The sequence below is a fragment of the Agathobaculum faecis genome, assembly GCF_014287995.1.
Lineage (GTDB): Bacteria > Bacillota > Clostridia > Oscillospirales > Butyricicoccaceae > Agathobaculum > Agathobaculum ammoniilyticum.
This window is the reverse complement of sequence record NZ_JACOPL010000004.1, coordinates 1-54648: the sequence shown is the minus strand read 5'-3', so window position 1 is coordinate 54648 and position 54648 is coordinate 1. Positions and strand designations below refer to the sequence as shown.

The following is a 54648-nucleotide window of genomic DNA, read 5'->3' as shown; positions in this document are numbered from 1 at the left end:
TTTACTCCGTGCCGGACAAGGAACTGATGAAAGACTATGTTTCGGCGCTGCTGACCCATATCCGCTCCTACGGCGCGCTGTGCAGCGGCTACACGGTGGATACGGTCTATATTGGCGGCGGCACGCCGACATGCCTGGGGCCGAAATACCTCGGCCGCATCCTGCAGGAGGTGCGGAACAAGTTTCCCCTTGCGGATGACGCGGAGATCACGGTCGAGTGCAATCCGGAAAGCACGGATAAAAAAATGCTGGAAATGATGAAAAAGCAGGGCGTGAACCGGCTGTCGTTCGGTGTGCAGTCCGCACATGACGACGAACTGAAGGCCATCGGCCGCCTCCATACGTTCCAGCAGGCGAAGGATGCGGTTGACCTGGCGCGGGAGAAAGGTTTTTCCAATATCAGTCTGGACCTGATGTACGGCCTGCCCGGGCAGACGCAGGAGCGGTTTCTCGACTCGGTGGAGCAGTGCCTTGCGCTCGGTCCGAAGCATCTGTCCTGCTACGGGCTGAAGCTCGAACCGGCCACGCCGATGGGGCGCGAAAACCCGACTCTGCCCGATGACGACGCGCAGGCGGACACCTATCTCGCCATGTGCGAGCTGCTCCGCAAGGACGGCTTTGAGCATTATGAAATATCCAACTTCGCCCGTCCGGGCTTTCGGTCGCGCCACAATCAGAAATACTGGGACCTGTCCGAGTATCTGGGGCTGGGGCCGGGCGCGCATTCGTTTATGAACGGGCGCCGGTTCGAGTTCGCGCGCGACATCAAGGCCTACATAAGCGGCGAGGATATCCTGCGGGACGAGGACGAGGTGCCGACGTTCCAGCGGCAGGGCGAATACCTGATGGTACGCCTGCGTACCTCGGACGGGGTGGACTTCCTCGATTTGGAGAAACGGTATAACATCGACTCCACACCCTATGAGGAAGCGTTCCGCGGCCTGATGGGAAACGAGCTGGTCGCCCATCAGGGTACGCGCTGGTACCTGACCGAAAAGGGGTTCCTGGTATCCAACAGTATTATCAACACCATTGTCGCGGCTGGCCAGCCGGACATGGGGGAACAATAATCAATTAATTTTTTGGAGGAATAAAACATGCGCGCAGTTATCACGGTGGTCGGTAAGGACCGCACGGGCATTATCGCTAAGATATCCGACACGCTGTACAGGCATCGGGTGAATATTGTCGATATTTCGCAGAATGTTATGGAGGATATGTTCGCCATGGTCATGCTGGTGAATATCGATCAGTGTACGGTGGATTTCACCGCGCTGGCCGACCTGCTCGATCAGGACGGAGAAACGCTTGGCATGAAGATCCATACCATGCATGAGGATATCTTCGACGCGATGCACAAAATATAAAAAACGACATTTTCCGCCAAACGGCGCTGCGCGCGGGAAGAGTGCGTGCGGAAGAAAAAATATCCTGTTATGGGTAAATACGGGGACTATTATTATGTCAATGATCAACACAAAAGATATACTGGAAACCATCAAGATGATAGAGGAGGAGCACCTCGACATCCGCACGATCACGATGGGCATTTCGCTGCGCGACCTGGCCAGCAGCGACATCCATGTGCTGGCGGACAAGGTGTATGACAAAATCACCCGCCGCGCGGAAAAGCTGGTCGCGACCGGCGAGCAGATCGAGCGCGAGCTGGGTATCCCGATCATCAACAAGCGTATTTCGGTCACCCCGATCGCGATGATCGGCGCAGTGACGGATGCGGACAGCTATGTGCCGCTGGCCAGGGCGCTCGACCGCGCTGCGTCGGCTACCGGCGTCAACTTTGTCGGCGGTTTTTCCGCGCTGGTGCAGAAAGGTTTTGCCAAGGGCGACGAGATCCTCATCAATTCCATACCCGAGGCGCTGGCTGAGACCAGTCTGGTCTGCTCGTCGGTCAACGTGGCCTCGACCAAGGCGGGCGTCAATCTGGACGCCATTGCGCTGATGGGGCGTATCATCAAGCAGACCGCCGAGCTGACAAAGGACAACGAATCCATGGGTTGCTCTAAGCTGGTCGTATTCGCCAACGCGGTGGACGACAACCCGTTCATGGCGGGTGCGTTCCATGGCATCGGCGAGCCGGAAACCGTTATCAATGTCGGCGTATCCGGCCCGGGCGTGGTGCAGTCGGCTATCCGACGCGCGGGCGACTGCCCGATTAACGAGGTGGCTGAAGTCATTAAAAAGACCGCGTTCAAGATTACCCGCATGGGCCAGCTTGTCGGCGCGCTGGCGAGCCAGCGTTTAGGCGTGCCGTTCGGCATTGTAGACCTGTCGCTCGCGCCGACGCCGGCAATCGGTGACTCGGTCGCGCGCATCCTCGAAGAGGTCGGCCTGGAGGTCTGCGGCTGCTGCGGTACGACTGCTATCCTGGCGATGCTCAACGACGCGGTCAAAAAGGGCGGCGTGATGGCGTCGTCCAGCGTCGGCGGGCTGTCGGGCGCGTTTATTCCGGTGTCCGAGGACGAGGGCATGATCGCCGCCGCGCAGGCGGGCGCACTCACGCTTGAGAAGCTCGAAGCCATGACTGCGGTCTGCTCGGTCGGCATCGACATGGTCGCCGTACCCGGCGACACGACCGCCGAGGTCATTTCCGGCCTGATCGCGGATGAAATTGCCATCGGCGTTGTCAACTCCAAGACGACCGCCGTGCGCGTCATTCCGGCCATTGGCAAAAAGGTGGGGGATATGGTGGAGTTCGGCGGCCTGCTGGGCAGCGCGCCCATCATGCCGATCGCCACCGGCTCGCCCGCGAGGTTCATCCACCGCGGCGGCCGCATTCCGGCGCCCATCCAGAGCTTGAAAAACTAAAACGAAACGCCGCATCAGGCCGATGCGGCGTTTTCCTTTGCGCGTTCGAGCAGAAAACGGCCCGCGGCGCTTAGATCCGTGCTGTGCTGCTTTAAGAAGCAGCCGGTGCGGGATACCGCCGCGAGAAACGTGTGGTTGTCCGCCGCGGGATCGGCCGGATAATGCACAAGCAGGTCGCAGAGGAATAAATCGATTAGTAGATCATCGGTCAACTGGTGCAGTTCTTCTTCCAGCTCTGCGATAGTCGGTTTGTGGAACATAGGAATACCGCCTTTCTTATATGTGTGTAAACACATGAATTATAGCATATAAAATGCGCTTTTTATAAAAATGACGCATAGGTGACGCAGTTTTTTTATAAAAAGACAACTAGAATTCCTTGCAGTTGTAAATCTTGTATCGTTAATAAGTATCGGGGATAGAGGACAGAAGGCTTACTCCCACGATGCCCAGACCTCGGGCTGGTATCCCACCGTCGCCTGCCGACCATTGCGCACGACCGGCGTTTTCATCAGCGTCCCGTCCTCGAGCAGCTTTTCTTTTTTGTCCTCGTCATACGCGAGATAGGCGAGGGCGGCATAGCCCCTGCTTTTTTCGTCGAGCAGCGTATCCAGCCCGCCGACCGCCTTCAAAACGCTGTCCAGCTCGCCGCGGGACATGCCTTTCTGCGCCAGATCGATCATTTGGAATTTAATGCCGCGCTCCTTGAACCACCGCTGGGCTTTTTTGGTGTCAAAGCATTTGTTCTTGCCGAAAATCTGAATATTCATTTCGCCGCTCTCCTTTTTGTCTGCTATTATAACAAAAGCAGCCGGATAAAACAAGGGTTGACAAAACAATTGCATTATTGTATTATTTATACAGAACAATAACACGATAGAAAGGGAATCAACATGGAACAATCCGTATCACTGGAGCGGCGGCGGGGGCTGGACGGCTTCCAGCTCAAGCTCATGGCGCTTGTCATTATGACGATCGACCATATCCACTATTTCGGCTCGGCCTTAACCGATATGCCGCTGATTTTGACGCTAATCGGCCGTATTGCCGCGCCGGTTTTTGTGTTTTTCGTGGCCGAGGGCTTTGCCCATACGCACAGCCGATGGAAGTATCTGCTGCGTTTGTACATAGGCGGCGTGCTGATGTATATTATAAATACCATAGTGAATATCTATTTCCCGCTGCCGGGCGGGATGATTGTGATGAACGGCATTTTTACGACTATGGCGGTTATCGTCATTTACCTTTGGTGGATCGAGAACACGCGCAAGGCCCTGCGCGGACGCAGGTACGGCCTCGCGGCGCTGTACATACTGGCGATGGCAGCGCTTCTGCTTTCTATTGTGCCGGTGCAGATGCTTTTGCCGGTGTCGCCGCTGGCAGTGCAACTGGCAACCATTTTCGTACCCAGTCCGATCTGGTGCGAGGGCAGCATACTGATTGTGATGATCGGCATAGGCTTTTATTATTGCCGGAATAACAAACGGGCGCTTGCGATTTTCTATACGGTGTTCCTGGGGATCGTACTCGCCCTGCAATGCCTGGCTGCTTTTGACTGGGAGGTCGTTGCTTCGGTTTTCTTCATGTGGCTGGCGCTGCCGTTCCTCCTGCAGTATAACGGAAAGCGGGGGCGGGGCATGAAGTACCTTTTCTACCTCTATTATCCGGCGCATGTATATATTTTTGCAATAGCGGCCTCGCTGCTGGGGCGGCTGTAGCAAGGGGAGCGGGATGCGGAAGCATCCTGCTTTTTTGTGGGGCGGAGGCTTGAAAAAAGGAAGAAATATACTATAATAGATTCAGCCGAAACGATAAGGAGGGGCGGCAATGCGTATTTTAGTTGCGGAGGACGAGCGCGACCTGAACCGGCTGATCTGTCAAACGCTGGAGCGCGCCGGCTACAGCGTGGATACCTGCTATGACGGCGAGGCCGCGCTGGACAACCTGCTGGGTGCGGAATATGACTGCCTGCTGCTGGATATCATGATGCCGAAAAAGGACGGGCATGCCGTGCTGCGTGCGGTGCGTGCGCAGGGGAGTACGGTGCCGGTCATTTTCCTGACCGCGCGGGACAGTGTGCAGGACCGGATCGAGGGGCTGGACCTTGGCGCGGACGACTATCTGGTCAAGCCGTTTGATTTTGACGAGCTGCTCGCCCGAATCCGCGCGGCAACGCGGAAATACAGCGTGCAGAAAACCAGCGTGCTGACGCTGGCCGACCTGACGGTGGATACCAGCAGCCGCACGGTCACGCGCGGCGGGAAGGAGATCCGGCTGTCTGCCAAGGAATATGCAATCCTGCAATACCTGATGCAGCATAAGGGGACGGTCATTTCGCGCGCCCGCCTGGAGGACCATATATGGAATTATGACTATGCGGGCGGCTCGAACGTGGTGGACGTCTATATCACCTATCTGCGCAAGAAGATCGACGGAGGGTTTGATAAAAAGCTCCTCCATACGGTCCGCGGCGCGGGCTGGATATTAAAGGAGGAGCCGTGAAGCATCTTTCCGTCAAGCAGAAGCTCACGCTGTGGATCACGCTGCTCATGCTGCTGCTCAGCACGCTGGTACTGGGGTTCATGGTGGCGGTCAGCAGCTCGGTGGTGACAGAGAACGCTTACGACCAACTGACAAGCGCGGTGCAGAACAACCTGTCCGGCATTTCGCGGGAGAACGGTAGCCTAAAATTCAGCGAAGGGTTTTCCTTTACCAACAACGGCGTTTATACCGTCATATACAGTGACAGCGGCGCGCTGCTCGCGGGGCAGCTCCCGTTGGCTTTTCCAGAGGGGACGGCGTTGGAAAACGGTGCCATCCGACCGGTGCAGGGGGTGGACGACAGCTATTATGCGCTTGACCTGTGGCTTCCGTTCGGATGGCAGGATGGCGTCTGGGTGCGCGGTATCTTGCCCGCGCCCGATATTGCTGATGTACTGGACGACCTGGTCGGCATCGCGCTGCTGCTCCTGCCGCTGATGGTCGTGGTGAGCGGGCTGGGGGCGTATCTGCTCGCGCGCTCGACCTTCCGGCCAATCGGGCGCATCATCCAAGCGGCGGAGGCGATCGGCGAGGGGCGCGACTTGTCGCGCCGCATTGGGCTGCCGCCCGGGCGAGATGAGATCAGCCGTCTGGGACAGGCGTTCGACAATATGTTCGCCCGCTTGGAGGCTTCCTTTGAATCCGAGAAGCAGTTTACCTCGGATGCCTCGCATGAACTGCGCACGCCGACTGCGGTCATCCTCGCTCAGTGCGACTATGCCCGCAAGCACGCGGAGGACCCCGCGCAGTACGCGCAGGCGATCGAGGTGATCGAACGGCAGGCCGGCAAAATGTCCGTGCTGATCAGCCAGCTTCTGCAGATGACCCGCCTGGAGCAGGGGACGCAGCGCGCCTGCTTTGAGCAGGCGGATCTGAGCAGCCTGGTGGAAGTCGTTTGCACGGAGCAGCCCGAGTTTCCCAAGGATATTACCCTGCAGGCTGATATCCAGCCGGAGGTCGAAGCCTGCTTCGATGTCACGCTGATCAGCCGTCTGCTGCAAAACCTGATCGATAATGCCGCGCGGTACGGTAAGCAGGGCGGCCATATCTGGGTCACGCTGCGCAGGGAAAGGAAGGATATTCTGCTCGCTGTGCGGGACGATGGCATCGGTATCGCTCAGGAACAGCAGGAGAAGATATGGCAGCGGTTTTACCAGGTGGACGCTTCGCGCGGTAGCGAAGGGGGAACCGGACTGGGGTTGACCATGGTGCGCCAGATCGCCGCCCTGCACAGCGGAACGGTCACGGTGGAAAGCGCATCCGGACAGGGGAGCTGCTTTACTCTCCGATTTCCTGCGGAGAGCCGTCCGGAAGCGGACGGAACGTCCAGCTGAAAAATTTTCAGAAAAATTCACTTTTTTAATGTTCTTTTAATGTTGGGCTGGTATGCTGTATATGAACTTAAACGAAAGGTGTGAGCAGGATGAAAAAACAGCTTGCCATTATGACTGCCTCGCTGGTGCTGGCCGCAACTTTGGCCGGCTGTGCGCAGCCCGCGCAAAGAAGCGCCGCTCATATGAACTATATCGGCGCGGACGCGGCGAAAAACATGGCGGCAGCGGACGCGCAGGTCGATACCGCGAACGCGAGCTTTTCCGGCGCCAACCTGGGCGAAAAGAACGGGCTTTCCTATTATCAGGTTGACTTTACCGCAAATGGCAGGGAGTACCACTATGCGATTGACGCGATGACGGGTACGGTCATTGAATCGAGCAGCGCGGCTTCGGCGCAGCAGACCACGGGTACGGGCCAGCAGGCCGCAACGGCAGGTCAGCAGGCCGCTGCCGCGGGGCAGGTGGATGAAAACCAAGCCAAGCAGATTGCGCTCGACCACGCCGGCGTCGCGGAAAGCGATACGTCGTTTTTGTGGGTAAAGCCGGATTATGAGGATGGCGTCGCGGTCTATGAGGTGGAATTCTACGTTGCGTCAACCAATACCGAGTATGACTATGAGATCGAAGCCGCAACCGGAAGCATCCGCAGCTACGATTACGACGCGGAAAACTACCGGCCGGGGCAGCAGGGCGTGACCGGAGAGACGAAAAGCGAGCAAGAGATTCGCGACATCGCGCTGGCCAAGGTGCCGGGGGCGACGGAAAAGGATATCCGCCTGAAGCTGGACCATGATGACGGCCGCCTGCTTTATGAAGGCAAGATCGTGTACCAGGGGATGGAATATGAATTTGAAATCGACGCTTACAGCGGCGCTATCCAGGAATGGGATGCGGAGTCGATTTTTGATTAAACCAACAAAAATAAAAGGAGGACAATACAATGAAAAAACTGATCTGCACGATGACGCTTGCCGCGCTGCTCTGCGGTGCTGCCAGCGCAGCAAACGGCTCTTACACAGTGTCTGCGGAGCTGAGTCCGGATATCACGGTCAAAATCGACGGTGTGGAGCGCATATTCTATAACGCGCAGGGCAAAGAGATCCACCCGATCAGCTATGCAGGCACCACCTATGTGCCGATCCGTTCGATCGGCGAACTGATGGACAAAAATGTAAACTGGGATGAAGCGACCAGCACGGCGACGATCGGCGGCACGCGCGTCACACCGGATGCCACCGGCACGCCGGATCGGAATGCGAGGGAGCAGGAGATATCTCTGCGCATGGAGCCGGGCTATACCATTGTGATCGATGGGGTTAAGCGCACATTCTATGATGTGAATGGCAAACAGGTCGATCCCGCGCTGTATAATGGTTCTATCTATCTGCCCATCCGCGCGATTGGCGAGATCATGGGGAAAACGGTTTCCTGGAATGAAGCAACGGAAACGGTATTCCTTTCCGGCGGTTCGGCGGATGGCAGCGTGACGGATTTTGATACCTCTAACCCCACAAAGCCGACCAACCCCGTAAATCCCACGCAGCCTACCGGCTCGGTAACGCTGGAGCAGGCCAAACAGACCGCGCTTGACCATGCGGGCAAAACGGCATCGCAGGTCACCTTTGTCAAGGCCTATCAGGATTTTGACGATGGCCGCTGGGTTTACGATGTCGAATTCATCGTCCGGTCCGGCAGCGGTTATCTGGAATACGATTATGAGATCGATGCCTCGACCGGCAAGATTATCAGCTATGACTATGATGCGGAGGGCTATCAGCCTTCCGGCAGCGGGAATTCCAGCGCAGGCGTATCAATCAGCGAGTCCACCGCCAAGCAGACCGCGCTGAACCGTGTACCCGGCGCGAGCGCATCCAATATCTACAAGTTCAAGCTGGATTTTGACGATGGCCGCTGGGAGTACGAGGGAACGATCATTTACAACCAGATGGAGTACGAGTTTACGATCGATGCGAACACCGGCTCGATTGTCGAATGGGATGTGGAATCCATCTACGATTAAGGAGCGGTAAAAGGCAGGGAGACGTATCAGTCTCCCTGCCTTTTTATCTATTGCTGCCGGTGCGCCGGGCGGTCGGCCTCTTGGCCGAGCCGGAGGACGCCGTAAGAGTGCGTGACCGGCAGAAGTAGCACACAGGCCAGAGCCGCGCAGCGTCCCAGCTCGCATAGCAGCAGGGGAACGGCGAAAAACACCTCGCCATGCCGTGCAAAATCGCCGATCGCGGCCAAGCCGGCCGCGGAAAAATTGGGGTAGGGCAGCAGCGCGGCGGTATGCGGGCCGAGCAGCAGGAGGGCGCGCAGGGAAAGCAGCGCGAGCAGCGTGCCGCCTGCGCTCAGTCCGCGGGAGGCAGCACCGGCCAGCCCGTCCGGAAGCGCAAGAGAAAGCGCTAGCGCTGCAGGCAGCAGGGCACGGAGGATTGCGCCGGCCTGCCCGAGCAGCGGGGCGGCGGGCGCCTCCCAATAGCTGATACGAAGCTCGCCGAGCGTGAGGATGCCAGACAGCGCCAGCACCGCGCCCGCAGCCCACGCCACCGGCAGCGCCCACATGGCGCACCGGTTCAAACCGGTCGTGGCGGTCAGGAGCGTACACACGGTCAGAAGCAGAATAAGGCTCCAAAGCGGGCGGGCCGGAAACACGGTGTTCCGCAGGAAAAGCCCCATGCGCGCGAGGGACTGGGTCAGCGGCCAGAGCGCGAACAGCGCGAGCGCCCACTGCAATATACGATACCGGCGCCAAAATGGCGCGATGCGCGCCCCGCCGGCACAGAGCAGTGCGCAGACCAGGCTGGCTAACGCGGCGGCATACATGGTCTGGCCATCGACCGGCAGATAAAGAAGTTCGCTGAGCGGCAGCAGCGCGAACAGCGCCGCGCCCCAGCGGGGAAACAGCCGCTCACGCATCTGCGCCGCCTCCGATCTCGCCGCCATCCAGGAAGCAGGAAAGGCGCTCCTCAGAAAAAACCGCCGTGCCTGCGGGGGCGGTCTGGCCGAATTCATCCAGATACAGCGCGGGTAGGATCGCGGTGCCGTTGGCGTGCAGCACCTCGGTGGCGCGGTAAAGCGGCATGTCGGGTAGTGTGCCGGAGCGCGCGGCCTGGTCCAGCATTTCGCTGAGAGCGTAGACCTCGTCGTCGTTTTCCAGCAGCACATCCGCCGCGCCGCCGCGAACGACTGCAACGCGCAGGGAAAGGCGGACGTTGTTGTCCTCGCAAAGATAGTCCGCCAAAGGCAGGATGCTTTCCGAGGCCACGTCTTCTGAAATCAGAAGCACCTGCGCATGGCTGAGATACAGCTCGCCCGGCAGAATGTTGCGGAGATTGCGCACCAGTTCAGGCAGGTCGTGGCCGGTAACGGAAAGATAGGCGGGCGCCGCGGTGTCGTCCAGGCTGTCCTGCCGGACGACCTCGGCGGTGAGGCGGTAGCCCGCGTCGATCCGGTCGAGCGCCAGAGCCGATACGGGCGATACCTCGCGCGAACAGCCGCACAGCAGCAGCAAAAGCAAGGGAAAAAGCAAGTTTCGAACGGTTTTCAAGGATTGTCCCCCTTTGCAGATTTTCGGCTTCGTTTGACCGGAAAACGATCATACCGCATAAAGAACCAGGGGGAGCGGAGCCAGGCGTCCTCCTGTTCGGAACGGATACGTGGGACCAGATTGAGCAGATACGGGATGGAGCAGGAGTGCATGCGGCAGAGCCAGGCAAGAATGAGCGCAAGCGCAAGCCCCACGCCGTACAGGCCGTAGGCGGCCGCCGCGGCCAACAGGGCAAAGCGTAGCCAGAGCGCAGCGGCCTGCAGCTTGGGGACCATCAATCCGGTCACGCCCGCGATAGCGACGACAATGACGGTGGGGGCGGCGGCGAAACGGGCGGATACGGCGGCTTGTCCGAGTACGAGACCGCCGACGATGCTCATGGTCTGCCCCATGGCGCCGGGGGTGCGCGCGCCGGCCTCCTTGAGCGCTTCCAGCACCAGCAACAGCAGCAGGGTCTCCCAGCCGATCGGCAACGGCACGCCGCGCTGCGCGGCCGAAACCGCGAACAGCAGGCGGGCGGGTACCAGCTCCCGATGGTACAGCATCAGCGCGACATAGACCGCGGGAAAGGCGATCGTAAAGAAAAAACCCAGGACGCGCAGTACCCGTGAGAGGTTGGCCTGTAGAAAGCTGATATAGTAGTCGTCATTGGACTGAAAGCATTCCTGAAACAGGAACGGTGCGGTCAGTACCACAGGGCTGCCATCCACCACGAGCGCGCAGCGCCCTTCCAGCAGGCGGGCGGCCACGACATCCGGCCGCTCGGTCGTACCCAGCGTCGGGAAAGGAGACCAGCGGTGGTCCCGAATGCGCTCGGCCAGGTAGTTGGCATCCAGCACGCTGTCGATATCAAGCTCTTCCAGCTTGCGGCGCAGGTGCGCGACCAGCTTTTGCTCGCACACGCCGGACAGATAGCAGAGACAGACGACCGTATTGGTGCGCCTGCCCGCGCGCAGGAAGGTGAATTTCAGGCGCTTATCGTTCAGCCGGCGGCGGATCAGCGCAAGGTTGGGCATGAAGCACTCGGTAAAGCCCTCGCGCGGGCCGGAAAGCACCCGCTCGTTTTCCGGCTCGGAGGCGGACCGGACGGAAAAACCCTTGGTATTGACCACGACTGGCCGCGCGTCCCCCTCGGTGAACACGACCGAGTCGCCATAGAGGAAGGAGGCGAACAGTTTGCTGGCGTCGGTCTCCACGCGGCTGTCGTTTATTTGGAGGATGGTTTGGGAAAGCTCGTCGGCGGAGACGCGCTTGCAGTCCGAGCAAACGATCGGACGGATCACGCTCTGGTTGATGGCGATGGAGTTGACCATGCCGTCGAAGAAGAACACAGCGCAGGAAAGCCCCTTGTGACCTACGGCACGCCGGACCACAAAGGTATTATCTCCCTGGAAAATCGCCTGCATCAGGCGGATGTTGGTTTCAAGATCGGTGGAAAACGTTATTTTATCCATAGCTTCACCCCTTTGCCAGGGGTATTTTGCACCAAACCGCGAAAGCTTATGCACCGGTGAGGTCCTCGGCCAGCGTTTTGCCAAACAGGCGGATCGCCGCAAGCGCTTCGGGCATCGTATTGCCGGAGGAGCCGACCTCGACCAGCATCGAGCCCGGCCGCGCATGCTGGTTAAAGCGCTGGGTGCGCAGGTTGACCGGCCGCATCAGGCCGGGATAGGTGCGGTTGAGCTTATATTGTAAGCTGGCGACGTAATTGAGATTGTCGCGCCAGTCCGGATGGTTCAGGCCGCCGTCGTCCGTGCCGACAACGAACATCAACTGCGCCATTTCCTCTCCGTCGATCGTACAGGAGGTCTTATAGGCGCGTCCATCGTCTGTCAGAATGGAATCGCGGTGTACGTCGATCACGATCTGGATAGAAGGGTATTCGGTCAGCGCCTCCTCTATCGCGGCGAGGGAGCGGTCATAAGAGCCGGAATAGGCGGGGGAATCAAAAATATCGCGGATATGCACCGCCTGTACGCCGTTGGCCTCCAGAACCTTTTGCAGCTCGTCGCCGACGCGTACAACGTTGTATTTGGTATCGGTTGTGCGCTCGGTTTCGGTTGGCGTGTAGGGGAAAGCTGCGTCGGGCGTGTAGCTTTCGCTGCCATGGGTATGTACGATCAACACCTGCGGGCCTTCCCCATTGTCACGGATCGAGGTGTTGGCCGCGAGACAGGAGGAGACATCCACCTCATAAGAGGTTTCGTTGTTGATCGTTACGGTGGCCGCTTTATCGGCCGCGTGAAGGACGGGCGCGTCGTTTTCCTCCTCCAGCGGGATGTAGGCGCTTTCCGCAATCGGGTCCGATGCCTGTTCGTCGCGTGCCGCAGCCGCGGTGCGCGGGGCGAATACCTCGGTGGTTTCCGGAAAAAAGCCAAGCTCGAGGGAAACGGCGCGGGCGATGAAGCCTGTGTTGCCGGCCAAGCGGTCGAGTGCCTGCTGCGCCAACTCCTCGCCGCCCGCGCGGGCGAACATCAGGAGCGATACGGCCAGACACAGGGCGACAGCGGCGGAAAGCTGTATGCCGCCCCGCCGCTGGTGTTTGTGTCTGCGTCTTCTCATATTCGCCACCTCCCTAAGTCTTGTCTCTATCATACGCGCGGCAACGTGCGAGTATGACCGAATCGTGACGATTGTTTCAGGACAGATACAGGTCGATATCCGAAACGGTGAGATGCGGGTGCAGAGCCATGTTGACCGCGTAGCCGATCATACGGGAGATATCCGCGACCTCGCGGTCGATATCGCGCGTGGTAATCATCACGGGACGGGAAAGGTCTTCCAGCGCTTCGCAGGTCGGCCCGCCGAGCTGCCCCGCGATCTCGTGCGCGAGCGTCGCGCCATCTACGACGGTTGGCACACCGATGGCGATGACTGGCACGCCGAGCGTCTGTTCGTTCAGCGCGGCGCGCGCGTTGCCCACGCCCGCTCCCGGCGTGATGCCGGTGTCCGCAAGCTGAACCGTGCGCAGCAGGCGTGAGAGGCGTCCGGCCGCTAGCGCGTCGATAGCGAGCACGGCCGAGGGGCGGATACGGTCGAGTACGCCGCAAACCACCTCGCCCGTCTCAACGCCGGTTTGTCCCAGGACACCGGGCGCCAGCGCGGAAACCGGACGCCAGGAAGAAAACACATCGGGTACCTGTTCGACCAGATGTCGTGTGGCGATCACATGGTCGGCCGCCTGCGGGCCGATCGCGTCCGGCGTGATCATGCGGTTGCCGAGTCCGGCGACCAGAACGGGGCCGTCCGGAGCTTGGGAGGGAAGCAGCTCGCGCAGCAGCGTACTCAGTGCGCGGCAGGCGCGGGGGAATGCGTCCTCCTCACGGCGGATCAGCGCGTCTAACTCCAGCGTCAGGTACCGGCCGCGCGGCTTGCCGATCTCCCGTGCCGCATGATCGGTGCGGATCTCTACCTCATTGACGGAAAAGCCCTCCAGCGTACGTTCGGTTTGCCTGACCTGCTGGTGATCAGCGGCCTGATCCATGTTTTCGATCGCCTCGACCGCAAGGTCTGTGCGAAAAGACATGTCGCTCCCTCCTTTTTTTGTAGTTTGCGAGAGGCGGCCGGTTTTATACAGGGCGCGCGGGAAGAAAGGGCGGCGTCGGGGCGCCGCTGTCAGTGAGGGAAAGCGGGTGGGAGAATTAAAATTCGAAAAAGAGGAAAAAATGCTTGCAATTTGAAAAAACTGATGGTAGAATAGAACTACTGACGAATAGAGAAAAAAGGAGGTGTTTTCGGAATGCCCAACATCAAGTCTGCAAAGAAGCGCGTCAAGGTGAACGCTGTCAAGGCGATGAACAACCAGATGGCGAAGAGCGCGCTCAAGACCACGCTGAAGAAGTTCGATACGGCCGTTGCTGCTGGCGATAAGGCGGAAGCGACTGTTGCTTATACGACTGCTGTCAAGGCGGTTGATCAGGCGGCTGCCAAGCACCTCCTGCATAAGAACAACGCGGCCAACAAAAAGAGCAAGATGACCGTTAAGCTCAACGGCATGGCGTAACCTGCCTTCCAAAATCCCAAGGCTTTTGCCTTGGGATTTTTTATTGTAAGCGAGAACCACCTGCTAAGCCGGTGGTTATGATTGCCGGGAAATAGCCTTGCGGACAATCATTTAGAAAAATATCAAAATAATGCTTGACATCTTGAAGAAGGGATAGTATCTTTTATTTAGATAATTATCTAAATAAAATGCAGGCGCGGCTATGCGCCGGAAAGAGGTGTGCGGGAATGGGGTTCCAAAAAAGTTTTAAGGCGCTCAGCGACCCGATCCGGCGGGATATCCTCGCGCTGCTGCGCGCGGGTCCGATGGCGGCGGGTGATATCGCGGCCCATTTTCAGGTTTCCGGAGCGACGGTTTCGCACCATTTGTCGATTCTGCGTGACGCGGGGCTGGTGCTGGACGATAAGCAGGGAAAGTACATCTACTATGAACTCAACATGTCTGTGGTCGACGAGATCCTGGAATGGGTCACGGCATTGAAAGGTGGAGATAAGCATGAAAAAAATCGGTAAAGCCCAAATTTTTGTCTGGATATTGGCGCTGGTGCCGCTGGTACTGGCCGCGGCGGTATACAGCAGGCTACCGGCGCGGATCCCAATGAGCTGGGATTTCGGCGGCGAGGTGGGCTATGAGCCGAAGTGGCACCTGTGGCTGGTTGCGGGCCTGTCGCCGCTGCTAGCGGCGCTGTTCTATGGTATGCCGGCGCTCGACCCGAAGAGACGCAATTATAATAAGTTTTTCGGGTCCTATATCGGCTTCCAGCTCATGATGATGCTGTTCCTGATTATTATGAACGGCATCTGTGTGGTTGAGGGACTGCGCCCGGGTACGGTCAATGTGGCGATGGCGGTATGTTTGGTGGTCAGCTTGGTCATGGTGTATGTGGGGAATATGATGCCCAAAATCCGCATGAATTGGTACTGCGGCATCAAAAATCCGTGGACATTGTCCAGTGAAGCGGTATGGACACGCACACACCGCATTGGCGGCCGCATGTTTTTCGCGGCAGGCGTGGTCGGTCTGCTGGGCGCGTTTATACCCAATAATACGGCGCGGATCGCGCTGCTGTTCGGGCCGCTGCTGCTGGCGGCGTTGGTGCCGACCGTGCTGAGCTACCTGTGGTTCCGCGCGGAGCAAAGGGGGCGGGCATGAAACGCATCCTGATTTACTTGGTCACGACCTTCGGGCTGACATGGACGTTTTGGAGCATTGGCATCAGCGGACCGGTTGTGATGGGGATGCCTGTTGCGGAGCTGGCTGCGGCAGGGCTGGGAATGTTCGGCCCATCCGCAGGCGTGCTGGCGGTATGGATAGTAACCCGAAGCGAGGGAGGACTGGACCTGCCGCTGCACCCGCGCTTTCAAGGGAACGGGCGCTGGTATCTGACGGCCTGGTTCGCGCCCGCGCTGGCGGTGCTGCTGGGAGGCATTTTGTATTTTGGCTTGTTCCGCAGCCAGTTTGATCCCTCAATGGGATATATGCGCGCGTTTAGCGGTGCGGCGGCGCAGGCTTATTCGAATGGCCAGATTCGCGGCATGGCAGCATTGCAGATCGTGGTGGCGGTTTTTATGGGGCCGTTTCTCAACGTGGCCGCCGGCGCGGGAGAAGAGCTTGGCTGGCGCGGGCTGCTCTATCCAGCGCTGCGGCGCCGCCTGACTCCAGTGCCGGCCTGCCTGCTCGGCGGTGTTATCTGGGGCGTGTGGCATGCGCCGATGACGGTGCGCGGCCACAATTATGGCCTGGGTTATGCGGGATTTCCGTGGATGGGGGTCGTCATGATGTGTGTGTTCTGTACGGCCGTCGGCACGCTGCTGCATGCGCTGACAGAACGCTGTGGCAGCATTTGGCCCGCCGCACTGGCGCATGGCGGATTGAATGCAGTGATTTCGGCGCCGATGATGTTCCTGCCCTCGGCCGAGGCTGGAAGTCGCCTGCTGGGCCCCACGGTGGCTGGACTGGTGGGCGGAGTGCCGCTGCTCCTTGCCGCGGCGGCCTGGCTGACTGTAAAATGTCGTCCATCTGGGGAAAATACAGGGAAAATAGCGGGAAATGGTGCGTGAAAAGTTGGTAGCAAAGGCAGATGTGACATTTTTAGTCAAGTTATAACTTGTCAAGTGGGGAGCAATGTGTTATAATCTTGCAGTAAGTTTGCATGGGTGGTGAATACAACCCATGTTTTCAACCTTACAGCAAGGAGAAGATTATGACAAGAACGCGTAAGCTGGCAGCGTTGCTGCTGCTTGTTGCCGTCGTTGCGGTGAGCGTGCTGACTGCGGCGTTCGCGACGGACAACACAAAGACCTATGCGTATTTGCCCGATCACTCGGTTTATTTTTATGATGTTGCAGAGGGCTACGCATGGGCTCACCGCGAAATCGATACGCTGGCAATGAACGGCGTTGTCAAGGGCGGCGGGAACCATCTGTTCTATCCGGGCAACTCTATCACACGCGCGGATTTCATCGTTATGCTGGATCGGGCGTACGGCATGAGCGAGGCGTTGGACAGCGGTGCGATCGCGCCTCAGGGAAGCTTTGCCGATGTGCCGCAGGATGCCTATTACAGCAAGGCGGTGACAGCGGCCAAGGCCTTTGGCGTGGCGAACGGGACAGCGGATAACCGCTTCCTGCCCAGCCGGCCCATGACGCGCGAGGACGCGATGGTATTTCTCAAGCGCACGATCGACCGCACCCAGCTCGACCTGAGTGCTGGAACGCTCTCGGGCTTTTCGGATGCCGGCCAGGTTGCCGTGTATGCAGCGGATTCCGTCAGTGCGCTGGTGGCTGCAAAGGTGATCGGCGGCTCGGATGGCAGGCTGAACCCCAAGATGAACGTCACGCGCGCGGAGATGGCGGTCATGCTGTATCGCGCCACCCATTTGCGCGAGCAGGGCGGCGGCGCAGCCTATCAAGCCCGCGGCGATATTGTCAACGTCTGCATCGGCGCGCAGAGCTACTGCGACGTGGTGATTGAGAATTATGACCCGACCGTCCATTATGGCGAGCTGATGCGCTATTCCAAGCTGCGGCAGGAAAATGGCGTGATGTATATTACGCTGGAGGAGAACCAGCCGATCGATCGAACGGGTGTTTATACTGCCGGCCAGCTTGTACTGAATCATCAGGCCGGAGAGGCAGCGGGGACTACCGCTTATCCGGTCGCTGCGAGCTGCGTGGCAATTGATGTGTCGCAGCCCTATCATCAGATAAAATCGCCGGTCAGTACGGGCAGCATTTATAACTACTGCTATCCTTCGATCGTAAACGGAGAAGTGACCGTCATTTATTATACCCGCCCGTAAACAACAGATCCATCGGAAAAATCCGGTGGATCTTTTTTTGTTCAAGGGCTTGACTCTGACACGGTGTAAGGGGCTATACTGGCCGTGAGCTCAAGAAAAGACACGGATATCTGTGAAAGGAGAATAACCATGCTAAAGATCGGCGAGTTTTCCGGCCTTTCCCGCATCAGTATTCGCATGCTGCGGTATTATGATGAGAACGGCCTGCTCTGTCCCGCGTATATCGATGAAACATCCGGATACCGCTACTATGAGGAGTGCCAGCTTGTGGAAGCGGCGCGAATCGCGGCGCTGCGCGATATAGGGTTTGGTGTGGCTCTGATCGGAGAAATCATACGGGGTGGGGAGCGGACGCTGGAGCGCGCGCTCCGCCAGCGGAGAAAAGAGCTGCTTGAGGAACGGGAGCGGGCAAACAGCCAGCTTCTACGGCTGGAAAGCGCGCTGCATCGATTGGGAAAGGATGAATGCAATATGAAATACGAAGTGACGTGTAAAACCTTGCCCGCAAGATATGTCGCGAGCGTGCGGGATATCCTGCCGGCGTACAGCTATGAGGGACGGCTGTGGCATACGCTGATGAAAGAAACCGCCGCGCTGGGGCTGCAGCCGGACGGCCCGTGCTGCGCGGTGGGCATATACCATGATACGGAATATCGGGACCGCGATGTGGACGTGGAGATACAGTATTCGGTCAAGGGCAGGTATCAGGATACGGAGCATGTCAAATTCAAGACAGTGCCGCCGGTTTTCATGGCTTCCGCCGTTTACACGGGAAGCTACGAAAAGATCAGCGAGGTGAACGCCGCGGTTGCGGCATGGGTACGGGACAATGGATATGTGTTTGATGGGCTGTCGTTCTCGATCTATCATGTCGGCCCGAACGAAACGCAAAATCCGGATGAACTGGTGACCGAGGTGTGCTATCCGGTCCGCAAAAAGGGGGCATAAAAGAAAAGCAGCCGTACCGGTAGGTGCGGCTGCTTGCTTCTTATAACTGTGCGGCAAATACCCGGTCGAGCGCGGGCCAGCTTCGCTTCAGCGAGACGGGACGCCCCTCGCGCCCCATAAAGCAGTGCCGGCTTTCTCCCTCGCAGCGCAACTCGCCGGTCTGCGCGTCGCGCACCTCATACCGCAGCGCCATACGGACGCCGTTGTATTCGATGATATGCGCGGAGATTGACACCATATCTCCGAAATGCGCCATGGTTTTGTATTTGCAGCAGACCTCGAGCACCGGACTGCCGAAGCCCTCGGCCTCGATGCGGTCGTATCCGTAACCGAGCTGTTCGAGCAGGTCGACGCGGGCTTCCTCGAACCAGCGGATATAGTTGGAGTGATGGACGATACCCATACCGTCCGTCTCGTAATATTGGACCTTGTGTTCATAGGGGGTCATGGAAAACGCTCCTTTTGGGAATAAAGCGCCCCTTGCGGGGCGCTTTTCCGGTTGCTATCACTTGAAGTATTGCACGCCGCCCGCAAAGATCGGCTGGTACTTTTCGCCGTAGATATTTCTGCCGACGAACGGGCTGTAACGCTCGGTGTGGCCCATCTTGCCGAGCACGCGGCCGTCCGGACTGGTGATGCCCTCGATCGCGCATAGCGAGCCGTTCGGGTTCCAAGCGATGTCCATGGAAGGCTCGCCCGTCAGGTCGGTGTACTGGAACGCGATCTGCCCGTTCTGCGCAAGGCTGTCAATCACATGCTGCGGGGCAACAAAGCGGCCCTCACCGTGCGACACCGCGATCGAATGCAGGTCGCCCACCGCGCAGGCAGACAGCCACGGGCTCTTGACCGAGGCCACGCGCGTGGTGACATAGCAGCTTTGGTGGCGGCCGATCAGGTTGAAGGTCAGCGTCGGGTCGTCGCCGGTCATTTCGTCGCGGATCTCGCCGTAGGGGACAAGGCCGAGCTTAATGAGCGCTTGGAAGCCGTTGCAGATGCCGAGCATCAGGCCGTCGCGCTTTTGCAACAGCTCGTGGATGCTATCCTTGATAGCGGGGTTGCGCAGGAACGAGGCGATAAACTTACCCGAGCCGTCCGGCTCGTCGCCGCCGGAGAAGCCGCCCGGAAGAATGACCATCTGCGCGCGGCGGACAGCCTGCTCAAGCTGCTCGGCGGACTGGTGCAACGCATCCGCAGAGAAGTTGCGCACCACAACGATCTCGGCCGCGCCGCCCGCGTTTTCAACCGCGCGCGCGGTGTCATATTCGCAGTTCGTGCCGGGGAACACCGGAATAACGGCAAGGGGCTTGGCGGTTTTGACTGTCGGGGCCTTGCAGCTGCGCTCGGTCCAGGATACCTTGGCCAGATGCTCGTCCGCCGCGTCCGCGCGGGTCGGGAACACGCTCTCCAGGCGGCTCTCGAACGCCGCGGTCAACTCGTCCAGCGGCACGCGTTCGCCCGCGACTGTGACCGCGCCGTCGTCCGTCGTGCGGCCGACCAGCCAGTAAGCGGGTAGATCCTCCGCCGCTTCGATCAGGATGCCGCCGAAGTTCTTGAGATACAGCGCTTCGGTGGGGAATGACTCATCAAACGCAAAGCCGATCTGGTTGCCGAGCGCCATCTTGCCCACGCCCTCGGCGATGCCGCCCACGGACAGAGCCCATGCGGATACCGCCTTGCCGGCGGCGATAAGGTTCGCGACCTCGTTCCAGACGTGCTTCATGGTCTGGTAATCGGGCGAGCCGTCCTGGAAATACGGCGCGTCAAAGAAGTAGACGGGGTGGCCCGCAGCCTTGAATTCGGGCGAGATCAGGCGGGACGCGTCCTGCGGGGCGATCGCAAAGGAAACCAGCGTCGGCGGCACGTCCATATCGTCGAACGAACCGCTCATGGAGTCCTTGCCACCGATTGCACCGAGGCACAGCTCCTCCTGCGCGTTGTATGCGCCGAGCAGCGCGGAAAGCGGCTTGCCGAAGCGCTTGGGATCCTTGCCCAGCCGCTCAAAATATTCTTGGAAAGTGAGGTAGGCGGTCTCAAAGTCACAGCCCGCCGCCACCAGCTTGGCGACCGACTCGATCACCGCCGCCGACGCGCCGAGGAAAGGGTTGCGCTCGGTGTAGTAGGGGTCGAAGCCGAACGCCATCACGGAGGCAGTTTCGCACTGGCCGGAGAGCGCGGGCATGGTCGCGGCCATGACCTGCGCCGGGGTGAGCTGGTACTTGCCGCCAAACGGCATGAACACCGAGTTTGCGCCGATCGAACCGTCAAACCGCTCGACAAGGCCGCGTTCCAGGCAGATACCGAGGGTGGAAGCGTGGTTTAACAGCTTTTCCTTTTCGGTCTGGCCCTCCGGTGCACACGCGATGGACGGCACAGGCAGGGCGGCGACCTCGGCGGTCACATGCTTGGCGCAGCCGTTGGTGTTTAGGAAGCCGCGGGAAATATCGACAATGGTGTTTCCGTTCCAAGTCATGCACAGGCGGTTTTTGTCTGTGACCGTCGCCACGGCGACCGCTTCGATGTTTTCCCTTGCGGCGGCGGCGATGAACGCATCCGCGTCTTTCGCACGCACGACGACCGCCATACGCTCCTGCGATTCGGAAATCGCCAGCTCGGTACCGTCCAGCCCGTCATATTTCTTGGGTACAGCATCCAGATTGATGTCCAGACCGTCCGCCAGTTCGCCGATCGCGACAGACACGCCGCCCGCGCCGAAGTCGTTGCAGCGGCGGATCATGCGGGTGACCTCGCCGTTTCGGAACAGGCGCTGGATCTTGCGCTCTTCCGGCGGGTTGCCTTTCTGCACCTCCGCGCCGCAGGTTTCAAGCGATTCCTCGGTGTGCTTTTTGGAGGAGCCGGTGGCGCCACCGCAGCCGTCTCGGCCGGTCTTGCCGCCGAGCAGGATGACGATATCGCCGGCCTCGGGTACCTCGCGGATGACGTTTTCCAGCGGGGCCGCGCCGACAACCGCACCGATCTCCATACGCTTGGCTACATAACCCGGGTGATAGATCTCATGCACCAGGCCGGTAGCCAGGCCGATCTGGTTGCCGTAGGACGAATAGCCCGCCGCCGCGGTTTGGCACAGTTTGCGCTGCGGCAGCTTGTGCTCGAGTGTTTCGGAGAGCGGCACCGTCGGGTCGCCCGCGCCGGTCACGCGCATGGCCTGATAAACATAGGAACGGCCGGAGAGCGGGTCGCGGATCGCGCCGCCGAGGCAGGTCGCCGCGCCGCCGAACGGCTCGATCTCGGTCGGGTGGTTGTGGGTCTCGTTTTTGAACATCAGCAGCCAGTCCTCATAGCGGCCGTCCACCAGCGCCTTGACCTTGATCGAGCAGGCGTTGATCTCCTCTGACTCATCGAGATTCTTGAGGTAGCCGCGCTTTTTGAGTACCTTTGCGCCTGCGGTGGCAATGTCCATCAGGGTGACCGGACGCTTTGCTGCCTTCTCCTCGCCGTAGACCTCGACGCGCGCCCTGAGATACCGGTCGAATGCGTCCTGCACCATCGGGTCGTCAATCTTCACGCCGTCAATCTCGGTCAGGAACGTGGTGTGACGGCAGTGGTCGGACCAGTAGGTGTCCACCATGCGCACCTCGGTGATGGTCGGGTCGCGCTTTTCCTCGTCGCGGAAGTAGGCTTGCAGGAACTTGAGGTCGTCCAAGTCCATGGCAAGCCCCATGTTCGCCAGCAGGTCGGAGAGCGCGGCCTCGTCCATATGGATAAAGCTGACGACCGAGGCGACCGTGGTCGGGATCGCATATTCGACCCTAAGGGTCGCGGGCTTGTCCATCGAAGCCTCGCGCGCCTCGACCGGGTTGATGAGGTAGCCGCGGATCTTATCCATGTCCGCGTCGGTCAGTGCGCCTTCAAATACATAGATTTTTGCCGCGGAGACCGCCGGCCGCTCGCCGCCGGTCAGGAGCTGGATGCACTGCGCGCACGAATCCGCGCGCTGATCGAACTGGCCGGGCAGCGGCTCGACCGCAAGCACGGTATGAGCGCCCGCCGGACGGGGGAAGCCCTCGTCGTAGCACACGTCCGCCATCGGCTCGGAAAAGACGATGCCCTTGGCTTTTTCATAGGCTTCGGGGGCGAGGCCCTCGGTATCGTAGCGGCAGAGATAACGGACGTGGGTCAGCCCTTTGATCTCCAGCAGGTCGTGCAGGCTGGCGAACAGGCTGCGCGCCTCAACGTCGAAGCCGGGCTTTTTTTCGGAATAACAACGATTGACGCTCATGGTATCGTGTCCTCTCTTTTTATTCTTAACAAGATACTATCTATTTTACCTGTTTTACCTGTATAAATCAATCGGTGAGGGCGACAAATTCCGGAGGAATTCAGGGTTTTCTCTGTATATCCTTGCTGCGCGGACAAATCCCAACCGGATAAATAGCGATGAATTTGCTTTCCGGTTTTCTTTGAAACTCGCGCGTATCAGGTCTTGTAAAACCCGCCGGATGCGGTATAATAAAATCAAAGGGGGAGCGGCGGAATCCCGCCGCTCCCGTATTCAAAAAGACGGGCCGCAGCGCTGAAAAGGGGAGGCGCGGCCGCGCCTGGTATCAAATTATGCCGCGCTTTCCCGCGCGGTTACAGGAGGAAAAACCAATGGAAATCAAGCTCTCACCGTCTATTTTGTCCGCTGATTTCGCAAATCTTGCACGCGATATCAAAATTGCCACCGACGCAGGCGCGGAATATGTGCATGTCGATGTCATGGACGGGCATTTTGTTCCAAACATCACGATCGGCGCGCCTGTTGTCAAGGCGCTGCGCAAGGCGACCGACAAGGTGCTTGACGTACATCTGATGATCAGCGATCCGGACCGGTATCTGGATGATTTTATCAAGGCCGGTTCGGATATCATCACAGTACACTACGAATCCAACGGGGATACACTGGAGCAGCTCAAAAAAATCAAGGCGGCGGGCGTCAAGGCTTCCTGCACGATCAAGCCGGGTACGCCGGCGGACGTGTTGTTCCCGCTGCTGCCATACTGTGATATGGTGCTGATTATGACGGTGGAGCCGGGATTCGGCGGCCAGGGCTTCATTCCGGAATGCATGGACAAGATCCGCACGGTGCGCGCGGAAATCCAGAAGCACGGCTATCCCTGTGAACTGGAGATCGACGGCGGCGCGAAGCTGAACAATACCGTGGATATTGTAGCAGCGGGCGCGGATGTGATCGTTGCCGGCTCGGCCGTGTTTGGCGGCGATATTGCGGCAAACGTCAAGGGCTTCCATCAGGCCTTTGCAGAGGGGGCAGCCAAAGCAGCTTGGACGAAATAATCCGGCGGAGCCGGAAAATACGGGCGGATTTTACTCCGCCCGTATTTTTTTTTGTTGACAAAAAGGACGGATCGGGGTATACTCAAAACAGAAATTAAAAAAGTATTAAAAAGTAAGATAAAAAGGAGGGGAGGTAAATGGCGGACGCCGGACGTCTCAAGCAGGTCAATATGACGTTGATCCGAGAGGCTATGCGCGGGGGCGGCGAGCACAGCAAGAACGAGCTGGCGCGCCGGACCGGCCTCAGCTTTCCGACAGTCAGCCGCATCGTAGACGATCTGGTGGAAGCGGGAGAGGCGAAGGAAACCGGAACGGCGGCCTCCACCGGCGGGCGGTGCGCGAAGCAGTATGCGCTGGATCCGGCATACCGCCTGTTCCTGTGCCTGCGGCTGGAGGGGCGGCGGCTCAGCTGGTTTGTGTGCGATTTGAATGGAACACGTCTGGAGCAGGAAGAGGCCGAAAGCACAAACGGTATCCTGCACGATATAGACACGCTGGCGATGCGTGTGAAAGCGCGTTACCCGCAGCTTGCGGCTGCTGCAATGGGCTATGACGGCCCGCTGCAGAATGGCGTGGCGGCCAGCTCGGTCGGCCATCCGGAGCTGCGGGGCGTGAGCTTGCAGGCGCATCTGGAACATAGCTTCGGCCTGCCCGTGGCGGTCGAACGGGATATGTATCTGGTGTCGATCGGCTGCTGCTGCCGGAGAAAGCAGGCGCCCAAAGCATTGGTATGCGTTTATCTGGGGCGGTCGGGCATCGGCGCGGGCGCCGCGATCGGCGGAAAGGCGTTTCATGGCGCGAATGGGTTTGCCGGGGAGCTGCATTATCTGCCGATCAAAAACAATTTGGAATATGCCAAAAGCCATTTTGCGGGAGCGGATATGGTGGCGTACTATATGCAGGTGATTCGGGCGTATGCCGCGCTGCTCAATCCGGACCGCGTGGTGCTGTACGACGACCCGCTGATTTCCGGCAAGGTGGAGCGTATCCGCAACGCCTGTGCGCAGACGCTGCCGCCGCAGGCGCTGCCGGTAATCGAGCTTTCGCGGGAATTCACACAGGATTATGAGGCTGGACTGTGCGCGCTTGCACTCGGATTGGTGGAGGAACGCCTATGAACTGTTTTGTTTTTGATATTGACGGGACCCTGATCGATACGGCAGCGGTTGACCAGCAATCCTTTCAACAGGCGCTGCGGGAGTTCGGATACCACTACTCGTTGGAGGAGCTGCGCTTTTCGTTCGGCATGCCGGGACGAAAGTCCCTGGAAAAGCTGGCTATCCCGGCGGAAAGGATAGAGCCGGTCATGGCGCGCTGGGAGACGCTGTCGCGCGACCGCCTGCATGAGGTGGAGGTTTACGAGGGGATCATCCCCGTGCTCGAGGCGCTGCACGCCGCGGGGAAGCGTTGCGGGATCGTGACCTCGCGCACTAGGCTGCAGTTGGGGTACGGGTTTACCCCTTTGGGGCTGAACCACTATTTTGACGCGATCGTCTGCGCGGACGATATCGAGCATCCGAAACCCGCGCCGGACGGGCTGGTGGAATGCATCCGCCGCCTGGGCGGTTCGGCGGAGCAGGCCGTTTACATTGGGGACAGTGCCTACGATATGCAGTGTGCCGCGGCGGCGGGGGTCAAAAGCGGTCTGGCCATGTGGGGCAGTGAAACGCCGGATGCGCTGCAGGCTGATATGCGGCTGACGCATCCGTCTGAGCTCCTCCTGCTGTAACAAAAAACACCGGCTTTTTGCCGGTGTTTTGCTTTGTCAGTTGACTGCCTGTTCGTCCCTCGCTTCAGCCTGTGCGCTGAGCTGCGCTTCCAGCCAGCGGGAAATATCGCCGAACGCCTGCAGCCGGTCAAGCTCGTTGAAGATATCGTGCCGCGCATCCTTATAGAAAATCACCTCGATGTTTTTCAGACCCGCGCCGCGATACAGGTTGACGACCCGCCGCACGCCCTCTCCATATTTTCCGACAGGATCCTTATCTCCGGACAGAAACAGGAGCGGAAGCGTGTTTGGCGTCCGGCGGAACGTGCTGTTCGCGTTGGCCTTGATGACCAGAGTGTACAGGTCGCGAAAGCCGGTTGCAGTGAAGATAAAATTGCATTTTTCATCCGACTGGTAAAGGGAAACCACATCCCTGTCACGGCTGATCCAGTCGAAGATCGAGTGCGGGTTCTTGATCCGGCGGTTATAGCCCCGAAACGTGATGGTGGATAGGAAGCCGCTGCGGTAGGTCACGCCGCGGCTGCGTGCGATCGAGTCGGCAAGGTGCGCGGCGCTGATCGCCGCCGGCTGCGGGCCGGCCGTGCCGGTCAGGATACAGCCGGATAAGCGGTCGCCGTACTCGGTCAGGTACAGGCGCACGATCAAAGACCCCATGGAATGCCCCAAGATAAAGTAGGGCAGGTTCGGGTATCGGTGCTGCATCAGGTCGGTGAGCTGCTTGACGTCTTCAACAAGGTACTTCCAGCCGTCCCGTACGGAAAAAAAGCCGAGGTCGGCATCGCGGGAAACCGAAGCGCCGTGGCCGATATGGTCGTTCCCGCAGACGATAAAGCCGAGACCGCACAGATATTTTGCAAAAGCGGTATAACGCGAAAAATATTCGCACATGCCGTGGGACAACTGCACGATACCGCGCAGCTCGGACTGTTCCGGCGTCAGGATATAGTATGTGACATTGGACACACCGTTCGCGCTTTTATAAATATTTTGGGTACACTTGATATTCATATAGCACACATCCGTTCGGCGGGTAGAGTTACTGCCAATATCATACCACAAAGCAGGCCGTGTGTGCATAGAATTTGAGCAAAATTAACAAAGCGTTTATAAATTTGTTTGCTTGTCACAGGGGCGGCAGGATGCTATAATAAAAGAAACAGTTGAAAACGGGGTGCTTATTATGCCTTATATTGGTATTTCTACGTCCAAAATCCTTTCCGAAGAGCAAAAAGACGCGCTCAAAAGCGAGCTGGGCCGCAAAATCAGCGTGATCCCGGGCAAGACCGAGGCAAAGCTGATGGTTGATATTTCGGATGGACACAGCATGTATTTTGCGGGGGGAAAACGGGAGTTGGCGTTCCTGGATGTGCGCTGCTACGGCTCTACCGAGTTTGAAAACAAGAAAGCCTTTACTGAGGCCGCGTTCACCGCGGTGCAGCAGACGACCGGCCTGCCGCAGGATGGCATTTACCTTTCCTATGGGGAATTTGCCAACTGGGGTACTCTGGGTAGCATGAAATAAGGCTTTTCGGTGTGCGGAACGGCCGCTCCCTGCGCTGTGGGGACGGCCGTTTTGATTTTGCAAATTGTTTACAAATAAATGGTTGATGCTGTTAACAAATTGAAGTACCATAGAGATAATGGAAGCATTCGGAAGGGAGGCCGTGGAATGCTCCACTGGGAAGACGATTTTTTGAAGGATACGGCCAAGCTGGAAAAGCTGTACCGAAGCTGCCTTCAGGATGCGGCCGCTGGATACCAGCTTTCGCCGAACGAAACCGCGGTGCTGCTGTTCCTGTGCCACTATGCGCCGGAGCAGGATACCGCAACCGACATCGCGCAGTCCCGCGGCATTTCCAAGGCGCTGGTCGCGCGCAGCGTGGATGGGCTGCACCGGCGCGGCTTCCTTGCCTGCGAGCGGGATGAAAGCGACCGCCGCGTCGTGCATCTCCGCCTGTGCGGGGAAGGCGCCGCAGCGGCGGCGCAGCTGCAGAAAAGCTGTTGGGAGGTTGCACGGCAGCTGCGGCAGGGTATCTCGGACGAGGAATTGCTGACCGTGCATCGGATTATGAAGAAAATGCAGCGCAATCTGGACGCGCTGCTGGAACAACGGGAAAGAAAGGTGAAATGATATGGTTGGACCTGCAAATGGTTCCAAAACGCCGAAAAAACCGCTTATTTTTTATTACGCGGTCACATTGGTCGTGCTCATGTTGCTCAATTGGCTGCTGTTCCCAATGCTGGCGCAGCGGCAGGTGACCGAAGTCGGCTATGATGAATTCCTGTCCATGGTGGACGATGGACGGGTGGAAACGGTTGCCTACGACAAGCAGGAGGAGCAGATCGTATTTGAAGGTAAAAACGAGGACGGGAAGGCTGCGGTCTATAAAACCGGCATCTTTCCGGATCAGGATTTGGTCGAGCGCCTGCTGGACGCAGACAGCGTAAAATTTGCTTCCGAGATCCCGACACAGGCCTCGCCGTTGCTGAGCCTGCTGCTTGGCTATGCGATCCCAATCGTCATTATCTTGGTGGTCGGCCAGTGGCTCAGCAAAAAAATGATGAAGAGTATGGGCGGGAACGCCATGAGCTTCGGCAAATCCAACGCCAAGATCTATGCCGAAACCGAAACCGGCAAGACCTTTGCGGACGTCGCCGGACAGGACGAGGCGAAGGAGGCCCTGCGGGAGATTGTAGACTTCCTCCACAACCCGGGAAAGTATGCGTCGATCGGTGCCAAGCTGCCCAAGGGCGCGTTGCTCGTCGGCCCGCCGGGTACCGGTAAAACGCTGCTTGCCAAGGCGGTCGCGGGTGAGGCGCATGTACCGTTCTTCTCGATCTCCGGCTCGGAGTTTGTCGAGATGTTTGTCGGCATGGGCGCGGCCAAGGTGCGCGACCTGTTCAAGCAGGCGAGCGAGAAAGCGCCCTGCATCGTATTCATTGACGAGATTGATACCATCGGTAAAAAGCGCGATGGCGCGGGCTTTGGCGGCAACGACGAGCGTGAACAGACGCTCAACCAGCTTTTGACCGAAATGGACGGTTTTGACGGGACCAAGGGCGTTGTGATCCTGGCCGCGACCAACCGGCCGGAATCGCTCGACCCCGCGCTGCTGCGCCCAGGCCGGTTTGACCGCCGCATCCCTGTCGAACTGCCCGACCTGCAGGGACGTATTGCGATTTTGAAGGTCCACGCTAAGGACGTGCATATGTCCGGTCATATCGATTTCAATGCGATCGCGCGGGCAACCTCGGGCGCGTCCGGCGCGGACTTGGCAAACATCATCAACGAGGCGGCGCTGCGGGCGGTCCGGCTGGGGCGGAACGCGGTCGAGCAGCCCGATCTGGAGGAAAGCGTGGAGACGGTTATCGCGGGTGCGCAGCGCAAAAACGCGGTGCTCAGTCCCAAGGAAAAGGAGATTGTTGCATACCACGAGATCGGTCACGCGCTGGTCGCGGCCAAGCAGAGCAATTCGGCGCCGGTTACCAAAATCACGATCGTGCCGCGCACCTCGGGCGCGCTGGGTTATACCATGCAGGTGGACGAGGGCGAGCATTATCTGATGAGCAGGGAGGAACTGCTGAACAAGGTGACGACGCTTACCGGCGGCCGTTCGGCCGAGGAGCTGGTCTTCGGTTCGGTCACGACAGGCGCCTCCAATGATATTGAGCAGGCGACCAAACTGACGCGCGCGATGATCGCCCGGTATGGCATGAGCCGCAAATTCGATATGGTTGCGTTGGAAACCGTGACGAACCAGTATTTGTCGAGCGACGCTTCGCTGGCCTGCTCAGCGGAAACTGCGGCGCACATCGATCAGGAGGTCGTGGCGACCGTTAAGGCGGCGCATGAGAAAGCGATCGGCATTTTGCAGGAAAATATGGAGTCGCTGCACCGGCTGGCGCATTTCCTGCTGGAAAAGGAAACCATCACAGGAGAGGAATTTATGGGGATGCTGGAAAAGAAACAGGAATAAAGGACTAAGGAGGGGCTGCAATGAAAGATTGGTTTGGACGTGGTATCTGGTTTCTAGTGGGCATGTTTCTGGTGATTATGGGGCTGTATTTCCTGATCCATCCAGATGCGGCGCTGGTGTCGATCGCGTGGCTGCTGGGGGCGGCCATGCTAGTGTCGGGTGCGTCCGACCTAGTGGTGTATCTGGCGCGGCATCGGGCGTATATCGCTTCGGGATGGTTTTTGGCGGACGGGATCATCGACCTGCTGCTCGGCCTCCTGTTCGTCTGCAACAGCTGGCTGGCGGCGGAACTGCTGTCCTATGCGCTGGCCGGATGGGCGATCCTGTCCGGTGTGATCAAATGCGTCGGCGCGGCGATCTATCGCCGGGCGGGCATGTTGTTCTGGGGCGCGCCGCTGGCGATCGGCCTGGTCATACTGATTTTCGGCCTGGCGACCTTTTTCAAGCCGGATATTGCTGCAATCGCGATATCCGCAGTGGTAGCGGTTGTTTTGATGGCGCAGGGACTGATGGCGGTGATGCGCGGCCTGTTTGCTTCCTCCCTGCATCGGTAAGGGGTGAAAAAAGAGCCTGCTCGGCTGAGCAGGCTCTTTTTTCACCGTCAATCGTGGTTCAGATCCCAGTCGATCGGCTCGACGCCGTTCCTTTCCAGGAAGGCATTGCATTTGGAAAAATGCCGGCAGCCCAAAAAACCGTTAAACGCCGACAGCGGCGACGGGTGCGCGCATTCGAGCACCAGATGCTGCGGCGCGGTAATCAGGCTCTTTTTGCTGCGCGCGTTGCCGCCCCAGAGCAGGAACACAACCGGCCGTTCATGCTCGTTAAGCTTCTGGATGACGTGATCGGTAAAGGTTGTCCAACCGATGTTCCTATGGCTGTTGGCCTGTCCGCGCCGTACGGTCAGGGTGGTGTTGAGCAGCAGCACGCCGCGCTCGGCCCATTTGGTCAGCGTGCCGCCCGCCGGAGGCGTGATGCCGAGATCGCTCTGTAGTTCCTGAAAAATGTTCAGCAGGCTCGGCGGCGGCTGTACGCCCGGCTGGACGGAAAAACAGAGGCCGTGCGCCTGCCCTGGGCCGTGGTAAGGGTCCTGCCCCAGAATAACAGCCTTTACCTCGTGATAGGGCGTGTAGCGCAGGGCGTTAAAAATATCCTCCATAGGGGGATAGACTGTCTGCTCGGCATATTCTTTCTTGAGCCAGTAGCGTATTTTCTTATAATATTCCTGCTGGAATTCGCCGGCAAGCAGCGTATCCCAGTCGTTTCCCAAATGTACCATGTGCGGCCTCCTGAACAGTGTTTGCAACCAGTATAGCATACATCGCGCAAAAAAGCGATTGACAAGGGGAAAAAGATTTGCTATACTCCAAGTGTATTAGAACGAATAATACAGATAGAACATGTGGAACACGACTGGAAAGGAGGCGCGCGATGTGATAAAAATCGATTATCGGGATCCGCGGCCCATCTATGAACAGGTGGTGGACGGTATTGAGGAGCTTGCGCTGCGCGGGGCGCTGCCTGCGGATACGCAGATCCCCAGCGTACGTCAGCTTGCGATGGAGCTTTCGATCAACCCAAACACGATCCAGCGCGCGTATGGAGAGCTGGAGCGGCGCGGCGTGATCTACGCGGCCAAGGGACGGGGGAATTTTATTTCGGATAACATGACGGTGCTGCGGGAGCGGCGCTTGGAAGAGATCGGCGCACAGATCGGCGCGCTGGCGGCGCAGGCGCGCACGCTTGGCGCGGACGAGGATCGGTTGCGCGGCTGGCTGCAGAAGAAAGGAGTGGATGGGGCATGATTACGGCTGAAAACGCGACCAAACGCTTTGGAAGCATCACGGCGGTCGACCATATATGCGCAGAGGTGCGGGACGGTTCGGTGTATGGGCTGATCGGTTCGAACGGCGCGGGCAAATCGACGTTCCTGCGCATGCTGGCGGGCATCCTGTCGCCGGACGAGGGTGCGGTACGCATCGATGGGGCGGATATTTTTGAAAATGTAGCAATCAAGGCACGGTTTTTCTTTATTTCCGACGAACAGTTCTTTTTTCCGAACAGCACGCCTGCAGAAATGAAGAACTATTACAAGCGATTTTACCGCTATTTTGACGAGGCGCGCTACCACAAGCTGATGGACGGCTTCGGCCTGGATGAGAACCGAAAGATACGCACGTTCTCCAAGGGCATGAAAAAACAGGTTTCCGTGATCTGCGGCATCTGCGCGGGAACGGATTACCTGTTCTGCGACGAAACGTTCGACGGGCTGGATCCGGTCGTGCGGCAGACGGTCAAAAGCCTGTTTGCGGAGGATGTGGAAAGCCGCGGCATGACGCCGGTTATCGCCTCCCACAATCTGCGCGAGCTGGAGGATATCTGCGACCATGTCGGCCTGCTGCACCGCGGCGGTATCCTGTTCTCGCGCGATCTGGATGAGATGAAGCTCGGAATGTTCAAGCTGCAGTGTATTTTTACCGGCACGCTTCCGGAAAACGCATGGCAGGAGTTTGACCTGCTGCGCCTGGAGCAGCGCGGCTCTCTGTATACGCTGACTGCGCGCGGCAGCCGCGAGGAGCTGCTGGCGCGGATCAACGCCATGAACCCCAGCTTCTGCGAAATGCTTCCGCTGACGCTGGAAGAAATATTCATCAATGAAACGGAGGTGGCCGGTTATGACGTCAAAAAGCTTCTCTTCTAAAGGGCTTGCTGGGGACAGCATACGCCGCAGCCTGTGGGCGCTCGTCCTTTCCGGCGTGGGCTTTTTCCTGTCCCTGCTGCTGCCCGTGCTGATGACGATGCAGCGGGCGCTGGAGCAGAAAGCGTATAATCTGAATAATTCCCCGCAGTATATGGAGGATGCCTGGCAGGGCGCGCTTGACCAGGTGGCCGTGCTGCTCGGCTACAATCCTTTTGTCAAGGTAACCTTTGTGGTCATGGCGGTCGTGTGCGGCGTCGCGCTGTTCGCCTACCTGCACAACCGGCAGAAGGTGGATTTTTACCACTCGCTCCCCCTCTCGCGCACACGCCTGTTCGCCAACAACTTCCTGACCGGCGCGCTGTGTACGCTTTCCACCTATTTTGTCATGCTCGCCATTACGCTGGCCTGCGTTTATGCGATGGGCTTTGGCGAAGCGGCCGATTGGGGGGCGATCGGCGGCACGGTGCTGTGCAACCTGATTTTCTTCCTGCTCATTTATGCGCTGGCCGTGCTGACAACTATCGTCTGCGGAAATACGGTCGTCACCCTGCTGCTGCTCGCCTGGGTGTACTTTTCGCCCCTGCTGGTGCGCATGCTGCAGATCGCGATGCTCGGCAAATTTTATGAGACGTATTCGTCGGAAGGCGGACTGGATGGTACGATAGCGGCGGTACGGCTTTGCCCGGTGATGGAGTACTTCACGGTGGACGGTATCCGGTACGGCGGCGTTGCCACACTTGGGCAGACTGGCTCGGCGGCCGGCCTGCTGGCGGGGTATCTGGCCGCTGCGGCGGTAGTGACCGCGCTGGCGGTATTTTTGTTCCGCATCCGCAAAAGCGAGCGGGCGGGAACGGCGCTTGCGTTCGACCGGTCAAAGCTGCCCATCAAGGTATATATCTGTCTGATTATGAGCGTTGCGTTCGGCACGCTGTTCAACCTGATTGCGGGAGATTTCTGGTTCTGGCCCGGCCTGGTGATCGGCGCGGTGCTGTTCCATTGGATCGTTGAGATCATCTATGCCTTTGATTTCCGCGCGATCTTTGCCAAACCGTTGCACTTGGCGGTGATGCTGGTCGTTCTGGTCGGGGGGATACTGCTGATGAAAGCGGATGTGACCGGCTATGACACTTGGCTGCCGGACGAGGGCGAGCTGGAGGCGGTGGATGTTGCCGCATACAGCAGCAGGGAGATGCTGAGCGAGCCGGAGAATATCGCGGCGGTGTGCCGGCTGGCGGAGATCGGCGTTGCCATGACGGCGGCGGAAGACGCCGCGCCGGAGGGCGAGCTGCAGGCGCAGTTCGGTTCGTTTGACGACTCTTTCGGTATTACACTCAAGTTCCGCCTTAACGGCGGGCGCATGGAGGCGCGCTACTATAGGCTGCCGCAGACCGAAGAGGTGGAGGCGCTGCTGGTGCAGCTCCAAACCTCAGCGGAGTACAAACAGAAAAAGTGGGACCTGTTCTGCCTCGATAATATGACTGAGGACGAGGTCGCGGTGCTTATGTTTACGGATAATGCCGGCGCCTTTCTGGGTAACCTGTATGACGAGCCGGAGAAAATCAGTGAAATACTGGAAACGCTGCGCGAAGAAGAACTGGCGCGTCAGGAAAGCAGTATGCCGGTGTTCCGACTGGAACTGGCGTACGAAAACAGGCAGGACGGCATTCGGTCCGCAAGCTGGAGCAATATTTATGTGTGTGAGGCGGATACCAGAACGCTGGCGCTCATTAAGCAGTTGACCGGCTATGAGCCGCAGCCGCAGGCGCTGACCGCAGATCAGATCAGCACGGTAGAAATCGGCTATGTGGTGCAGCGCGATGAAGAAGGCACAGCTTGGAGCAACGTGACCGTGACCGATGCCGGGGATATTGAGAAGCTGCTGGAAAATGCGGTTTATGCCGACGCAATGGATATATACAACAGTGTGTTTTATCTCGGCAGCGGAGCGCCCCTGATGGAAAGCACAGATACGGTCAATGTATATGCAACGTTAAAAGACGGCGATCGCACGACAGAGCTGCGCTACCTGCTCGGCACGCAGCCCACGGACGTGATCGAAAAGTACCGGCCCGACGGGGCGGCGGATGAAGCCGCGGCAGTCATTGGCGCGGCGGCAGCGGCTGAGATGCCGTCGGTCGGATGAGACGGCGGGATTTCTGCGGCGCTGCGGTACTCCTGCTGTACCTGCTGTGCGTCGGTCTGGTAACAGGGCCGTCGCTGTACCAATTGCTGGCAGGCAGCTTGCCCGCGCCGCGGCTGGAACTGGTCCCGTTTGCGGATATTGCGGCGGTATTGAACGATCCTGCTTCGCCCGGCCTGGGGGTGTTCGCCAACATCGCGGGCAACGCGGCGCTGCTCGCGCCGCTGGGGTTCCTGCTGCCGCTGTTCTGGCGGTATTTTGGGCGCGCGAGGCGCACGATTCTGTTCGGCTTCGGCGTATCGCTCAGCATTGAACTGATCCAGCTTGTTGCGGGCGGCGTGACCTCGGTGGATGACCTGCTCCTGAATACATTGGGCGCGGCGGCCGGATTTGCTTTGGCAAAGCTGCTACTGTGCGCGTGTCCGCGCCTTGCGCCGGCGCGGCAGGGGCGCGCCGAGTGGGCGTATCCGCTTGCGTGCTGGCTGGCGGTGATTGTGTCGGCCACGGCTTCCGACCTGCTTCTGCTGGGCGGGCTTTGACTGTAAACGCGGCGTACCGGACAACTGAAAAGCAAAGGGAAGGGCTTCCGCTGTAGGGCGGAAGCCCTTCTGCCGCATTGACAAGCGGAAACGGACATTTTATAATAATAAGGTATGCAGCCGAAGACTTGGCCGCAGCAGGGGGATAAAATGAAGACACTCAACCATTTAAAAACCGGCGAGAGCGGCGTGGTGGACTATATCACGGCGGATGGCGCGCTCAAGCGCCATTTTCTTGATATGGGCATTACGAAAGGCGTGGTCGTGACTATGGAGCGGATTGCGCCCTTTGGCGATCCGGTCGCCGTGCGCCTGAGGGGATACAGCCTGTCGCTTCGGCGCGAAGAAGCGAAAAAGATTGTGCTGGAGGCGGGCGGATGAACGGGGATAAAAAAACCATTGCGATTATTGGCAATCCGAACAGCGGCAAGACGACGCTCTTCAACCGACTGACCGGCTCCAACCAGCATGTCGGGAACTGGCCCGGCGTGACGGTCGACCGCAAGACCGGTCATATCTGCCACGACGGGGCGGGCATTGACATCGTGGACCTGCCGGGTATCTATTCGCTTTCGCCCTATACACAGGAGGAAATTATCGCGCGCGAGTTCGTGCTGTCGGACGAGCTGGACGGCATCCTTAATATCGTGGATGCGGCCAATATTGAGCGCAACCTGTATCTGACGCTGCAACTTGTTGCGCTGGGGCTGCCGATGGTGGTCGCCCTCGGCTTTATGGATGACGTGCGCGCGCAGGGCATCGAGATCGACTGCGAGGAGATGAGCGCGCGGCTGGGCGTGCCGGTCGTGCCGATATCGGCCAAAAAGGGCGAGAATATGCATGATCTTCTGGACGCGCTGGCGCACGGGATGCGCGCGCCGGCACAGCAGCCGGCCTATCTGCATGGCGTGGGGGCGGCGATCCGACGCGCGTCCGGCCTGCTGCGGCCGCTTCCACTGCGCGCGTGCAGCCTACCGTTTTACGCGGCCAAGCTGCTCGAGGGCGATAAGGCGATGTGGGAGCAGATGGACCGGCGCGGCATGCCGCAGAAGATACGGGAGGAACTGAACACGATCGCGGCAGGCATGCAGAGCCACGCCAACCAGACGGATAAGGAAATGGTGCTGGCGGACGCGTTGTACGACTATATTGAGGAGCTGGTGCGCGCCAGCTACCGAAGGCCGGCGGTGCATAAGGCGACCGTGACCGAGCGCATCGACCGGATCGTGCTGCACCGTGTCTGGGCGCTGCCGATTTTCGCGTTTTTCATGTTTCTGATGTTCTGGTGTACGTTTGGCCCGTTCGGGTCCTGGCTGGGCGACGGGATGGAATACCTGATTCAGGAGGTACTCTCGCCTGCCATACGCGGACTGCTGACAACAGCGCAGGCCGCGCCGTGGATGATCGGGCTGGTGTGCGACGGTGTGATCGGCGGCGTGGGCGGCGTGCTGAGCTTTTTGCCGCAGATCGTGATTCTATTTTTCTTCCTCTCTGTTCTGGAGGACACCGGCTACTTGGCGCGCGTGGCGTTTATCATGGATACGCTGCTGCGGCGCATCGGACTGTCCGGCAAGTCGTTCGTACCCATGCTGATGGGCTTTGGCTGCACCACGCCCGCGGTCATGGCGGCACGCACGATGGAAAATGACGACGACCGCCGCATGACCATCATGCTCACCCCGTTTATGTCGTGCGGTGCCAAGCTGCCGGTTTATGCGCTTGTCGCGGGCGCGTTGTTTGGGGAGACCCAGGGGCTGATCGTGATCAGTCTGTATGTGCTGGGTATCCTGGTGGGGATCGCCGCGGGCTTCATTCTCAAAAAAACGGTGTTCAAGGGCGTATCCTCGGGCTTTGTGCTGGAACTGCCGACCTACCGTATGCCGAGCTTCAAGGGTACAGTACTCAACATGTGGCAGAAGGCGAAGGATTTCATCACCCGCGCTGGCACGGTCATCTTTTTGATGAGCGTGGTCATCTGGCTGCTGCAGAACTTTACGCCGACGCTTGCGGTCGCGCAGGACGCGGGGGAAAGCATCCTCGGTGTGTTTGGAACGGCGATCGCGCCGGTGTTTGGCCCGCTGGGCTTTGGGAACTGGCAGGAATCGGTGGCGCTGCTGACCGGTCTGGTCGCCAAGGAGGCGGTAGTTTCCACAATGAGCGTGCTGTACGGCGCGGGCGGGGACAGTGCGGTGCTGTCCGGCCTGCTCGGTTCGGTGTTCACCCCGCTTACGGGCTATTCGTTCCTGGTATTTACGCTGCTGTACATGCCCTGCATGTCCGCGTTTGCCACGATCAAGCGCGAGATGGGCGGCTGGAGATGGGCGTTCGGCGCCGCCGCGTTCCAGACGGGGCTGGCGTATTTGGCCGCGTTGGCGGTGTACCAAATCGGCAGCCTGCTGCTATAAGGACGGAAAATAGGGGCTGCGCTGTTCAAAGCGCGGCCCCTGTGTTATACTGGAAAGGAAATCTGTCGGTATGGAGAAAGAGGAGGAGACCTGTCATGTCTATCAAGCTGATTGCCGCAGACCTGGACGGAACGTTGCTGACAAGCGAGCGGAAGCTTTCGCCCGACCTGTTCCCCCTGATTGGGGAGCTACGCGGGCGCGGCATCCGGTTTGCTCCAGCGTCGGGACGGCAGTATTACAACCTGCGCGAGCTGTTCGCGCCGATCGCGGACGAACTGCTGTATATCAGTGAAAACGGCGCGATGGTCTGCGACGGGGCGGAGCTCCTCTCGTTCGAGGCCATGCCGCCGGACGAGGTCGTCCGAGCGGTGGTGGCGGCCCGATCGATTCCCAAAACCCACGCGATCCTGGCCTGTCGGGAGGGAGGCTATTATGAGAATCGGACAGATACCGTGTTTCTGGAAAACATGTCGTATTACTATGCGCGCCGGCACTATACGGACGACCTGCTTGCGGTCGCGCGCAGCCAGCCTGTGTGCAAGGTAGCGCTGTTCTGCTCGCGCAGCGCGGAGCGGGTGCTGATGCCGGCGTTCCGGCCGTTTGCGCAGACCAGCCAAGTCGCGCTTTCCGGCGAGGATTGGATTGACCTGATGCGCCCGGGAATGAACAAGGGACTTGCGGTCCGGATAATCTGCGGCCGCTTGGGCATCGCGCCGGACGAGTGCATGGCGTTCGGAGACTACCTAAATGACCTGGAACTGCTGCAGGCGGTCGGAGAGTCCTACGCCATGGCGAACGGACACGAAGCCCTTCGGTCTGCGGCAAAGCATATCTGCCCCTCTAACGATGACGACGGGGTCTGCCGCACGATCCGGCGGACACTTGGTATTGACAAGACGTAAAAGCGTGATACAATAGAACAGGAAAAAGCAGAGTAGGTCACAATGCGTTAAGTGCCGCTGAGACGGGGAGTTGTTCAGCGGACGAAAGGGACGAAAATCCCCCTGCGGTATTGTGGCCGCATCCCGCTGCTGCAACTGTTTAGGCATCTCCTAAATCGCTGTGGCAACAGATGAATTTTTTACAGGAGGTGTCTTTTTCTATGCAAAAAAAACAGAATATTTTCGTCCAGTCTCTCCGAGAGCTGAAAAGTACGCGCTGCCTGGCGCTTACCGCGCTGTTGATCGCGGTCAACATCACACTGGATCTGCTCGGACTGACCATCAAGCTGCCGCCGAACCTGCGCATCGGTTTTGGCTTCCTGTGCAACGCGGCGATCGGCATGCTGTTCGGACCGGCGGTCGCTATGATGGCGGGCATAGGTACCGATGTGTTGGGTTATTTTGCCGGTAACCTGACGATGGGCGCATATTTCCCGGGCTTTACCGTTACCGCGATCATGGGCGGCTTATTCTGGGGGGTGTGGCTGTATCCCCGCCGGCTGACAGTCGGCCGCGCAATCGGAGCCAAGGTGTGCATCAACCTGTTCTGTAATATCGGCCTGAACTCCCTCTGGCTTTCCATGACAGGCGGCGAAGCGATGAATGTCCTGCTCGCGCTCCGTATCCCCAAAAACCTGCTGGTGCTGCCGCTGGAGGTCGTGTTGCTTTACTTCGGCATGAAAATGGTCCTGAAGATTTACATGGCGCTGCCGGGTACTGCAGGCGATGCGTGTGCGGTCAAAGCGGATACGACAAGATAAAAAGCACACCCCGAACCGGAAAGGGTTCGGGGTGTTTTTCTGTTTATAGGCTGCCGTTCTGCGCCGCCTGCCGAAGGCCGGGGGCAAAGGTCAGCCATTTGGTGCCGCGGAAACGCGTTGTAAAGCAGATTGCGCGGCAGATCCAGTCCGCGACCATGGCGATCCAGATGCCGATCGCGCCGAGGCCGAACTGCACGGCAAGGATGTAGCCGCCGCCCAGACGCAGCAACATCATGGAGGCGATCGCGCAGAACATGGGATAGCGCACATCGTTGGCCGCGCGCAGCGCATTGGTCAGGGTAAAGGAGATCGGCCAGAACAGGATAGCGGAGCCGTTATGGATGAGAATCAGGATGCGGGCGAGGGAGAGCGCTTCGGGAGAGAGGCTGTAGATCCGCAGGACGAGCGGGCTGAACAGCATGCACAGCAGGCAGGTGCTGCCCAAAATAAGATATGTGATCTTGACCAGCTTTTTCGCCATGCGGCGTGCCTGCTCCGCGTCCCCAGCGCCGATGCATTGGCCGACGACCGTGATCATGGCGAGATTGATCGCTTGGCCGGGGATGATTCCGATCGAATCCAGATTGTTTGCGACCGCGTTTGCGGCGATCTGCGTTGTTCCGAACAGTGCAATAATGCTGACAACCAGCACGCGCCCCAACTGGAACAGGCTGTTTTCCAGGCCGTTAGGGACGCCGATCTGCAGGATGCGGCGGATCAGCCGGTTATCCGGCCGGAATGCCGTGCCGCGCCGCAGGGACACGGTGTGCGCGGGATTGAACAGCAGGATGGTAATAACTACCGCTGCGACAATGCGCGCGAACATCGAGGCGAGCGCCGCGCCCGCGACGCCTGTGTGAAAGCCGTAGATCATTGTTGCGTTGCCAACTATATTGACAATATTAATCAGCCCCGCGATCATCATGGAAACATTGGAATTGCCCTGCGCGCGGAACAGCGCCGCGCCGGCATTATAGATCGCTAGGACCGGATAGGAGAATATGCTGATGGTCAGATAGGTCAGCGCGCTTTGCATAACGTCCGGTTCGGTCGAGCCGAACAGCAGGCGGAGCAGCGGCTCGCGCAGGAGCATGACGATCGTGGCGATGCCGATCGAGATCAGCGTGACGACGAAATAAAGCTGCTTGGCCGCGTCGCATGCGCGTTCGCGCTCCTTGGAGCCGAGCAGCTGCGCCACCACGACCGCGCCGCCTGTTGCCAGGGCGGCAAAGATATTGATAATCAGCACGTTGAGCATATCGACCAGGGAAACGCCGGAAACAGCGGCCTCCCCAACCGAGGATACCATAATGGTGTCGGCCAGGCCGATGGTGATGGACAGGATTTGCTCCAATATCAGCGGCCAGATGAGTTTTTTCAGCGCTTTTGCTGAGAACAGATCCTTTTTCGTTTGCAATACGCCCTCTTTCTATAAAATGACGCGGTATGCTTCAATCAGGCGCTCCAACGACCACGCGGCGTTGGCCGGACTGGTGGAGGGGAGCTGTGTGATCGGCACATGGGTCTGCGGTTCGATAAGCTTGCGGTACAGCTCCGCAGATTTGCCGCCGGTGGCGAAAATACGCTCTATTTTGCTTTCCCGCAGCAGGCGGCCGATGTCGTTCGGCACGGCGTTTTTGATGCTGGTATCTGACGCGCCGGCGATATCGCATCGGGCGATAGTATCCCACAGAGCGATATGGTGGCGCAGGCACATGGCGCGTTTTTCTTCGATGGTCTGCGGAGGCTGCTCGCCTAATACGGCGGAAAGCACGCGCCAAAAGCGGTTTTGCGGATGGCCGTAAAAGAAACGGAGTTCGCGTGATTTGGGGCTGGGAATTGAGCCGAGCAACAGCACGCGGGATTCACTGTCATATAGCGGCGGGAAATTGTGGACAACGGTCTGGGTTTTCATAGTTCCTCCTCGATCACGTTGAGAAAGGCGCGAAATGCGCTGGGCAGCGCGTATGTGGCGCGCAGCGCTGGAGGGCTGACAAAGGTAAGCGGTTCCGGCTGGTTATCCAGCTCGATGTAATAGCCGTTCATATGCCACTCCACATGGGTGAAAATATGCCTGGCAGGACGGAGGGAAAGCATCCGGCGGAGCTGCCAGCCGAGTCCGGCAAGCGCGCTCCGCGTTTCCTCGGGCGAAAGATGCCCGTCGAGCGAGGGAAGCTCCCACAGGCCGGCAAGCAGGCCGGCGGAGGGGCGCTGCCGCAGGCCGACGAGCGTGCCGCAGCGCACGAGCAGTACGGTGCGGTTTTCGATGCGCCGCGCCTTTTTAGCGGCACGTAGCGGCAGGGAGGACGCATTTTTGTGGTGATAGCCCAAGCACAAGTGCTGCAGCGGACAGTCCCCGCAGCGCGGCGCGCCGTTGGGCAGGCATATGGTTGCGCCAAGCTCCATCAGCGCCTGATTGAGATCGCCCGGCCGATCCGCGGGCATCCATGCGGCAAAGCGTTCGCGCGTCTGCTTTTTATACCTGGCATCCGTGATCGGTGTGAAATCGTTATCCAGCCGCGCGGCAACGCGCAGCACGTTTCCATCCACCGCGGGAACGGGAATCCCATAGGCGATCGACGCGATCGCGCCGGCCGTGTATTCGCCGATGCCGGGAAGCGAAAGCAGCTTGTCATAATCCGCGGGAAGCTGGCCGCCGTATTCCTGGCAGAGTACGACAGCGGCGCGGTGCAGGTTGCGCACCCGATTGTAGTAGCCGAGCCCTTCCCACAGCTTCATGTAAACGGACTCCTCCGCTTCCGCCAGCGCGCGGATGTCCGGCAGCGCATCCATCCAGCCGTCGAAGTATCTACGCACAGCCTCAACGCGCGTCTGCTGAAGCATGATTTCGCTGATCCATACACGGTAAGGCGTGGGCAACGTGCGCCACGGCAGGTCGCGGTGTCCTTGGTCATACCAGCCGAGCAGCGGAGGAACAAGCGCGGGGGAAAGACCGTTCAACTTGTCTTGTCTCCCAGCGTTTCCCCAGTATAGAACATGGTGAAAACGGCGTCCGCGATATGGCGCCGCGCTTCGTCATGCACCTCTACCATATAGACGGCCGTCTTGCTGCCGCGCTTACGCTCATAGGCGACCGCGGTAAGCGTCGTACCCGCATGCCCAGGCCGGTAATAATGGATATTGCTGTCCAGCGTAACGGCGACGATACCGTGCGAAGCGGCGGCTGAGCCTGCGGCGATGTCGCAGAGCGTGAAAATCGTGCCGCCGTGCGCCATGCCGAGCGGATTGAGCAGCTCGTCGGTCAGGTCAAGCTCCACCGTCGCGCCGCCGTCCTCATCGAGGGTGATGACGCGCATATGCATCAGCTTGTTCAGGCCGTTTGCTTCCTGACGTAGTTTCAGGATTCTTTCGATTTCAGTTTTCATAAGCAAGGCTCCTTTGCATGGACATGGTGCGGCAATGCGCAGGCAGCCGCACCATGGAAGAATTGTTGAATTACTTTTATTATAATAGACCGCGAGGGATGCAGTCAAGCAAAGCGGCGGTGGATTCCATTACGAAAATAAAAAAGAATTGTTAAGGGAATGGAAAAACAACGGCATACAAGATGTAGTTATCACGGCACGATAGTGCAACAAAATAACGTGAAAATGATAAAAACAGGACGAAATGAAAGCTGAAAAGGACGAAAAAGGTTTTTTCGGTGCTTTACAAACGCTAATACAGCGAGTATAATAACAATAGTTTTATGATGGGGTAACAGAGATATGGCCAGTGATTTCTCTCGCACGCTCGCGCTTTTGCGGCGGGAAAAGAAAATAAGCCAGCGTACTGCTGCCGCCGACTTGGGGGTATCGCAGGCATTGCTCAGCCATTATGAAAATGGCCTGCGCGAACCGGGGCTGTCTTTTGTGGTACGCGCGGCGGATTACTATGGCGTATCCTGTGATTACCTGTTGGGGCGCTCGATGGCAAGAGACGGTTCGGCCGTGCCTGCCGGCAGGATGGATGGCAGGGAGGATGCTGAACAGGAAAAGAACCGTGTTGTGGAAGCGGCGGCGCTGCTGCTGGACTTGGCCGGCCAGACCGGAAGCGTGCAGCTCCCGCGCGAAGTGGAAGCGTACCTGTCGGTTGCCGTTTATAAGGCATACCGATATATCTATATGGCCGATCCGGCGGGCGTAGAGGCTGTGTTCCGCGCGTCGCGGGAGCAATTTGAGTACCTGTGCGATGCGCGCCTGAAGCAGCATGAGTTGCGCATCCGCACAGCAGCGCAGGGGGCGGCGGGCTTCGGCCTTTCGGCAGAGGAACTGCATCGTTTTCCGATGTCGCCCAACGAGATCAGCAAACGCTATCCGGAGCAGGCAGGGGCTTTCTTGACGATTTTGCAGCAGGTATCGGATTCAATTGAAGCGCTTGGAAAAAATGTGAGTATAAAATAAGAAAATTGAAAAAAACTGTTGACAGGTGGCAGTGGATTGTGATAATATAAATAACGTCGCTAAGACAGACAAAACCTGCGAAAACGCTGGTGTAGCTCAGTTGGTAGAGCAGCTGATTTGTAATCAGCAGGTCGGGGGTTCAAGTCCGTCCACCAGCTCCACCCTTTTAAGGCGGCATGCAATCGAATATGGGAGGTTTCCCGAGTGGCCAAAGGGAACAGACTGTAAATCTGTCGTCTATGACTTCGGTGGTTCGAATCCACCACCTCCCACCAGTTATGAAAAAGCACTCCAAGCGGAGTGCTTTTTGCATTAATATATCATTTTATTTAGTCTCCCGCTTAAATGCGTGAGCGGCAAAGCGTTGCCAGGTACGGAAGGCTGTAATCAGATAAGGCGGAGCGGGGACACAGGACAGCCCTCGGGCAATTCTGCTTTCCCAGAATTGCCCGAGGGTCATATGCAGGGAACGTGCCTACGATCCGACCCACCAGCTCGGACAGTTCCCTAGAAGTCAGGGTGCGGTTGAACTCAATGACCGCGGGCCTCTCGGCGTTATCCCTAACAATTTGCTGAAAAAGAGAATCGATCGTATCCATCTTGCTGTTCCTCCATTGTGCTAATGCTGACAGGCTGGACACTTCGCCCGCCGAGTACGACGCGGCGCAGCGGCGTCCCGCAGATGGGGCAAGGCTAGCCCTAATGCCTGTAGACCTGCAAAAACGGTGTGTTGCGTTAGGCCTGCCCCTTGGTTTCATGTATTCCTCGGGCGTGGTCGCGTTTTTTTTCGATAAAGTAGGCGAGCCCTTCCTGGATGGCGGTCGACAGCCGCGCCCACTCCCCGCCGGTCAGGCTGCTTGCAGCGCGCACGGATGCGATGCGCGCCGCGAATAGGATCTCGTCCGCATAGATATTGACGATGCCGGCGATGACTGCCTGGTTCATCAGGCATTCCCTGACGGTCTTTTCCGCCTTCCCAGGAGGGCGCGCAGGTATTTTGCGAAAACGTCCGCGTCGAACGGCTCCTTGCCCAGCTTTGCGATGCCGCTGTAAGTATCGGCTTCCCCGTCTTGGAGCAGCCAGAAACGTCCGAACCGACGCGTATCCGAAAAGTGTGGCTCCCTGCCGCTGCTGAACGCTAGGATCAGGTGGGTGTGCTTCTCTTCCGGCATTTCGGCAGGGGGCAACAGGCAGCCGGTCAGCCGCAGGTGAAGAATTGCGCAGCCGCCGAGCGTCAGCCGGAAACGCAGGAATTTTTCCCAGCGCTCCAAACCGGATACCGTCTGTCCGGCCAGTTTCCGGCAGAATGCCTCCGTGGCGGGGGGTGCGACCACCACCTGCCGTCGTATCTGGACGCGCTCGATCGTCAGCTCTTGTATCTGGGGCGCTATGACCCGCTTGATGGTTTTAACCTCCAACAGTTCCGGCATGGCGGCTCCCGTCCTTTCTGGCAGAGCGCTTGATCTGCTCGTGATAGAAATGGTTGACGACGACCGGCGGCGCGTCGAACGGCCACTGCATGCTGTCGTCGTTGGTCATATAGTCCAGCCCGAGCGAGGCGGCGTCGGCTTTGAGTTCTTGGTCCAGCATGCGCCAATAGCCGCGGTTTCCCTGTACATAAATTTCCTAATACAGCGGCAGCAGGTGAGGGTGTTTTTCACGGATATAATCCAATATTATCGTCTTGTAGTCGCCCCGCAGGTTGAGGTTTTCTAGCCAGATCAGGTTGCACTGCCCCTTGACCCGCCGGATGATGGCCGGCATATCGGTGATGCCCGGGAAAATAGGCGAGATAAAGCAGGTGGTGCGCCTCCAGCGCTATGAAAGGCTTGCATCGCGGCCAGCCGCTGTTCGATGGAGACCGCACCGTCCATGTCCTGCTGAAAGCACTCGTCCAGGGTGTTGATGAACCAGCGGGTGCAGAATGATATCGACCGGTTCCATCTGGTGCAGGACGTGCTGATGCGCCTGCCGCAGTTGGGTAATCGGGGGGACGCACCTTTGGAAGGAGATGGAGAAGCGCCTGATCGAGCACAAGCGATATATTACCCAGTACGGCGTCGATATGCCCAAAGTGAGAGGGTGGGTGTGGAGCGGCACAGAAAAATAACAGTGCCTTTGCGCCATAAAGCCCGTGAAACTGTTAACGGTTTCGCGGGCTTTTGATATAGGGAGAAGGGCGCAGGCGATACCCGTCCAGCCTGCAGCCAATACGGCGCTGCCTTGCCGCATCAAACAATATTCCCCGCCAGCACGATCGGACAGGAAATGCGCAGGGAGGGTGATACAATGATAATCCGCGGTTCAGGGCGGGGAAGCCATGCTGACAGGGCAGCTCCCGCATAGGCGGCAAATAATGTGAGAAATGGGGAGGCGCCATACATGAAAGCAACGATATTTGCGCAGAGGGAACAGGTGGAGAACGCGGAAACGGGGAGAAGAGAACTGCCGGCTGCGCGGGAGGTACAACTCATAACAGGGGAAACGGTCGTCCTGTATGCGCTCGACACCGGTGAGATGCCGCTTGCCGACACCAATCAGATTACCTCGGTCCGCGCAGGGCTGGTGCTGAACAGTACGGCGGTCCGCTTGGGCGAGCACGGCACGGTGCGCGAACTGGCGGAGAGCGAGCTGTACCACTGGACGGATGCGAACGAATTTGACCGGTTTCAATACACACGGCCAGTGAGGATCAATAACCGGCGGTACGCCGTTCATCTGCGGTTTGAAAATACAAAGGTAGGGATGGAGCAGGTGGTTGTTTATACGGATACCGGAGCGGGGACAGCCCGTGTAGACCGGTTGTGGCGCGCCATTCCGGATATTCGTATCGATCAGGGATCGAGCATGCTGGAAATGACCGCCGCCTATCTGCTTTCGGAGGAAACTATGTAAAAAGGCTGCGGCGGACCACTTTTTTCGTGTCTGCCGCAGCCTTTTTATAGGAAAATATTTGCTGACAGGGAAAGAAACCGCAGGCCTTTTCGCACGGAAATCCCTGTTCGGCGTCGTCCAGCGTGGATTATTCCACGCGGTAGAACACCAGGGACTCGTATGGCTGCAGGTGCAGATGCTTCTGTACCGCAGCGTCTTCATAGTTGAAAGGCAGACAGCGGAAGCCGGTCAGGTCGACCGGACAGTCCTACTCGGTTTCCCTGCGGTAAAAGTTGTTGACCACGACCAGCGTTTCGCCGGCAGTACGGCGGGTGTAGGCGAGTATAGACGGATGCCCGCTGTCAAGCGGTGCAAAGTCGCCGTTGGCGGTCACATCATACTGCTTACGGAGCGCGATCAGCTTCTGGTAGTGGGCGACGAACACAGAATCGGGATCGTCTATCTGGCTGGCAGCATTGATCGCCGTATGGTTGGGATTCATTTCGATCCACGGCACGGCGGCGGAGAAGTCGCCAGTTTTGCTGCCATCCCATTGCATAGGAGTGCGGCTGTTATTGCGCGATTGTACGCGGAGGATATCATAGGCGCTGTCCTCATGCAGTCCACAGCCGCGCAGGATGTGGAAATGGTTGATGCTTTCCACGTCGCGGTATTGGTCGAGCGAGGAAAAGCCCAGGGGGGTCATGCCGGTCTCCTCGCCCTGATAGATATAGGGCGTGCCGTGCAGACAGTGGATAACCGTACCCAGCATCTTGGCCGACAGTTTCCAATATTCGCCCTTGTCGCCAAAGCGGGATACCACGCGCGGCTGGTCGTGGTTGCACCAGAAAACCGCGTTCCAGGCGTTGTGCTCGCTCATGCCAGTCTGCCACGAAAACAGGATATCCTTGAGCTTTTGAAAATCAAATGGCACAAGCCACCATTGCTTACATAATCCACCTTCTTGAGGTGATGGAACGAGAATACCATGCTCAACTCGCCGGTATCCGCCCCCGCATATTGGTAGCAGTTCTGCATCAAAGCGGAAGCCCTTGTTGAGGTCAGCCTGCGTGAGGTCAAACAGGTGCAGGTATCATTTGCCCTTTTCCGGAAGATACTTCCAGGCGTTGCCACCGAATTTGCTTTCCCAGTTGTTTGGCGGCGTGCCGTCGGGACCGCCTTCGCGCCAGATATAATAATCCTCGTAATTAGGATCGCCGGAAAGCGCTTTCCGAAACCATTTATGTGGTTGAACCCCATAAGGAGAAGATCGAATCTGGCCAGTATCCGCCGCAGGAACTGCTGCCATCCGAGCATACGCTGATCGCTGGGCTGCCCGCGCAACACGCTGCGACGTGCGGTCGGCGAGTTGGCGCGGGCCGGTTATGTGCGGACTATGCGGGGAAAAGGTGTGCGCAATATTTTTGAACCCGCGCGGCAGGCCACATTTACCCTTGGTACGATCGAAACCTTTGCCGAATCGGCCGCGCGCAATCACTGGAAAGGAACGAGCGGGGTGCTGCGCTTTTCAGAGGTGGCGACCAATCCGGCGCTGGCGGAAAAGACCGGCTTTTCGGAGGGGACAAGGCTGTATTCTATCCAGCGTCTGCACTATCTGAACGGACGGCCGTTGATCCTGAACCGCAGCTCCTTCCGGCAGGATGTGGCATGAAACCTGACACAGGAGGTTGCTTCCGGCTCGATTTACCGTTATCTGGAACAGGAGCTGCATGTTTCGATCGTCAATAGCAAACGGGTGGTAACGGTGGAAAAGGCGACGCCACTTGACTAGGAGTATCTGAATTTGGGGGACTGCAACGGTCTTGCGGTTGTCATCAGCCAAACCTATAACGGCGATGGCGTCATGTTTGAATATACCCGGTCCCGCCATCACCCGCAGTATTTCCGCTTTCAGGACAACGCTGTGCGTAAGACGGGGAGTGCGTCCTGACGAAAGACGCGCGGAGCGGGTTGGGAAAAACGCTTCAACGAACGGTGCCTGACCGGCGTCTAACTATATGAAAGGAGGACACAGGATATGAGGCTGCTGAAAAAGAAATCAAATGTCGACGAAGAATAATTCATGGAGTTGATTGATGCGCGGAAAGACTCGTTTTACTGCGTGGCCTATAGCTATACCAGAAACCGAGAGGATGCGCTCGACGTCGTCTCGGAGAGTGTGTGTAAGGCATATACGCATCTGCACCGGCTGGAGGATGTTGATGCGTTCTATCCGCAGTGTCCAACACGGCGCTATCTTTGCGGCGGAAACGGAAAAAATCATGTATTGCTCGAGTATATATCCGAAACCGCCGCGGAGCCGGAACCTGTAGCGGATATCATTGCGCTGCTCAACTAGTCGACCGATATCCAGCCAGTACAGGCGTTTTTGGAGGAGCATTTTACCGCCGCTGATGAAGAGGTGCGGGAGCGCTTCTGACCGGCCTGACCGGATGGCTGGCTACCGAATTAGAAAACGTTGCCTAAACAATAATTATTGTAAACCTAAAAATAAAATAGGTTGACGGTGGGGTGTGGGTATGTTATACTGATTCTCGATTAAAAGGCAGGAAATGCATCCACGGGAAAAAGGCGCTTGCGGAAAATATGCGATAGATCGGAAGCGTACCATAGGAGAGAAAGAATGAGAACGGCAAAAACGAAAAACTTGATTCTTTGCGGTTTGTTTACCTCGCTGATCGTTGTAGGGGCGTTTATTCGGATTCCCATTCCAGTGGTGCCGTTTACGCTGCAGCTTTTATTTACCATGCTGGCAGGGCTGCTGCTGGGAGGAAAATGGGGCGCTGCTTCGGTCTGCATCTACATTGTGCTTGGGCTTATGGGGCTGCCGGTATTTGCGGAAGGTGGCGGCTTGGCCTATGTGCTGAAACCGAGCTTTGGCTATATTATCGGGTTTGCCATCGCATCCTATGTCACGGGACGCATCGCAAACAAAGCCGCCAATCCGGGATATAAGCGGTTGCTTACCGCTAACTTTATCGGGCTTGGAATCGTGTACCTATTCGGAATGGTATATTATTATCTGATAAGCAATTTCTATTTGGGCACTCCAATCGGTTTGTGGCCCTTGTTCCTGTACTGTTTTATTCTGGTCGTGCCTGGTGATATTGTGCTGTGCATTCTCGGCGCCATCCTGGGAAAACGGCTGATCCCTATCATGAATCGGATGTGATGTGATGATGAAAGCTTTACAGCAGTTGACGGAAAAAGTTCTAAGCGGCGAACCGATCACAAAGGTGGAAGCGATGTGCCTTTACCAGCAGCCACTGGACGAACTGTGTAAAAGCGCGGATGCTATCCGGCGACATTTTTGCGGCAACCGGTTTGATATCTGCACGATTATCAACGGGAAGAGCGGGCGCTGCTCGGAAAATTGCAGGTTTTGCGCGCAGTCCGCGCATAACCATACCGGCGCCGCACAGTACCCTTTGCTGCCAGAAGAGGAGATCATTGCGCAGGCAAAGCGCAATCAGGAACGGGGAGTACTCCGTTATTCCATCGTCACATCGGGCAAACGGCTGTCTGATGGGGAGGTGGAGCAGATGTGCTGGGTTGTGCAAGAAATAAAAAGGACGGTTGGCATTTCGGTCTGCGTATCCTTTGGCCTGCTGGACAAGAGGCAATTCCGCAAGCTGAAGGAGGCGGGCGTAACGAGAGTACACAACAATCTGGAAACCTCCCGCAGGAATTTTCCGCATATTTGCACGACGCATACCTTTGACGACAAGGTGCAGGCGATCCACGCGGCGCAGGCGGCAGGGCTTTCGGTATGCAGCGGGGGGATCATGGGGCTTGGCGAAAGAGCTGAAGACCGGATCGACATGGCGATAGAGCTGCGCAGGCTGCAGATCAAAAGCGTTCCGGTCAATATGCTCAACCCCATTCCCGGTACACCGATGGAAAATAACCCTCGATTGACCGTGGAGGATATGCGGCGGATCGTTGCAGTATACCGTTTTATTCTGCCGGACGCTTCGATCCGGCTGGCAGGCGGCAGGGGGCAGCTGCCGGATAAGGGCAGGAGCTGCTTTACCTCCGGCGCTAACGCGGCGATTTCCGGCGATATGCTGACAACTGCCGGCATTACCACGCAAACCGATATGGAGCTGCTGAAAGGTCTGGGATACGAGGTGGGCCTTTGCAATGAGTAAAAAAATATTTATTACAGGCACGGGAACCGATGTTGGTAAGACCTATGTAACGGGTCTGATCATCAAAAAGCTTTGGGGAAATAAAAGGAACGCCGCCTATTACAAGGCGGCGATGAGCGGGAATGACCGCAGGGCGGACGGCAGTCTGCTTGCGGGCGACGCCCTACATGTAAAGGCGGTTTCCGGTATTGCGCAGCCGATAAGCGAGATGTGTCCCTATCTCTATGAAACAGCGGTTTCTCCGCATCTGGCGGCCCGCATGGAGGGCAATCCAGTGGAGCTGAAGCGGGTGCTCCATGATTTTGATAAAGTGTGCGGCCGTCATGAATATGTTACGGCGGAGGGTTCAGGCGGCATTGTCTGCCCGCTCCGCTTCGACGGACAGGAACTGCTGTTGGAAGATTTCATCAAGGCGAGGAAGCTGAGCAGCCTGATAGTGACGGATGCGGGGCTGGGTACGATCAATGCCGTGGTGCTGACCACGGAATATATGAAGGCGCATCAGCTTCCGGTCAAAGGGATCATTTTTAACCACTTCGATCCGGAGAGTATGATGCATCAGGATAATCGATCGATGTGTGAATACATGACAGGGTTAAAGGTGCTGGCCTGCGTAAAAAACGGGGACACGGATTTGGATATCCCACTGGAAACGCTGGAATCCTTATATGAATAAAACAGGAAGGGAATAAAATGATCTGGTATCCATATCAACAGATGAAAACCATGAAGCCGCCTTACCAGATTGTAGATGCGGAAGGGGTTTACCTTTATACAGAAAACCGGAAGCTGATCGACTCCGTATCTTCCTGGTGGAGCGTTATCCATGGGTATAAGCATCCGGAGATTAACCAGGCGATCACGGAGCAGTTGGGGAAATTTGCTCACGTCATGCTGGGAGGGCTGACCCATGAACCGGCGCAGAAGCTGTCTGACAAGATGCAGGAATGGCTCCCAGGCGATCTGGACTGCTGCTTCTTTTCGGATTCCGGCAGTGTCGCTGTGGAGGTCGCGCTGAAGATCGCCCTGCAGTATTACGTCAATCGGGACGAAACGCAGCGGACCATGGTGCTGGCACTGGAACACGCCTATCACGGGGACACGTTCAAGGCCATGGAGGTAGGCGACGACGAGGATTATCATTTTGTTTTGAAGGCCTATGGGAAAAGAGAAAAGGTCATCCATATCCCGACGGAAATCAAAGCGCTGGAAAAAGCCTTTGCGGCGTACCATGAGCGCCTGAACTGCTTTATTGTCGAACCACTGCTGCAGGGGGCGGGCGGCATGCGGATGTATGATATATCTTTCCTGAAGCGCGCCAGGGAGCTTTGCGACCGCTATGGCGTACTCCTGATTTTTGATGAGGTCGCTACGGGCTTCGGCCGTACCGGAAACCGTTTTGTTGCGGATCTGGTCCTGCCGGATATCCTTGTGCTTGGAAAAGCGTTGACCGGCGGATATATCGGTCATGCCGTCACGGTTACAAGCCACAGGGTATACGAAGGCTTTTATGACGACGATCCCGCCCATGCCTTGATGCACGGGCCGACCTTTATGGGGAATGCTTTGGCCTGCAGTGTAGCGCTGAAATCCATTGAGCTGTTTGAAAAACAGGATTATATGTCCAAAATACATAGGATAGAGGCGATCACACGCAGGGAAATGAGAGGCTTTTCCGATCCGCGGATCAAGGAGATCCGCATTATGGGTGCCTGCGTGTGTGTTGAGGTATACGATCCCCAGACGATTGCGGGATACCAACAGTTTGCCTTTGAGCGGGGCGTGTTCAGCCGGCCTTTCCTGAATTATATGTATGCGATGGTACCTTATGTGATTACGGAGGAAGCGCTTGTCAGGGTTTTGGATACCATGAAAGCATGGTTTGCCGAGGGATGAAACAAAACGGGAGGAACGGCGATCGGCGTTCTCAATGCCTATGAGCGGACGTGCAACTGCAATAGAGCGACCCGAACAGGAGACTGTTAATGAAACGGGTAAAAAGGGCATGATTGGCAGATCGGGGCCGCTGTTGTTTATGATCCCTCCGAAAGCTGCTTTTGGAAAGAATGTATTCCAGCACAAAAACAAATTCGCCCATATCTGCCTGCGCGACAGGCTTTTGCCGTTTCCCATGAGAAAAATCTTGCCGGAGACGGTTTTTTTTGCTTTCTGGCATATTGCAGCAGCTTGCGGCACAGTTTAGCAGGCAGCAGGGTGGTGCGTATCTTCCCCTTGAGGGGGATTCCCGCGCGGCTTCGACAGTGATATACCATGCTTCGGAAACGCGGATGCCGGTGGCGTAGATGGCTTCCAAGAGCAGGGAGAGACGTTCTCGGCCCTGGGCGCGGGCGGCGTCCAGCAGGTATTTTTCGAACGTGCCGGTACCGCGCTCCTCCGCGCGTAAATAGCGGATGTAGCCCGTGATCAGCTTTTCTGCTAATTGGTATTGTTTCATTCTGATTTCCCCCCGTCTGCAAAAGTAGTGCTTTTATTGTTCTTTGCAGACATGTACTTATCCGAAAAAGCCGGGGCAGATACGATACCTTTTCATATCGGACATGCCATGCTCCGGTGGATAATACAGCAGAGGCTCACAGCATGATTTGCTGTGAGCCTCCGCTGTTTGAAAGGGAAAATCGGGGGGATAACCGACGAGGGATCAGCCGATGCCGCCCCATGCAATGCCCAAAACAAAGCAGAGGACACATAATGGGACGAACACATATTTACCAAACGGGATAAACCACTTCATGACCGGTTTTTCCGAGCCAAGCTGTGCTGCAGCGATCGCCGTATCTTTCTTCATGATCCAGAAGAACATGATGCCAGCGGTCACTGCACCAAGCGGGAGGATGTAGATCGAAACCATATCCATCCACTGAGAAGTCCAGGGCTGGATCATCAACGCGATAGCCAGGGAGACAGCATGTACAATCACCGTCGGGACCCAGCGTTTCAGTTTGAACTGATCCTGCAGGAAGTTGATCGGCACCTCGAGCAGGTTGATGACCGACGAAACGCCTGCGAACAGGATCGCCACATAAAAGAAGATAACGATCAGTCTTGCGACGCCGCCCATGCTGTTAAATACAGGCAGCACGGAGACGAACATCAGACCGGGGCCGCCGTCGCCGAGATCGCCGCCAGCGGAAGCCATAGCGGGGATAATGACGAACATTGCCAGCAGCGCCGCGGAGGTGTCCATGATCGCGCAGATGATAGCGGACTGGCGGATCTTGACATTATCGCCCAGATAAGAGCCGTATACGACCGAGCCGGAGCCTGCAACGGACAGCGAGAAGAAGCACTGCCCAAATGCGTAAACCCATACTTCCGGACTCTTGAGCCCTTCCGGATTCAGCGTGAAGATATACTTGTAGCCTTCCGAGGTACCCGGAGTGAAGATCATCAGGACTGCCAGTGCGATAAACAGCACATACAGTGCCGGAATCATGATCTTACAGGATTTTTCGATGCCGCCCGCAACGCCCATGACCATGATCAGCAGGGAAACGATTACGCCGACGATGATCCACAGGTTATTTGCGCCGCCGGTAGCGAAGGTCATCTTGATCGCTTCGCCAAGGCTATCTGCTTCCGGAGCAACTGCGCCGAACGCGCCGCCGATAGCGCCCATATCCTGCCCCATCGCGGTGAGCTCGCCAGTGATCGCCATTTTGGTCCAGTAGAACACCCAGCCCATAATGACCGCGTAGCCGGTAGCCAGGCAGAAAGCGCCGATAATCGGAACTGCGCCCAGCCATTCGCCGACCGATTTTGATTTGCCGCCGTTTTCCATAGCCTTACCGAACGCGCCGGACGGGCCGCTTTTCGCCCAGCGGCCAAACGAAAATTCTTCCATCATACCGGACTGGCAGATGATAAATGCAAATATGAAATAAGGGATCAGGAACGTTAATCCCCCGTACTTGGACACCAGCATCGGGAAGCGCCATACGTTTGCCATACCGACGCAGGAACCAACAGCGGCCATGATAAAGCCCCACTGGGACCGAAAGCCATCCTGATTTTGAAGCTTGCCGTTATTCTCCATTCTTTACACCCCTTCATGACATGAGCCAAACATGAACCGGTAAGGCCGCGGAAACTATTCAGTTATCCGCGGCCCGATTCATCACACTTGCCCTGCGCGCTTTCCACGCGGCGCAGGTTACGCCCAGATTTTCATACGGATGAGCTTACTTCTCTTCGTT

The 54648-nt window shown here is 57.9% G+C and carries 60 protein-coding genes, 2 tRNA genes and 1 riboswitch (1 of these 63 only partly in view); of the genes, 39 read left to right on the top strand and 23 right to left on the bottom strand.

Going from position 1 to position 54648, the window contains the following annotated elements:
* The 3 genes from hemW to H8S45_RS05260 all read left to right on the top strand — a co-directional run.
* Positions 1-1070, top strand: partial view of a radical SAM family heme chaperone HemW gene (gene hemW / locus H8S45_RS05270; protein ID WP_054326237.1) — the 3' portion only. It extends 85 nt beyond the left edge of the window; the window shows 1070 of its 1155 coding nt (coding positions 86-1155); the start codon falls outside the window, past its left edge; it ends in the stop codon at positions 1068-1070.
* 27 nt (positions 1071-1097) lie between these two features.
* Positions 1098-1367 carry an ACT domain-containing protein gene (locus H8S45_RS05265; RefSeq protein ID WP_054326238.1) on the top strand — a complete coding sequence of 90 codons (270 nt, stop codon included), beginning with the start codon at positions 1098-1100 and terminating at the stop codon, positions 1365-1367.
* A 100-nt stretch (positions 1368-1467) separates the two neighbouring features.
* Positions 1468-2826, top strand: coding sequence for a PFL family protein (locus H8S45_RS05260; RefSeq protein WP_107632112.1), 1359 nt, complete (start codon positions 1468-1470; stop codon positions 2824-2826).
* A gap of 14 nt (positions 2827-2840) precedes the next feature.
* On the opposite strand, the gene H8S45_RS05255 is transcribed toward H8S45_RS05260, so the two are convergent.
* Together H8S45_RS05255 and H8S45_RS05250 are read right to left on the bottom strand one after the other, a co-directional pair.
* Positions 2841-3086: a hypothetical protein gene (locus H8S45_RS05255; protein ID WP_107630619.1), complete on the bottom strand. Its 246-nt coding sequence runs from the start codon at positions 3084-3086 to the stop codon at positions 2841-2843.
* A 174-nt stretch (positions 3087-3260) separates the two neighbouring features.
* Entirely contained in the window at positions 3261-3596 is a 336-nt protein-coding gene (locus H8S45_RS05250) for an arsenate reductase family protein (protein WP_107630618.1), read from the bottom strand.
* 123 nt (positions 3597-3719) lie between these two features.
* Between H8S45_RS05250 and H8S45_RS05245 the strand changes: the two genes are divergently transcribed.
* From H8S45_RS05245 to H8S45_RS05225, 5 genes are all read left to right on the top strand, one after another.
* Positions 3720-4544, top strand: coding sequence for a TraX family protein (locus H8S45_RS05245; protein ID WP_107630617.1), 825 nt, complete (start codon positions 3720-3722; stop codon positions 4542-4544).
* 109 nt (positions 4545-4653) lie between these two features.
* Complete coding sequence (locus tag H8S45_RS05240) at positions 4654-5328, top strand: response regulator transcription factor (RefSeq protein ID WP_054326244.1); 675 nt, start codon at positions 4654-4656, stop codon at positions 5326-5328.
* A complete protein-coding gene (locus H8S45_RS05235; protein ID WP_054326245.1) occupies positions 5325-6701 on the top strand; it encodes a sensor histidine kinase in 1377 nt (458 codons plus the stop codon). Before H8S45_RS05240 ends, H8S45_RS05235 begins: the two co-directional genes overlap by 4 nt.
* An 89-nt stretch (positions 6702-6790) precedes the next feature.
* Complete coding sequence (locus H8S45_RS05230; RefSeq protein WP_186949761.1) at positions 6791-7612, top strand: PepSY domain-containing protein; 822 nt, start codon at positions 6791-6793, stop codon at positions 7610-7612.
* Positions 7613-7641: 29 nt separating this feature from the next.
* On the top strand, positions 7642-8721 hold the full coding sequence (locus H8S45_RS05225; protein WP_107630615.1) for a PepSY domain-containing protein: 1080 nt from the start codon (positions 7642-7644) through the stop codon (positions 8719-8721).
* Positions 8722-8768: 47 nt separating this feature from the next.
* On the opposite strand, the gene H8S45_RS05220 is transcribed toward H8S45_RS05225, so the two are convergent.
* From H8S45_RS05220 to gpr, 5 genes are all read right to left on the bottom strand, one after another.
* Positions 8769-9620 carry a hypothetical protein gene (locus H8S45_RS05220; RefSeq protein ID WP_186949759.1) on the bottom strand — a complete coding sequence of 284 codons (852 nt, stop codon included), beginning with the start codon at positions 9618-9620 and terminating at the stop codon, positions 8769-8771.
* Positions 9613-10251: a Ger(x)C family spore germination protein gene (locus H8S45_RS05215; RefSeq protein ID WP_186949757.1), complete on the bottom strand. Its 639-nt coding sequence runs from the start codon at positions 10249-10251 to the stop codon at positions 9613-9615. Before H8S45_RS05215 ends, H8S45_RS05220 begins: the two co-directional genes overlap by 8 nt.
* Positions 10248-11705: a spore germination protein gene (locus tag H8S45_RS05210; RefSeq protein WP_107630614.1), complete on the bottom strand. Its 1458-nt coding sequence runs from the start codon at positions 11703-11705 to the stop codon at positions 10248-10250. Before H8S45_RS05210 ends, H8S45_RS05215 begins: the two co-directional genes overlap by 4 nt.
* A 46-nt stretch (positions 11706-11751) precedes the next feature.
* Entirely contained in the window at positions 11752-12813 is a 1062-nt protein-coding gene (spoIIP, locus tag H8S45_RS05205; protein ID WP_186949755.1) for a stage II sporulation protein P, read from the bottom strand.
* Positions 12814-12889: 76 nt separating this feature from the next.
* Positions 12890-13777 carry a GPR endopeptidase gene (gpr, locus tag H8S45_RS05200; RefSeq protein WP_054326253.1) on the bottom strand — a complete coding sequence of 296 codons (888 nt, stop codon included), beginning with the start codon at positions 13775-13777 and terminating at the stop codon, positions 12890-12892.
* A gap of 213 nt (positions 13778-13990) precedes the next feature.
* On the opposite strand from gpr, the gene rpsT reads away from it, so the two are divergent.
* The 6 genes from rpsT (at position 13991) to H8S45_RS05170 (ending at position 18503) form a co-directional block, all read left to right on the top strand.
* A complete protein-coding gene (gene rpsT, locus H8S45_RS05195) occupies positions 13991-14254 on the top strand; it encodes a 30S ribosomal protein S20 (RefSeq protein ID WP_054326254.1) in 264 nt (87 codons plus the stop codon).
* A 227-nt stretch (positions 14255-14481) separates the two neighbouring features.
* Positions 14482-14766, top strand: coding sequence for an autorepressor SdpR family transcription factor (locus H8S45_RS05190; RefSeq protein ID WP_107630612.1), 285 nt, complete (start codon positions 14482-14484; stop codon positions 14764-14766).
* Positions 14750-15406, top strand: a complete 657-nt coding sequence (locus H8S45_RS05185) for an SdpI family protein (protein WP_107630611.1) — start codon at positions 14750-14752, stop codon at positions 15404-15406. The genes H8S45_RS05190 and H8S45_RS05185 overlap by 17 nt, the downstream gene beginning before the upstream one ends.
* Positions 15403-16314 (top strand): CPBP family intramembrane glutamic endopeptidase, encoded by a 912-nt coding sequence (locus tag H8S45_RS05180; protein WP_054326256.1) that lies wholly within the window; start codon positions 15403-15405, stop codon positions 16312-16314. Before H8S45_RS05185 ends, H8S45_RS05180 begins: the two co-directional genes overlap by 4 nt.
* A 143-nt stretch (positions 16315-16457) precedes the next feature.
* A complete protein-coding gene (locus tag H8S45_RS05175) occupies positions 16458-17555 on the top strand; it encodes an S-layer homology domain-containing protein (RefSeq protein WP_054326257.1) in 1098 nt (365 codons plus the stop codon).
* Positions 17556-17684: 129 nt separating this feature from the next.
* Positions 17685-18503 (top strand): MerR family transcriptional regulator, encoded by an 819-nt coding sequence (locus tag H8S45_RS05170; RefSeq protein ID WP_054326258.1) that lies wholly within the window; start codon positions 17685-17687, stop codon positions 18501-18503.
* A gap of 40 nt (positions 18504-18543) precedes the next feature.
* Here H8S45_RS05170 and H8S45_RS05165 read toward each other — a convergent pair whose 3' ends face one another.
* Together H8S45_RS05165 and H8S45_RS05160 are read right to left on the bottom strand one after the other, a co-directional pair.
* Positions 18544-18951, bottom strand: a complete 408-nt coding sequence (locus H8S45_RS05165; RefSeq protein WP_054326259.1) for an acyl-CoA thioesterase — start codon at positions 18949-18951, stop codon at positions 18544-18546.
* Between the two features lie 57 nt (positions 18952-19008).
* Entirely contained in the window at positions 19009-22740 is a 3732-nt protein-coding gene (locus H8S45_RS05160; protein ID WP_186949753.1) for a phosphoribosylformylglycinamidine synthase, read from the bottom strand.
* Positions 22741-23111: 371 nt separating this feature from the next.
* Here H8S45_RS05160 and rpe point away from each other — a divergent pair, with 371 nt between their 5' ends.
* The 3 genes from rpe (at position 23112) to H8S45_RS05145 (ending at position 25524) form a co-directional block, all read left to right on the top strand.
* On the top strand, positions 23112-23795 hold the full coding sequence (gene rpe / locus H8S45_RS05155) for a ribulose-phosphate 3-epimerase (protein ID WP_147573823.1): 684 nt from the start codon (positions 23112-23114) through the stop codon (positions 23793-23795).
* A gap of 137 nt (positions 23796-23932) precedes the next feature.
* On the top strand, positions 23933-24913 hold the full coding sequence (locus tag H8S45_RS05150) for an ROK family protein (RefSeq protein WP_186949751.1): 981 nt from the start codon (positions 23933-23935) through the stop codon (positions 24911-24913).
* Complete coding sequence (locus tag H8S45_RS05145) at positions 24910-25524, top strand: HAD family hydrolase (RefSeq protein ID WP_054326261.1); 615 nt, start codon at positions 24910-24912, stop codon at positions 25522-25524. Before H8S45_RS05150 ends, H8S45_RS05145 begins: the two co-directional genes overlap by 4 nt.
* Positions 25525-25560: 36 nt before the next feature.
* Here H8S45_RS05145 and H8S45_RS05140 read toward each other — a convergent pair whose 3' ends face one another.
* A complete protein-coding gene (locus H8S45_RS05140) occupies positions 25561-26532 on the bottom strand; it encodes an alpha/beta fold hydrolase (RefSeq protein WP_159068029.1) in 972 nt (323 codons plus the stop codon).
* A 172-nt stretch (positions 26533-26704) separates the two neighbouring features.
* Here H8S45_RS05140 and H8S45_RS05135 point away from each other — a divergent pair, with 172 nt between their 5' ends.
* From H8S45_RS05135 to H8S45_RS05120, 4 genes are all read left to right on the top strand, one after another.
* Positions 26705-27046, top strand: coding sequence for a phenylpyruvate tautomerase MIF-related protein (locus tag H8S45_RS05135; protein ID WP_107630603.1), 342 nt, complete (start codon positions 26705-26707; stop codon positions 27044-27046).
* 147 nt (positions 27047-27193) lie between these two features.
* The gene (locus H8S45_RS05130; RefSeq protein WP_159068028.1) at positions 27194-27655 is read left to right on the top strand and encodes a MarR family winged helix-turn-helix transcriptional regulator; all 462 of its coding nucleotides are present in this window, start codon (positions 27194-27196) and stop codon (positions 27653-27655) included.
* Between the two features lies 1 nt (position 27656).
* On the top strand, positions 27657-29501 hold the full coding sequence (gene ftsH, locus H8S45_RS05125) for an ATP-dependent zinc metalloprotease FtsH (RefSeq protein ID WP_107630601.1): 1845 nt from the start codon (positions 27657-27659) through the stop codon (positions 29499-29501).
* A gap of 20 nt (positions 29502-29521) precedes the next feature.
* Positions 29522-30055: a DUF308 domain-containing protein gene (locus H8S45_RS05120; RefSeq protein WP_186949749.1), complete on the top strand. Its 534-nt coding sequence runs from the start codon at positions 29522-29524 to the stop codon at positions 30053-30055.
* Positions 30056-30102: 47 nt separating this feature from the next.
* Here H8S45_RS05120 and ung read toward each other — a convergent pair whose 3' ends face one another.
* Entirely contained in the window at positions 30103-30777 is a 675-nt protein-coding gene (gene ung, locus H8S45_RS05115) for a uracil-DNA glycosylase (RefSeq protein WP_054326267.1), read from the bottom strand.
* A 154-nt stretch (positions 30778-30931) separates the two neighbouring features.
* Here ung and H8S45_RS05110 point away from each other — a divergent pair, with 154 nt between their 5' ends.
* The 8 genes from H8S45_RS05110 (at position 30932) to H8S45_RS05080 (ending at position 38985) form a co-directional block, all read left to right on the top strand.
* Positions 30932-31303 (top strand): GntR family transcriptional regulator, encoded by a 372-nt coding sequence (locus H8S45_RS05110; RefSeq protein ID WP_054326268.1) that lies wholly within the window; start codon positions 30932-30934, stop codon positions 31301-31303.
* A complete protein-coding gene (locus H8S45_RS05105) occupies positions 31300-32199 on the top strand; it encodes an ABC transporter ATP-binding protein (protein ID WP_054326269.1) in 900 nt (299 codons plus the stop codon). The genes H8S45_RS05110 and H8S45_RS05105 overlap by 4 nt, the downstream gene beginning before the upstream one ends.
* Complete coding sequence (locus H8S45_RS05100; protein WP_186949747.1) at positions 32174-34342, top strand: hypothetical protein; 2169 nt, start codon at positions 32174-32176, stop codon at positions 34340-34342. Before H8S45_RS05105 ends, H8S45_RS05100 begins: the two co-directional genes overlap by 26 nt.
* The gene (locus tag H8S45_RS05095) at positions 34339-34878 is read left to right on the top strand and encodes a VanZ family protein (RefSeq protein ID WP_107630595.1); all 540 of its coding nucleotides are present in this window, start codon (positions 34339-34341) and stop codon (positions 34876-34878) included. Before H8S45_RS05100 ends, H8S45_RS05095 begins: the two co-directional genes overlap by 4 nt.
* 150 nt (positions 34879-35028) lie before the next feature.
* Entirely contained in the window at positions 35029-35259 is a 231-nt protein-coding gene (locus tag H8S45_RS15995) for a FeoA family protein (protein WP_199855173.1), read from the top strand.
* The gene (gene feoB, locus H8S45_RS05090; RefSeq protein WP_207724453.1) at positions 35256-37283 is read left to right on the top strand and encodes a ferrous iron transport protein B; all 2028 of its coding nucleotides are present in this window, start codon (positions 35256-35258) and stop codon (positions 37281-37283) included. Before H8S45_RS15995 ends, feoB begins: the two co-directional genes overlap by 4 nt.
* A gap of 95 nt (positions 37284-37378) precedes the next feature.
* Positions 37379-38185 (top strand): Cof-type HAD-IIB family hydrolase, encoded by an 807-nt coding sequence (locus H8S45_RS05085; RefSeq protein WP_054326273.1) that lies wholly within the window; start codon positions 37379-37381, stop codon positions 38183-38185.
* 26 nt (positions 38186-38211) lie between these two features.
* A riboswitch (THF riboswitch) is annotated at positions 38212-38316 on the top strand.
* A 69-nt stretch (positions 38317-38385) separates the two neighbouring features.
* The gene (locus H8S45_RS05080; protein WP_159068027.1) at positions 38386-38985 is read left to right on the top strand and encodes a folate family ECF transporter S component; all 600 of its coding nucleotides are present in this window, start codon (positions 38386-38388) and stop codon (positions 38983-38985) included.
* Between the two features lie 43 nt (positions 38986-39028).
* Here H8S45_RS05080 and H8S45_RS05075 read toward each other — a convergent pair whose 3' ends face one another.
* From H8S45_RS05075 to H8S45_RS05060, 4 genes are read right to left on the bottom strand one after another with little or no spacing between them, the layout of a single operon-like run.
* The gene (locus tag H8S45_RS05075) at positions 39029-40402 is read right to left on the bottom strand and encodes an MATE family efflux transporter (protein WP_243182393.1); all 1374 of its coding nucleotides are present in this window, start codon (positions 40400-40402) and stop codon (positions 39029-39031) included.
* Between the two features lie 12 nt (positions 40403-40414).
* Positions 40415-40900, bottom strand: coding sequence for a DNA-deoxyinosine glycosylase (locus H8S45_RS05070; protein WP_054326275.1), 486 nt, complete (start codon positions 40898-40900; stop codon positions 40415-40417).
* A complete protein-coding gene (locus H8S45_RS05065; protein ID WP_054326276.1) occupies positions 40897-41946 on the bottom strand; it encodes an A/G-specific adenine glycosylase in 1050 nt (349 codons plus the stop codon). Before H8S45_RS05065 ends, H8S45_RS05070 begins: the two co-directional genes overlap by 4 nt.
* Positions 41943-42371, bottom strand: coding sequence for a PaaI family thioesterase (locus H8S45_RS05060; protein ID WP_054326277.1), 429 nt, complete (start codon positions 42369-42371; stop codon positions 41943-41945). Before H8S45_RS05060 ends, H8S45_RS05065 begins: the two co-directional genes overlap by 4 nt.
* 342 nt (positions 42372-42713) lie before the next feature.
* Here H8S45_RS05060 and H8S45_RS05055 point away from each other — a divergent pair, with 342 nt between their 5' ends.
* From H8S45_RS05055 to H8S45_RS05045, 3 genes are all read left to right on the top strand, one after another.
* Positions 42714-43388, top strand: a complete 675-nt coding sequence (locus H8S45_RS05055) for a helix-turn-helix domain-containing protein (protein WP_054326278.1) — start codon at positions 42714-42716, stop codon at positions 43386-43388.
* 85 nt (positions 43389-43473) lie between these two features.
* A tRNA-Thr gene (locus H8S45_RS05050) sits at positions 43474-43549 on the top strand.
* A gap of 29 nt (positions 43550-43578) precedes the next feature.
* Positions 43579-43663 (top strand) — tRNA-Tyr (locus tag H8S45_RS05045).
* 460 nt (positions 43664-44123) lie between these two features.
* Here H8S45_RS05045 and H8S45_RS05040 read toward each other — a convergent pair.
* The 4 genes from H8S45_RS05040 to H8S45_RS15990 are packed head-to-tail and all read right to left on the bottom strand — an operon-like array spanning position 44124 to position 45152.
* The gene (locus H8S45_RS05040; protein WP_186949745.1) at positions 44124-44333 is read right to left on the bottom strand and encodes an Fpg/Nei family DNA glycosylase; all 210 of its coding nucleotides are present in this window, start codon (positions 44331-44333) and stop codon (positions 44124-44126) included.
* Positions 44333-44818 (bottom strand): DNA-formamidopyrimidine glycosylase family protein, encoded by a 486-nt coding sequence (locus tag H8S45_RS05035; RefSeq protein WP_186949743.1) that lies wholly within the window; start codon positions 44816-44818, stop codon positions 44333-44335. Before H8S45_RS05035 ends, H8S45_RS05040 begins: the two co-directional genes overlap by 1 nt.
* A complete protein-coding gene (locus H8S45_RS05030) occupies positions 44796-44978 on the bottom strand; it encodes a hypothetical protein (RefSeq protein ID WP_207724452.1) in 183 nt (60 codons plus the stop codon). Before H8S45_RS05030 ends, H8S45_RS05035 begins: the two co-directional genes overlap by 23 nt.
* 36 nt (positions 44979-45014) lie before the next feature.
* The gene (locus tag H8S45_RS15990) at positions 45015-45152 is read right to left on the bottom strand and encodes a hypothetical protein (RefSeq protein ID WP_207724451.1); all 138 of its coding nucleotides are present in this window, start codon (positions 45150-45152) and stop codon (positions 45015-45017) included.
* A 618-nt stretch (positions 45153-45770) separates the two neighbouring features.
* Here H8S45_RS15990 and H8S45_RS05025 point away from each other — a divergent pair.
* Positions 45771-46283, top strand: coding sequence for a hypothetical protein (locus H8S45_RS05025; RefSeq protein ID WP_054328431.1), 513 nt, complete (start codon positions 45771-45773; stop codon positions 46281-46283).
* Between the two features lie 247 nt (positions 46284-46530).
* Here the strand turns inward: H8S45_RS05025 and H8S45_RS05020 are convergent, their stop codons facing one another.
* Both H8S45_RS05020 and H8S45_RS05015 read right to left on the bottom strand, forming a co-directional pair.
* Entirely contained in the window at positions 46531-47247 is a 717-nt protein-coding gene (locus tag H8S45_RS05020) for an alpha-amylase family glycosyl hydrolase (protein WP_456236941.1), read from the bottom strand.
* Positions 47248-47355: 108 nt separating this feature from the next.
* A complete protein-coding gene (locus tag H8S45_RS05015; protein WP_186949741.1) occupies positions 47356-47571 on the bottom strand; it encodes an alpha-amylase family glycosyl hydrolase in 216 nt (71 codons plus the stop codon).
* Positions 47572-47673: 102 nt separating this feature from the next.
* Here H8S45_RS05015 and H8S45_RS16735 point away from each other — a divergent pair, with 102 nt between their 5' ends.
* From H8S45_RS16735 to bioA, 6 genes are all read left to right on the top strand, one after another.
* Entirely contained in the window at positions 47674-47934 is a 261-nt protein-coding gene (locus H8S45_RS16735; RefSeq protein WP_307718884.1) for a UTRA domain-containing protein, read from the top strand.
* A gap of 411 nt (positions 47935-48345) precedes the next feature.
* Complete coding sequence (locus H8S45_RS05005; RefSeq protein ID WP_054328429.1) at positions 48346-48621, top strand: hypothetical protein; 276 nt, start codon at positions 48346-48348, stop codon at positions 48619-48621.
* 285 nt (positions 48622-48906) lie between these two features.
* The gene (locus tag H8S45_RS05000) at positions 48907-49455 is read left to right on the top strand and encodes a biotin transporter BioY (RefSeq protein ID WP_054328428.1); all 549 of its coding nucleotides are present in this window, start codon (positions 48907-48909) and stop codon (positions 49453-49455) included.
* Between the two features lie 7 nt (positions 49456-49462).
* Positions 49463-50434: a biotin synthase BioB gene (bioB, locus tag H8S45_RS04995; protein WP_054328434.1), complete on the top strand. Its 972-nt coding sequence runs from the start codon at positions 49463-49465 to the stop codon at positions 50432-50434.
* A complete protein-coding gene (gene bioD, locus H8S45_RS04990; protein WP_054328427.1) occupies positions 50427-51110 on the top strand; it encodes a dethiobiotin synthase in 684 nt (227 codons plus the stop codon). Before bioB ends, bioD begins: the two co-directional genes overlap by 8 nt.
* Positions 51111-51127: 17 nt before the next feature.
* Positions 51128-52330 (top strand): adenosylmethionine--8-amino-7-oxononanoate transaminase, encoded by a 1203-nt coding sequence (gene bioA / locus H8S45_RS04985; protein ID WP_054328426.1) that lies wholly within the window; start codon positions 51128-51130, stop codon positions 52328-52330.
* Positions 52331-52361: 31 nt separating this feature from the next.
* Here the strand turns inward: bioA and H8S45_RS04980 are convergent, their stop codons facing one another.
* Both H8S45_RS04980 and H8S45_RS04975 read right to left on the bottom strand, forming a co-directional pair.
* Positions 52362-52889, bottom strand: a complete 528-nt coding sequence (locus H8S45_RS04980; protein WP_147573818.1) for a hypothetical protein — start codon at positions 52887-52889, stop codon at positions 52362-52364.
* A 204-nt stretch (positions 52890-53093) separates the two neighbouring features.
* Positions 53094-54488 (bottom strand): sodium-dependent transporter, encoded by a 1395-nt coding sequence (locus H8S45_RS04975; RefSeq protein ID WP_147573817.1) that lies wholly within the window; start codon positions 54486-54488, stop codon positions 53094-53096.
* Positions 54489-54648 lie beyond the last annotated feature (160 nt).

Bases quoted from the DNA above. Each gene is read 5' to 3' on its own strand.
- H8S45_RS05055 (WP_054326278.1), top strand. From the start codon at position 42,714: ATGGCCAGTGATTTCTCTCGCACGCTCGCGCTTTTGCGGCGGGAAAAG.
- H8S45_RS05040 (WP_186949745.1), bottom strand. From the start codon at position 44,333: ATGAACCAGGCAGTCATCGCCGGCATCGTCAATATCTATGCGGACGAG.
- H8S45_RS05255 (WP_107630619.1), bottom strand. From the start codon at position 3,086: ATGTTCCACAAACCGACTATCGCAGAGCTGGAAGAAGAACTGCACCAG.
- H8S45_RS05165 (WP_054326259.1), bottom strand. From the start codon at position 18,951: ATGACCCCCTATGAACACAAGGTCCAATATTACGAGACGGACGGTATG.
- H8S45_RS05030 (WP_207724452.1), bottom strand. From the start codon at position 44,978: ATGCTGGACCAAGAACTCAAAGCCGACGCCGCCTCGCTCGGGCTGGAC.
- H8S45_RS05140 (WP_159068029.1), bottom strand. From the start codon at position 26,532: ATGAATATCAAGTGTACCCAAAATATTTATAAAAGCGCGAACGGTGTG.
- H8S45_RS05170 (WP_054326258.1), top strand. From the start codon at position 17,685: ATGCTAAAGATCGGCGAGTTTTCCGGCCTTTCCCGCATCAGTATTCGC.
- gpr (WP_054326253.1), bottom strand. From the start codon at position 13,777: ATGTCTTTTCGCACAGACCTTGCGGTCGAGGCGATCGAAAACATGGAT.
- H8S45_RS15990 (WP_207724451.1), bottom strand. From the start codon at position 45,152: ATGCCGGCCATCATCCGGCGGGTCAAGGGGCAGTGCAACCTGATCTGG.
- feoB (WP_207724453.1), top strand. From the start codon at position 35,256: ATGAACGGGGATAAAAAAACCATTGCGATTATTGGCAATCCGAACAGC.
- H8S45_RS05160 (WP_186949753.1), bottom strand. From the start codon at position 22,740: ATGAGCGTCAATCGTTGTTATTCCGAAAAAAAGCCCGGCTTCGACGTT.
- H8S45_RS05015 (WP_186949741.1), bottom strand. From the start codon at position 47,571: ATGGCAGCAGTTCCTGCGGCGGATACTGGCCAGATTCGATCTTCTCCT.
- H8S45_RS05145 (WP_054326261.1), top strand. From the start codon at position 24,910: ATGAACTGTTTTGTTTTTGATATTGACGGGACCCTGATCGATACGGCA.
- H8S45_RS05095 (WP_107630595.1), top strand. From the start codon at position 34,339: ATGAGACGGCGGGATTTCTGCGGCGCTGCGGTACTCCTGCTGTACCTG.
- H8S45_RS05085 (WP_054326273.1), top strand. From the start codon at position 37,379: ATGTCTATCAAGCTGATTGCCGCAGACCTGGACGGAACGTTGCTGACA.
- H8S45_RS05000 (WP_054328428.1), top strand. From the start codon at position 48,907: ATGAGAACGGCAAAAACGAAAAACTTGATTCTTTGCGGTTTGTTTACC.
- H8S45_RS05035 (WP_186949743.1), bottom strand. From the start codon at position 44,818: ATGCCGGAACTGTTGGAGGTTAAAACCATCAAGCGGGTCATAGCGCCC.
- bioB (WP_054328434.1), top strand. From the start codon at position 49,463: ATGAAAGCTTTACAGCAGTTGACGGAAAAAGTTCTAAGCGGCGAACCG.
- H8S45_RS05265 (WP_054326238.1), top strand. From the start codon at position 1,098: ATGCGCGCAGTTATCACGGTGGTCGGTAAGGACCGCACGGGCATTATC.
- H8S45_RS05250 (WP_107630618.1), bottom strand. From the start codon at position 3,596: ATGAATATTCAGATTTTCGGCAAGAACAAATGCTTTGACACCAAAAAA.
- H8S45_RS05230 (WP_186949761.1), top strand. From the start codon at position 6,791: ATGAAAAAACAGCTTGCCATTATGACTGCCTCGCTGGTGCTGGCCGCA.
- H8S45_RS05190 (WP_107630612.1), top strand. From the start codon at position 14,482: ATGGGGTTCCAAAAAAGTTTTAAGGCGCTCAGCGACCCGATCCGGCGG.
- H8S45_RS04975 (WP_147573817.1), bottom strand. From the start codon at position 54,488: ATGGAGAATAACGGCAAGCTTCAAAATCAGGATGGCTTTCGGTCCCAG.
- H8S45_RS04980 (WP_147573818.1), bottom strand. From the start codon at position 52,889: ATGAAACAATACCAATTAGCAGAAAAGCTGATCACGGGCTACATCCGC.
- H8S45_RS05245 (WP_107630617.1), top strand. From the start codon at position 3,720: ATGGAACAATCCGTATCACTGGAGCGGCGGCGGGGGCTGGACGGCTTC.
- H8S45_RS05060 (WP_054326277.1), bottom strand. From the start codon at position 42,371: ATGAAAACTGAAATCGAAAGAATCCTGAAACTACGTCAGGAAGCAAAC.
- H8S45_RS05185 (WP_107630611.1), top strand. From the start codon at position 14,750: ATGAAAAAAATCGGTAAAGCCCAAATTTTTGTCTGGATATTGGCGCTG.
- H8S45_RS05005 (WP_054328429.1), top strand. From the start codon at position 48,346: ATGGAGTTGATTGATGCGCGGAAAGACTCGTTTTACTGCGTGGCCTAT.
- H8S45_RS05225 (WP_107630615.1), top strand. From the start codon at position 7,642: ATGAAAAAACTGATCTGCACGATGACGCTTGCCGCGCTGCTCTGCGGT.
- rpe (WP_147573823.1), top strand. From the start codon at position 23,112: ATGGAAATCAAGCTCTCACCGTCTATTTTGTCCGCTGATTTCGCAAAT.
- H8S45_RS05120 (WP_186949749.1), top strand. From the start codon at position 29,522: ATGAAAGATTGGTTTGGACGTGGTATCTGGTTTCTAGTGGGCATGTTT.
- H8S45_RS05135 (WP_107630603.1), top strand. From the start codon at position 26,705: ATGCCTTATATTGGTATTTCTACGTCCAAAATCCTTTCCGAAGAGCAA.
- H8S45_RS05025 (WP_054328431.1), top strand. From the start codon at position 45,771: ATGAAAGCAACGATATTTGCGCAGAGGGAACAGGTGGAGAACGCGGAA.
- H8S45_RS15995 (WP_199855173.1), top strand. From the start codon at position 35,029: ATGAAGACACTCAACCATTTAAAAACCGGCGAGAGCGGCGTGGTGGAC.
- H8S45_RS05220 (WP_186949759.1), bottom strand. From the start codon at position 9,620: ATGCGTGAGCGGCTGTTTCCCCGCTGGGGCGCGGCGCTGTTCGCGCTG.
- bioA (WP_054328426.1), top strand. From the start codon at position 51,128: ATGATCTGGTATCCATATCAACAGATGAAAACCATGAAGCCGCCTTAC.
- rpsT (WP_054326254.1), top strand. From the start codon at position 13,991: ATGCCCAACATCAAGTCTGCAAAGAAGCGCGTCAAGGTGAACGCTGTC.
- H8S45_RS05260 (WP_107632112.1), top strand. From the start codon at position 1,468: ATGATCAACACAAAAGATATACTGGAAACCATCAAGATGATAGAGGAG.
- ung (WP_054326267.1), bottom strand. From the start codon at position 30,777: ATGGTACATTTGGGAAACGACTGGGATACGCTGCTTGCCGGCGAATTC.
- H8S45_RS05070 (WP_054326275.1), bottom strand. From the start codon at position 40,900: ATGAAAACCCAGACCGTTGTCCACAATTTCCCGCCGCTATATGACAGT.
- H8S45_RS05105 (WP_054326269.1), top strand. From the start codon at position 31,300: ATGATTACGGCTGAAAACGCGACCAAACGCTTTGGAAGCATCACGGCG.
- H8S45_RS05130 (WP_159068028.1), top strand. From the start codon at position 27,194: ATGCTCCACTGGGAAGACGATTTTTTGAAGGATACGGCCAAGCTGGAA.
- ftsH (WP_107630601.1), top strand. From the start codon at position 27,657: ATGGTTGGACCTGCAAATGGTTCCAAAACGCCGAAAAAACCGCTTATT.
- H8S45_RS05100 (WP_186949747.1), top strand. From the start codon at position 32,174: ATGACGTCAAAAAGCTTCTCTTCTAAAGGGCTTGCTGGGGACAGCATA.
- bioD (WP_054328427.1), top strand. From the start codon at position 50,427: ATGAGTAAAAAAATATTTATTACAGGCACGGGAACCGATGTTGGTAAG.
- H8S45_RS05175 (WP_054326257.1), top strand. From the start codon at position 16,458: ATGACAAGAACGCGTAAGCTGGCAGCGTTGCTGCTGCTTGTTGCCGTC.
- spoIIP (WP_186949755.1), bottom strand. From the start codon at position 12,813: ATGAGAAGACGCAGACACAAACACCAGCGGCGGGGCGGCATACAGCTT.
- H8S45_RS05150 (WP_186949751.1), top strand. From the start codon at position 23,933: ATGGCGGACGCCGGACGTCTCAAGCAGGTCAATATGACGTTGATCCGA.
- H8S45_RS05180 (WP_054326256.1), top strand. From the start codon at position 15,403: ATGAAACGCATCCTGATTTACTTGGTCACGACCTTCGGGCTGACATGG.
- H8S45_RS05210 (WP_107630614.1), bottom strand. From the start codon at position 11,705: ATGGATAAAATAACGTTTTCCACCGATCTTGAAACCAACATCCGCCTG.
- H8S45_RS05240 (WP_054326244.1), top strand. From the start codon at position 4,654: ATGCGTATTTTAGTTGCGGAGGACGAGCGCGACCTGAACCGGCTGATC.
- H8S45_RS05080 (WP_159068027.1), top strand. From the start codon at position 38,386: ATGCAAAAAAAACAGAATATTTTCGTCCAGTCTCTCCGAGAGCTGAAA.